This is a genomic window from Mesorhizobium album, assembly GCF_033977205.1.
GTDB lineage: Bacteria > Pseudomonadota > Alphaproteobacteria > Rhizobiales > Rhizobiaceae > Mesorhizobium > Mesorhizobium album.
The window spans coordinates 226409-284079 of the sequence record NZ_JAVIIW010000002.1 but is presented as its reverse complement, the minus strand read 5'-3'; the positions used below and the strand labels follow the sequence as shown (position 1 = coordinate 284079).

The window sequence follows — 57671 nt, the reverse complement described above, 5'->3', positions numbered from 1 at the left end:
CCGCCGTCGACGATCGAAGCGCCGAAATCGCTCTTGAACTGCCCGATCGCGACGAGCTGATCCGGCCGCGCCGTCTTCTGTAGGTCGACCAGGAACTGATCCAGCGAGGCCTTGCCGCCCTTGGGTATGGCTGTCGCGGCGCCGTCGCGCGACGTTTCCACCGCGCGGGCGAGCCAGGCCGGGATCGTCACCTGTTCGGATTGTCCGTCGGCGCGATCGAAAGTCAGCGTCGCGGTTTCGTTCTTGGCGATCGAAGGAGCTGTCTTGGCCGCCTTCGACTTGTACTGGAATCTCACCTCGGCACTGAACGCCACCGCGCCTGCCGGCAGCGGAGGCGTGGAGAACGAAACCGTGTAGCGCGTCGCCAGAGTCCCGTCGGAACCATAGAGGTTTCGGTAGATGTTGCCGGCGCTCGGCATGTAACGCGACTGCGGCGATCCCTCGGGTCGGAAACGCGCCGGAAGCCAGGACTGCACCGTCGATTTCACCTTGTAGGTCGCGGAAGTGACCATCCGATCCGGATTGAAACCCAGCGCACCCGGCAGCCTGTTGCGATCGTTGAAGATGACGTCGACCAGCATCGCCTCAGGATTCACCACGCGAGCCTTCTCGCCGGTCAGCAAAACGATGTCCGCCGTGGGCGACTTGCCCGGGACAGCTGAAAGCCGCAGTCCGCTCAACGTCGGCTCATCGACTAGGGAAACCGTGTTCGATGGATCGATCTGACCGGACTTGACCAGGTCGCGGATCGACCGAATGCCATCGCCCTGCCCGATCGCAGTGACGAGTTCGGATGCCTTCGCCGGGTCCTTGACGGCGAACTGGATCTTCAGGTTTGTCGAGCCAAGCGCCGACTGGATCTGGTCGAACGCCTGCGCCGACACGACGTCGCCCGGCTGCAGCGTGTCCTTGACAGGCAGTTCAGGACGCTTCTCGAAACCGATGCGAGGCATCTGGTCGACCGCCGCAACATGATTGGCCACGATCGGCAGGCGTATGCCGGCCTTGGTCTCGGTCATGACGCGATCGAAAGGCAGCGCGCCTTGCAGCGTGACATGGCCGGAGCTGTTTTCCGCCGGCACGCCAAAGAAATCATGCTGGCCGGGCGCGAGGGTAACCTCCTTGCCTTCGAGCACAGGTGTGTAGGTCATCTCGACCACGGTGCCTTCGCCATCCGGCGTCATCCCGACAATGGCGGCATCCAGCGATCTGGCATCATAGCCGGTCCCGTCGCTGAACACCGCCTTGCTCGCCGCCGCCGATAGATCGCTGGCGCGGACCGGCAAGGCCGTCTGATTGGACACAGGCCAGATGCCGGCCTGGAGGCCGGTGATGTTTCTGTATTCGCGCGGCCGGTAGGAGATGACGCCCTGGGTGCCGAGCGCGTCCTTGACGGGCGTCAGGCTGCGTTGGCTGACGCTGTCGACGATCGACCATCCGATCATGCCGAAATCGGTTTTGGTGCCGACGCCGAAGCCAACGGCAGCAACGGTCGGCGACCCGATCCCGAACGCCTGGCCCGTGTTCAGCCGGACCCGGAAGGTGACGCCGACGCGGAAGTCGGGCAATGTCTCGCGGAGCGGCGTGCGCGGTATCTGAACGCCATCTGGACCATAACGCTCGGCCATCTCGCGGCTGGAATAGTAGCCCTTCTCCTGTTCATGGCGGGTGACGAGCTGCTCGACGGTCAGGCCGTCGAGATAGGCCGACGGCGTCTTCGGATCCTTGCCGCTGGTGTAGACATAGCCGCTCGTGTCGCGTTCGGGCATGCCGGTAAAGCTGCGTGTCTCCGGATCCCAGACAAGGCGTACCGGCCCGTCCTTTCCTGTCTGCGCGCCTAGCACGACGATGGGGTCGCCGTCGGCGGGGCGCGGTGTGCCGGACGCAGTCGAACCATCAGGATCGCGGTCCGGCGCCGCCGTCGAGCTATTGCCGCTGGCGTCATCGGTCTTGATCACCTCTCCTGGGATCACCGGGTGGCTGGGATCGTGGAAGACCTGTTCTCCGGTCGGCCGGTAAACGCCGTCGGCGCCAATTTCGTACACATCCATCGGACGCCCCGAAGGGCCGGGTTCCAGCGCCAGCTGCGACGGTCCTTTGCCGCCAGGCGGCTGCTGGAACGGTCCGTCGCCGCCGGGCGGCGGATTGGCATCAGCGCCGGGAGCGTTGGGGTCCTGCGTGCCCGTTCCTGGCCGCAGCGTCCGCAGACCATGGATGCCGAGCCCCGTGCCGGTGACGCCAGTGCCGAGACCCGTAAGCGCATTGGCAAGCTGGAGACCGTTCATCTGGTCCCCGTTGGCGGCGAGATCGTAGGCAGATGTCGCGAGCAAAGGTGCGCCGACGATCACGGAGCCGACATCCATTCCCCAGGCCGCCTTGTTCAGGCCAGCGGTCGATTGCATGTAGCTGCGGGTTTCGAGCGCCAGGGACGAGCCTGAGCGTGTTGCGCCGATGGTGCCGCGGAAGGCCTGCAGGGCCGTCATTTCCTTTCCCGCCATTCCAATGGTGCGCAGGCCGCTGGAAGCCATGGGCAGAACCGTGCTTGCCGCACTGGCGATGTTCATCACTGACTCGGTATCGTCCCACTCGCCGCCATGGTCCAGGTGGTTGACCTCGTTTATTACGGCTCTCGTTCCGAGATAGGCCGCGCCCGTATAGGCCAGCGGTGCCGCGACCGGCGCGGCCGGCGTGAACGACAGGATGGTGGCAATGCCGGTGCCGATGCCAACCAGCGGATCGACGACCTTGTCCCAGACCGAAACGTTGCGCGCTTTCACCACTTCAAGCGCGATCTTGCCGTCGGCTCCCGCCTTCATCTCCAGCCCCTTGGGAACAACGAGCTTGCCGTTCTCGCCAAACTGGCTGTTGTTGTCCTGGAAATCACCGAGGTCGTCGAACTTCTTGCCGGTCGCGTCGACGTAGCGGGTGTTGCCATCACCGTCGCGCACCGCAAACAGCGTGACCTGCTGCGTTCCAACCTGGTCGTCGACATAGAAGATCGGCACGCGACGCACATACGGGTTGTCGCCGCCGATATCGCGGATCTCGTCCGTCACATTCTTTATCGCATCGCGGCCGTCATCGGTCGAACTGTCCAGGCCGAGCGTTTTGGCTACCGTAGTATCTAGATCCGTGCCGTGCTGTTGGTGGAACTCCTTGTCGTAGCCTCTGTCGAGCAGCTGCTGGAACCTCGGCTGATAGATGGCGTCGAGCGTCTGCTTCTCGTGCTTGTCCAGATAGGTTTTGTCGACAGTGGTGTTGTCATCGGCCAGCAGAGACGGCTCGCTGAGCCGAAGCTCGTGATAGTCGTTGAAGCCCTGTAACTGTCTGCGCAGATCCTGGATTTGACTTATCTGAAGCCTTGTCGCCTCCAGCCTGAGCTTGGCGACCGCCAGTTCGGGATCGACCCAGCGGCCATTGGGGTCGTCATCCTTGGTATCAAGGTCGATCCAGATCGCCTTCCCGCCCTGGGTCAGCGCATCGATCCCATGCTCGTTGTAGTTCCGGGCAACGTCCGGCGCCACCTTGATCGTCTGTCCGCCGACATTGATCTCGACCGGCTGCACGCCGTCGGGCAACGTGCCTTCGGGAGCATCGACCGATCCCGGCTTGTGATGCGTCAGCGCATTGTCGAAATTGGTCTGCAGGGTCGGCAGCTTGGCGTTCAGATCGGCGAGGCTGTCGCCGAGCTGCCGGTCCAGGACGTCGTTGAGGCTCTTTGCTGCCTGCTCCTCGCTGGACCTCACCGATTGCAGGCCATTTGCCGTGCACATTTTTGCGTTGGAGTCGTAGCCGGCCAGCAGCGCCTGCCAGTCTTTGTTGAGTTGGCGGTCGCGATATTCGCCCCTGACATGCTTGTCGTTCAGGCTGTAGGTCAGCTGCTGTTCAGTGGTTCCCTCATCGAAATGGTTGACCACCCAGAGCTGGCCGTCACGGATCTCGAGCGACGAGTTCTTGTAGTGCCCGAGGTAGTCGCCATTGATGCGATTGTACTTCTCGTCAAAATTAAAGTTCTGTTTACCAAGATATTCGGTAGCCAGCTTCTGCTCGAGGTCCGTCTGCCGCGCGCTGACCTGCGCGGCATCGGCATGGGCGTCGAAATAGTTCTGGTAGGCCTGGGCCAGTTCGAGCTGGTTGCCTGCCGTCGTCTGCAGGGCTTTGAGGTCCTTGTATTCCTTGGAGTCCGCGGGGACGCCGGCGAGTTCGGCCTGCCCAACCAGGTAATCGATGGTTAGCTTGTCGCCCTTGCTCAGATGCAGGCCGACCTCGGAAAACAGCTTGTCGACGGCGCTATGGTCGGCGACGCCCTGGTCGTATTTCGGATCAAGGTCGGGAGTGCCCCGCGCTTTGACCGACGGCGCATTCGGATCGCCCAGAGGAGTGAGCTTGCCTTGACCGGCAATGGCCTCCTTGAGGACGCGCCCGGCATTCTCATACTCGCCTCGGGCATCCTGTGCGTTCTGCAGAAGGGTGTTGGCTTTGGTCAGCCGCGCCTGCGCATCGGCAAGGGTGCCCTTGGGTTTCTGCGGCGTCCATTGCAGGCCGTGAGGCTCCAGTGCCTTGTTTATGATGGTTTGCGCGCCGTCGACGGCATCCTTACAGGCAGGATCGAGCAGATCGACGTTGAACTGCTCCTGCCGCTGGCCTGCCAGAGCCCGCGTCTCGGTGATGCGCGACAGTGCGACGTTCTCGTTGATGATGGCCTGGGCGACCTGGGGATCGACCCACCTCCAGACGCCATCTATCTTCATCGGCATCCATTTTCCCCCGGAGGGTGCGTTGCCCTGGGGTGGATCGCCAAATGGATCGACAACCCTGTTCTGCCCGTCAAGCTTGGGCTTGGCGGGCGTACCCAGGTGGTATTTGTCGATCAGGTCCTGTTTGTCCTGTCCGGCCTTTTCCGCGGCATCGATAAGGCTGGGCAGGGTCTCCCCTGCCAACAGCCCCTCGACGAAGGTCTTCACGACCTCGCCCTCTTTTGCCACCTTGGGATCGCTGCTGTTAGGGTTCACCGCCAGCAGCGTCCTGGCCAGGGCTTCTTGCGTGCTTCCTGCCTCGATTTTCAGGTCGGTGCCGGTGGTGTTGTTGTGCAGCGTCATGCTGCCATCGGGCTTGGTGGTCAGCGTATAGCCGTTGAAGGTGACCCCAACGGTCGTGCGCGTACCGTTCTCGATGGTAATTTTTTCGCCCGTGTGGATTATGTTCGGGTCCCGCGACGAACCGAAAAGCTCCGGATTCGTGCGCCTGAGGTCATCCAGCGTGACGCCATATTGGCGAGCAATCTGGGTCAGGTTGTCGTCCGGCTTGACCTCGTACTCCACGGGCTTGCCGCCATTGATCTTCTCGGTGGTGGTTGTCGTCACCCGACCGTCCTTGTCGGTGACCGTCTTGGTTTCGGTTCCGTTGCCATCGATGGATAGCGACGTCTTCTTGCCGTCCGCCGTTGTCGTGACGGTGCGTACATCGTGCTGATAGTCGTAAGAGTAGACCGTCTTGTCGCCCGTGCGCGGATCGGCGAGCTCGACCGACTGCGCATCGCTGCTGCTGGTAGCCGTAACCTTATAGCCGGCGCCCTGCAATTCGGCGATCACCTGCTCGCTGGTGAGGCCGTTTTCCTTTGCGATCTGCTCGATGCTTTTTCCGTCGGCGAGGTCGTGCTTGATCTTTCCGGTGGTTGCCCCGCCTGGATCCTGGGAGGGCTTCAGAACGGTTTTGCGACCGTCTGGAGCGGTGACAGTGGTCACGGGAAGCGACGGGCCGGCGCCCGGCGTCACCGTTTCCACCGATGCACCGTTGGGCAATGACGTCCGCTCGGTGACGGTTCCTGTCCCGAGATCGTCCTCATAGCGCGTCGTTATGGCGCCGGTGTCTGAATTGTAGCTGCTGGTTTCCTTGCGTCCGAGCCCGTCACGGACCGGCGTTGTGGTCGCTGCGCCGTTAGGCCGTTCCTGGACGGTCGCGTAGTAGCTGTCATGCTGGTAGTCGTAATATTGCGTGACGGTGCGGCCGCCGGCATCCGTGATTTTCGTCGTCTGGACATCGCCATTGCCGCTCGTCGGGTCAGTGGCCGACACGGTCATCCCGCCGGACCTGAGCGCGGCAAGAACCTGTTCGCGCGTCATGCCGCGCGCAGCCGCAATCTGGTCGATGCTTTTGCCGCCGGTGACGTCCTTGACGATGTCGCGGGCAGTCGTCGCTGCCGCGGCGCTGTCTTCGGGCTTGCCGCCATCGAGGTCCACCGGCGTCAGCGCGAGCGTCGAATCGGGCCGCGTGAAGAGGGCTGGCGTGACCGTCGTTCCATTGCCGCCATTGCTGGCGTTCACGACATTGACGCCCGGCGTCGCCGGCTGCGGCTGAAGGGAACTTAGTTGCGTGTTTACCTGCGCCAATTCCTGGCGGGCTTGTGCCGCCCAATCGCGCTCGCCCATTCTGTTGGCAAGCCTGATTTCTTCCCGCAGCTCCGCTGCCTGCGCCTCCAGCCGCGCGATCTGCGCTGTATCAGCCTTGGCGTTGACCTTTTGCGGCTGGAGCGGCGGCTTGGTGAGCGTTATCGGGCGAACCATCTGGACGACCTCCGGAAATCACTGTTGCCGGCAGGCTGGCCGCCGTCACGCCCATCCCGATCGCAAGCTTTCCGCTGTTATCGAGGGGGCTTCCAATAAATGCCGAAAGCAGCAAGCTGCTCTTCCGACTGCTTCACTCGTTCCGCGGCATTGGTTTCGGACCGCGCTGCCGTTAGCGCCGCCAGGATTTCGACGGCGGCGAACGCCGGCGACATGCTTCGGAAGAACGATTGCGAATTTGAGGTGACGACGATTGTTTCCCGCGCGATCCGGGTCAGCGGCGACACGCTGCTGTCGGTGATTGCCACTACGCCGACGCCCTGCCGGGCCGCCTGGCGCGCCACCTCTATCGTCATGCGTTCATAGGGCGACATGCCCACAGCAAGGAGCACGTCGCCGCGCCCCGCATGCTGAAGCGCATCCAGACCGTGTCCGGCGATCTCGCCGACAAGCATCACCTTGCGCTCACCGCCAGCCGCGAACGACATGATGTGAACGAAATGGCTGGCAATTGCATAAGCCGAGCCTGAGCCGAGACCGAAAAGATTGCGCGATTCTGCAAGCAGCTTGGCGGCGGCGACGAATTGCATGGCGTTGCCGTATTCGCCAAGACTTGAGATCTGGGCAGCGAGAGAGTCGGCAACGACCCCGGCCGTCGAATACCCCGAATCGCCATCTCGTTCGACACCTTGTCGGGCCGGCTCTCCAGCCGTCGTCTCACGCAGCGCGCGCGCATAAAGGCTGCGCATGTCCTCATAGCCTTCAAGGCCGAGCCACCGCGCCAGCCGCATCATCGTGCTGTGCGAAACGCCGGCTTGCTGCGCCTGCTCGCGCATCGACATCAGCGCCACATCCTTGGGATGATCCAGAACGAAACGCGCCGCCACCCGCAGTTGCGGCGGCATATTCTCAAACCGTTCGACCAACAGCTCCGCCAAAGGACCTTTTTCCATTCCCATTACCCCATAAAACCCCGTCGATCAGGCTACTCCGTGAACGCCTGAAACGCAACAGTTGGAACAAACAAGCTCAAAATATTCCAAGTGGACTTTCATTTCCGATCGTCCTGCCCTAAGCTGTTATAGCAAGTCCCGGACCGCAGGCGTGAGCGCGGGCTTGCAACCTGAATAGCCCCCTCAAGGAGACAATGATGGCTGCTACCCCTCCCATTACATCCGGCTCTGCAGGGTCGCCGGAACAAAACCTGGACAAGATGATCAAGCAGCAGGAGCGCATGTTCAGCCTGGAGATCACGAAAGAGATCGCGAAATCCCAGCACGACATGCTGATGAGCACCGCCAAGACGCTCGGCGAGTCGGCTGAGAAGGCTTGACGCGGGAGATGCTCGAACTCATGCGCCGCCGCGAGCAACCGGCGGCGTACTTTCATGGCGGAAATTTTTGAACGCCGTCATCCGGCAGCATTTGAAATCCTCATCGGCGGGGAGATGGAGTGGCATGACCGCTAGTCCTATCGGCAGATATCTGGATGCCGCGCCAGGTCGCCGGCTTCGGTCGATCATTTCCCCATCGCCGGCAACCGCACAGTCCATCGCGCTCAGCGTGACCCACGGTTTTCATGCAGGCGCCGAACTCAGTCTCGTTGGCCCCCTCTATACGATCGGCTCCAGCACCGAATCGGACGTTGTCCTCAGGGATGCCGGCATCGCTCCGATCCACGCGAGGCTGCGGCGCAAAGGCAGCCAGTTTGAAATCGAAGCCATCGGCGGCGATGTCGCGCTCGCCGCAGGCGAAATCATCCGTGAAGGACAGGGCAGCCGCTGCAGGTTGCCGCTCGTCATCGGTATCGGCGATGCCCGCATCCGGCTGGTCAATCCGGAACAGCCCTCGAGCCGGTGGTTGATCGGCAATCGCCCCATGCTGGTTGCAGGCAGCGTTCTCTTTGCCGTTTTCGCCGTTTCCGTGGCTGCCAACGGGTTCTCTCTCGCCAAGTCCGATTTCTCACTCGCCAAGTCCGACATCGGCGCGCAGACGTCTTCCCGAGGCGATCAGCCGGTCAGAATGGCTTTCGCCGGCGAGCGGGACCAGGACGTGCTGGACGATTCATCGCCGGCGCAGATTCAGACTGTCGCCGAGGCGGAAAGCCAGCTCAAACAGCGTCTCGATCAGTCAGGCATAGCCACGGTGACCGTGCAGCGATCGCCCGGGCGCCTGGTGGTTTCCGGCATGATCCCGAGTGACAAGAGCAACGCCTGGACGGAAACGCAATCCTGGTTCGACCAGGCGTTCGGCGCTCGTGTCCCCCTGGTATCCAACGTCATGATCGGCAACGCGCCGCAGGCGCCGCGCCTGACGCTGCAGGCGATCTGGTATGGCGAGCGGCCTTACGTCATCGCAGCCGATGGCGCGCGTTATCACGAAGGTGCATTCACCGACGACGGCTGGACCGTCAAGCACATCGGCGACACCGAACTTCTCTTGACCAAGGGCGGCGCCACGGTCGCGCTGAAATATCCGTGAACCGCCGGCTCGAAGGGCCGCGCCTCGATTCCGCGAGGAGGGACACTGTCGGCCGCGACGTGCATCAGGCGGAAGGCGTGCGCGGCCAGACAATCAACCGGCGGCGGATGAATGGCGTCGACCAAGGCACAAAACGCGCTCAGGAGACGAAATCGGCGGCGGCCGCCGAAAGGCCTGAAACGGCGGAATTCCAGGCCTCTCGAGATGCGGCAGGCGAATCGCTGGATGACATACTCATCAACTTCGTCATGCCCGCTATTCCGGAGCCGGCCATCCTGCGTCGCTCCGTGCCTATTCTCCAGCATTTCATAACGAACCTGGTCCCTGACCTTGAGGGCGGCGAGCAGCTCAAGACGCTCGCCAGAGCGCTGATCGAGGGTGAGATCGAGCGTCATCGCGATCTGCTTGGTCGCATGCAGGAAGGAATCGAGATCTGACCGACCCGCACGACACGGTCCATCTGCTGCATGTCCTGGGCTATCTCTACGGGTGTCATGGGCAGGCCAAGCGGGGTGCGACGTACCTGCTTATCGCCGCACAGCTGGCGCCGGAAAATGCCGGTCTCCTGAGGACATTGGCGCACTTGCTCATACTGGATGGCGAGGCGGAAAAGGCGCTGGCCACGATTGCCAGGCTGGAGACCTTGGAAGGAATGGACCACCCGGCGCTTGCATTGCTGAAGAGCCGCGCCCTGCTCGTGGCCGGGCGCAAGACGGAGGCTCACAGCGCCTTGCTGCGCTTCCTTTCCCAACGAGGCGTTGAATGACCATGACCGTGTCGGAGCGGCTTCTGCAATTCCTTGCCAGGCTGTCGCGCCGTAGCGATCTGGTCATCGCCGTCCTGATGCTCTTCGCCGTGGTGATGATGCTCATCCCATTGCCGACATTTCTCGTCGACATTCTCATCACCGCGAATATCGCCATCAGTGTGCTCATCCTGCTGGCTTCGTTCTACGTTTCGCATCCGCTGCAGTTTTCGTCGCTGCCGTCGGTCATCCTCATTGCAACCTTGTTCCGGCTGGCGATCACGATCACGACCACGCGGCTGATCCTGCTCCAGGCCGACGCCGGCGAAATCATCACCGCCTTCGGTACCTTCGTCGTCGGCGGCAGCATTGCGGTCGGCCTCGTAATCTTCCTGATCATCACCGTCGCGCAGTTCATCGTGGTTGCGCGGGGTGCGGAACGCGTCGCCGAGGTGGCCGCGCGCTTTACGCTCGATGCGCTGCCGGGCAAGCAGATGAGCATTGATGCCGAACTGCGCAACGGCGATATCGATCAGGCGGAAGCACGCCGTCTGCGCCAGCAGCTGGAGCGCGAGAGCCAGCTGTTCGGCGCGATGGACGGCGCCATGAAATTCGTCAAGGGCGACGTCATCGCCGGGATTGTGATCATCCTGGTCAACCTTATCGGCGGTTTCGCTGTCGGCACGCTGCAGCACGACATGTCGCTGGGCGATGCGGCAGCGACCTACTCGCTGCTCACCGTGGGTGACGGGCTGGTGGCGCAGATACCGGCACTGCTCGTCGCAGTCGCCGCCGGCACGATGGTGACGCGCGTCGGCAGTGCGGATGGGACAGGCGACCTTGGCCGGCAGATAACCAGCCAGCTTCTGCGGGACTCGCGTGCGCTTGCGCTTGCGGCTGTGATCTTGGTTGGCCTTGCCATGGTGCCAGGCTTTCCTTCCATCGTGTTCCTGGTCCTTGGTGCCTGCTTCGGGGCGGGCGCCTATGCAATCAATCACCGCAGCGCCCAGGAATCCGAGTCCAAGGACATCGGGCCGATCGCGATCCAGGAACAACGGGAAAGCTCCGCTTCGCTTTCGGCAATTCCCACCGGAACGCTGCCTGCCTCGTATCGCGTGGTCGCACGCCTCGGCTCCGAACTCGCGGACTCGATACCGGAGTCCGAATTTGCCGCGCTCGCCGACGGCGTTCGCCGCGAACTCTTCGGCGATCTCGGCGTCGACGTTCCGGCGATCGGCATGCAGGTCGACGAGATGCTCTCACCACGAGGCATCCGCATTGACCTGGAAGGCGCGCCCATCCTGGACGCCGAAATTCCCGCCGGCCGCGTTCTCGTCGAAGCGGACCTGACGCACCTCGATCTGCTCGAGGTGACCTACGAAAAAGCCGCCTCGATTGCCGGCCAGCGCAAATTCGTATGGGTCGATGACCGCCACGTCCCGGCGCTGAAAGAAGCCGGCTTCGTATTCTCCACGCCCGCGGAAACGGCCGCCAAGTGGACCGGAAACGCGCTTCGGCTCTATGCCGGTCATTTCGTCGGCATCCAGGAGACACGCAGGCTGCTGTCGGACATGGAGACGGAATACGCGGATCTGGTCAGACAGGTTCAGGAGATCGTGCCGCTGCAGAAGATCGCGGAAGTGCTTCGGAGGCTTGTCGGCGAAAACGTGCCGATCCGCAATCTGCGCCTTATTCTGGAAGCGCTGATCGAATGGGGCCAACGCGAACAGGACGTCGTCCTGCTGACGGAATATGTCCGCACATCCCTGAAGCGCCAGATCAGCTTCCGCTGCGCCGGCCGCAACAACATCATCGCGGCTTACGTGCTGCAGCGGTCGGCGGAGGATGTTCTGCGCAACGCTGTGCAAAGCACATCGACCGGGACATTTCTGAACCTTTCGGATGATGATGCGCAGGCTTTGGTCGGCGAAGTCGAGCGTGCGCTGTCGCACAACTCCAGCGACGTCTCGCCGGTCGTCCTTGCGGCGATGGACGTGCGCCGTCACATGCGCAGCCTGCTCACGCACAATGCGATCGAGCTTCCTGTCCTGTCCTTCCAGGAACTGGCGCAGGAATTCAACGTCCAGCCGCTGGCCACGATCACCGGCCGTGGCGGAAGAGCCGCCGCGCGCGCCCAGGCGCTGCCGTCGGCTCAGGCGAAAGCCGCGCAGGAGGCAGCCTCATGACGGCAGCCGGACGAACGGGGACATCTGGGGAATTAGGAGAGGAACGGCATGACGATCCACGATACCGCAGCAGGCGTTCGATCCGCCGCTTCCGCCTGGCGGACGGAGATGCGCTGGCTCGCTATCGCGACGGTTGGCGTTTTGGTGGCTTTGTTGTTCACGATTGCCGACGCGGCGGCGCAGAACGTATCGCCCCTGCCGAGCAAGCCAACGCTCGACCTGCCGGTCGGGCAAGGGCGCTTGCTGAGGTTCAACGAGCCGGTCGAATCCGTCCTGGTCGCGGACACCACGATCGCAGACCTCCAGGTCGTGTCGCCAAGCATGGTCTATGTCTTCGGCCTCAAACCCGGCCTGACCAATCTCATTGCGGTTACTGCCGACGAGCGGATCGAGGCGACGGCTCAATTCCGCGTCACGCCCGATGTCACGCCCGCCTCCGAAGCCAAGCATACGATGCAGCCGAATTCGGCGACAAATCTCCACATTTTCGGAACCCGCATCGTCATCACGGGTGAGGCACGAGGCGTCGATGAAGCAAAGGATTTGGACAATGTCGCACGCACGTTCTCGCCGCCGGAACAGCCGCCGCTGAACAACATGACCGTGCAGGGTTCGCAGCAGATCAACATCCGTGTCCGCTTCGCCGAAGTCTCACGCACGGAGTTGCAGTCTTATGGCGTCGACTGGTCCGTCGGATACAGGAGCGGCGGCTTCGAATTCAACATGTTCCAGGACAATGGCGTGCCTTCGGGCGACGGGAATTTTGGCTTGAGCCTCGACCAGGCGCACGGCCTCAATTTCGATGTCCTCATCGAAGCCCTGCAACGCAGCGGCGTCGTCAAGATATTGGCCGAGCCGAACTTGACGGCGGTCTCCGGTCAGACGGCGAGCTTTCTCGCAGGCGGCGAGATTCCGGTTCCGATTCCGCAGGGAACTGACGTCGTCACCGTCCAGTACAAGCCCTTTGGCGTATCTCTCGGTTTCACCCCCACGCTGATCGGCCGCAATCGCATCGCGCTTCATGTCCAGCCGGAGGTCAGTTCCCTGTCGGATACCGGGTCGGTAAGCGCAAACGGCTTCGCCATGCCGAGCTTCATCGTGCGCAAGGCCGACACCACGGTCGAAGTGGCGAGCGGTCAGACCTTTGCGATCGCGGGCCTTTTCCAGCAGCGGACCTCGCGCAACCTGGAAAAATTTCCGGTTCTCGGCGATGTGCCCGTGCTTGGCCCGCTCTTTCAATCGCAGCGCTTCCAGCATGAAGAGACCGAACTGGTCATCCTGATCACGCCCTATCTGGTGGCGCCGGTGCGCGACAGTCTCGCCACCCCGCTCGACCGTCCGGCAGCCAAGCGCCTCAGTCGCAAGCACGCCAATGACGCGTCGGCGACGGGTCTGATCATCAAATAGCGGGAAACGACCATGACATTGCGCACCGCTTTCTGCTCCGTTCTTCCCGCGCTGTTTCTGGCCGGCTGCGTGAACAGCCCGCAACAGCGGCAGGATTATTCGCCCGGCTACAGCTATGTTTCGACCGATACCGGCGGCTCCGAGAAAGGCGTCAGCGGCTCCGTGCTTGCTCCCAATGCATGTCTGGCCGAACCGGCCGACGACGACAACCCCGCCGCCAAGACCGACCTGACAATCGTCTCAGGCGTCGGCTCCCACCTGCCGGCCGGCTGCGCCAACGCCTACAATCTTCAGCGCATGGCCGAAAGCCAGCGTGACCTCGTCGAGGGCCGTCGCATGGGGCCGGCCGCCGCGGCGCCGACCGCGCGCGCAGCGCGTCGTTATCTCGATGGCGAGGAGGCTCCGATTGGCGGCGCCAACACCGCGCCGGCAACGCCGCAAACGACGCTTCCCGTCCAATGAGCCGGCGCGATCATCGCCAGTGTGGCACCTGTTTGCGCGGCGGGCTTTGCAAAAGAGCGCCTCAGGCGCTAGAGCGGTTCATCGTTTCACGGAAACGCCGAACCGCTCCACCTCTTTGTTCTCACGCAATTCCGGACGGAAAACCGTTACACACTTTTCCTGGAATTGCTCTAGCCGAGGATGGAGCCGAGCGCCTTGGCTTTGGCCTGCGTGCCGCCCTTCGACCGGATGGTTCTGGCGCGCGCGAGCAAAGTGGCCACCTCCTTGGTCGTCAGGCCGATAGGCGGCGAAGCCTTGACCTGATCGGCCTGGCCAAGAAGTCCGTAGACCATCACAACATTGCGCTTATGGTGCAATTGCGCGTTGGGTGCGGCAGCAATCTTCTGCACCAGCGGCAGTGCGGTGGCGGAGTTGTCCTCGAGGGCTGCCGCCAACGCCATGTTGGTGTCGACGTCGAGATCGCCGGGCGCAAGTTTCAATGCCCGGGCGAAGGTCGCCTGCGCTTCGGCGGTCTGGCCGGCGAATGTCTGCGCCACGCCCAATCGGTTGTAAGCGGCGCTGCTATTGACCAAAGGTGCTGCCTGGGCGAGCGCGCGCATGCCGGCCTCGATATCGCCCGCCTCTATCATCGCCGAGCCAAGCCCGAGCATCGCTTCGCCGTCGTTGGGCGCCTTCGCGAGCGCGGCCTGGTAGGCTTCGGCGGCATCGGCCGGGTATCCCGCCCGCATATAGGCGTCGCCCGCCTTGACGAACGCGCTCGGCTTGGCGTCCGGCATCGCTGCCGCACGCTGGTAGAGCGCTATCGCGGTATCACTTTCCCCGCGCGCATTGATATCGTCGGCAAGTTTGATCAGCCGATCCGACTGCGAGGCAGGGGCTTGGGCCTTCGCGTTGATCGAGCCGGTTTTGGTCGTCTGGCAACCGAACAGCGCCAGTGTGATGACGACTGGCAAGAATACGACATGCAACCGCATATCCACCTCTCCGTATTCAAGCCCGCCCTCACCTTACACAGAGCATCGACGGACTGGAACCACACCAGTGCGGTAAGATTGCAACATGGCCGAAGAAGCTGAGGAAAAGAAACTACCGGCTTCCGACAAGAAGCTGCGCGACGCCCGCCGCAAAGGCAAGGTCCCGCAGAGCCGCGACCTCATCTCGGGCTTCACTTTCTTCGCAGCGCTCGCCTATCTCTATTTTTTCTGGCCGACGCTCTTCAAGCGCCTCTCGGAACTCCTGCAGACCGTTACCGTGCCAGACGGCTCGTTCGCGGATGTCAGCCTGCGCGCCATCCGTCATTCGTTCTCGCTGCTGATGCTTGCCACGCTGCCGCTGGTCGGCATCGTCGTCGTTCTCACCGCGGCCTTCGGCATGCTGGGGACGTTCGGACCAGTCTTCTCATTTGAGCCGCTCAAGCCGCAGTTCGATCATATAAACCCGGCCAAGGGCCTGCAGAAGATCCTGTCGCTCCGCAACGTCATCGAGTTCGCCAAGGGTGTGATCAAGCTGGTGCTGCTGGCATGCCTCTTCGTGTTCGTGCTGATCACATGGCTGCAGCCGCTTTTCGATGCGCCTGGTTGCGGTCCGTCATGCCTGGCCCCAATGATCAAGGCCGTGCTGACGCCTCTCGGAATCGCCGCCAGCCTGGCCTTCGTCGTCATCGGCGTGATCGATGTTCCGGTTCAGCGCTGGCTGTTCCTCCGCGACATGCGCATGACGACAACCGAATACAAGCGCGAGGACAAGGATCTCGAAGGAGATCCGTTGATCCGCCATGAACAGCAGCGGCAGCGGCGCGAGGCGGTGTTGCAACCCGCGAGGTTGGGCGTGAAAAATGCGGTCATCGTCTTCGTATCCGGTGACCGGGCCGTGGCGTTGCGTTACGTCAAGGGCGAAACGCCGGTGCCGGTGATCGTCGGCAAGGGCCAGGGGCGGGCCGCCAACGACATAATGGCCCAAGCGCGCCAGGCTGGCATTCCCGTGGTCGAGGATGGCGCCGTCGCCGAGGCGCTCTTCGAAGGTGCGAATACCGGATCCTATATCGGCCAGCAGATGTTTTCGCCGGTCGTTCGCCATCTCGTCCGACATGGCCTCACTTGAGGCCGAGATTGCCGACTAGTCGCTGCCGATCTCACGGTTTCCCTGCCGGCTCAGATCACGGCTTCTTCGAGAAACGGTTCGTTTCGCGGAATGCGCTCGTAGCTGAACGGCGACAGGTCAAGCGTCTGGAAGGCGCCGTGAACGATCAGCTCCGACACCGCCCGGCCGACCGCCGGCGACTGCTGCAGGCCGTGGCCCGAAAAGCCGTTGGCGAACATGAAATTCTTTACCTCGGGGTGGAAGCCGACGATGCCGTTGTGGTCGAGCATGTTGTACTCATAGTGGCCGGTCCAACTGGTCTGGACCTTCAGCGCGTCGAAGGCCGGAATGCGGTGCCACAGCGCCGGCCAGATATAATCGTCGAACTCCTCGAAATGCATTTCGAAGTCGTCATAGTCGGCCGGGCCGTCGCCCTGCGGCGTGTTGCCGGTGAGGAAGAGCTCGCCCTCCGGCCGCACGAATGTGCCGGAAAGGTCGATGACATTGGGCATGCGGCCAGGGATCGGATTGGCGCTGGCAAAGACGAAGCTGTAGCGCTTGTAGGGCGCGACCGGGATCGACAGCCCGGCCATGGCGGCGACCTGCTGCGCTCTGGGACCGGCGGCGTTGACCAAGGTTCCGCAAGCGACTGTCTCGCCCGTCGCGAGCCGAGCGGAGACAACCCGCCCATCAACGACATCCAGTCCCGTCACGGCATTGTCGATATATTCGACGCCGCTGGCGCGCGCGGCGCGGCGGAAGCCGTTGAGCAGGCCCATCGAATCGAACCAGCCCTCTTCGCGAGCACCCCACGAGCCGCCGCCGAGGTCGTCGACGTTCAGCCACGGGAAACGTTCCCTCAGCGGGCCCGGCTCAAGGAAGACCGTATGGGCGCCCAGACTGCGCTGCAGTTCGACCCGTTCGCGCGCCGCTTCCACGCCTTCGGGCGAGCAGCAATAGAGATATCCGTGTTCCTTGAAGCCTAGATCGGGGGCCGGCTCATTCGTGTAGAACGGGGCCATCCGCTCCTGGAAGCCACGGATGATCTCGATGCCGAACTGGCTGATCTTCACGTTGATCGGATTGGAATATTGCTGGCGGATGGCGCTGGTGGAGAGTGCCGTCGAGGAAAACTCGTAGCTTGAGTCGCGCTCGACCACGAGGATCGAAGCGCGGTTGCCCAGCGCCTGGCTCAGCCAGTAGGCGGTCGACGAGCCAATGACCGCGCCGCCGACGATGACGATGTCGTAGGCGCTGCGCGACGGAGCTTTGTAAGGGGGGATGGCCACGACTGTCTCTCCGCTCTACCGGTTGAACGACGCGATCAGGGCGTCCGAGCCTCGCGCCAGCAGGCCGAGGTCGGAGCCGACGGCGACCATGGTGAAGCCGTCGGCGAGATAGCGGTCGGCATCGGCCTTCGCCGGAGCCAGGATGCCGCTGGCCTTGCCTGCCGCGGCCGCGGCCTTGCGCACGGACGCGATCGCTTCCTGCACATGGGCGGCGCCGGGATTGCCCATCGCGCCCATATTGGTGGAAAGATCGCCGGGCCCGACGAAAAGAACGTCGACGCCTTCAACCGCCGCGATCTCAGCCGCATTGTCAACGCCGGACCCGTCCTCGATCTGCACGGCGAGCAGCTGCTGCTCGCGCGCCTTTGCGTGATAGCCGGCGATGCGTCCGAATGCGTTGGCACGGTGACCGACCGAAAAGCCGCGGAACCCGCCAGGGGCGTAGGTCATGGCGGCGACGATGCTGCGCGCCTGATCGGCCGTCCGCACATTCGGGATCATCAGGCTGCGCGCGCCGACATCCAGGGCCTGCTTCATCAGGTTGGCATCGTCCGACGGCAGGCGCACCACCACCTCGCAGGGGAACGCCGCCGCGACCTGCAGTTGCGCCATGATGCTGCGCAGATCGTTCGGGCTGTGCTCGCCGTCGATCAGCAGCCAGCCAGCTCCGGACCCCGCCACGATCTCGGTGGTGAGCGTTGAGGCCAGCGAACACCAGATGCCGATGTGAGGCTGGCCGGCCTGAACGGTGGCCTTCAGCGAATTGATGCGCTCCTGCATTTGCGATCGGCCTCCATTGAAGAACGTGCATTGAAATTTGTATGATGTCCTATATCATATGTCTAACTTGAGCTGCAAGGCGCTCTGATGCCGGAAGGGAGTTGCACATGAGAATTGGCTTCATCGGACTTGGCGTCATGGGCGCGCCGATGGCGCGGCATCTCGCCGATGCCGGGCATGAGATCGTCACGGTCCTGAACCGCTCGCCTCTGCCTGAAGACCTGAAGGCCTTGGTGGTCGCCTCTCCCGCCGAAGTGGCCCGAACCTGCGAAATCGTCATCACCATGCTGCCCGACACGCCCGACGTGGAGCGCGTCCTGCTCGGACGGAACGGCGTGCTCGAAGGAATCTCGGCCGGCAAGCTTGTCATCGACATGAGCTCGATCAGCCCGATCGCCACCGCCGAGTTCGCGGCGAAGTTCAGGGATGCCGGGGCCGGTTATCTCGATGCGCCGGTCTCCGGTGGAGAGGTCGGCGCCAAGGCGGCGAGCCTCACCATCATGGTCGGCGGTCCTACCGCCGAGTTCGAGCGGGCGCTGCCGATCTTTGAGAAGCTCGGCAAGAACATCACCCTGATCGGCGAAAAGAACGGCGCCGGCCAGACCTGCAAGATCGCCAACCAGATCATCGTCGCGCTCAACATCGAGGCCGTCGCCGAGGCGCTTGTCTTCGCCAGTAAGGCGGGTTGCGACCCTGCCAAGGTGCGCGGCGCGCTGATGGGAGGCTTCGCCTCTTCGCGCGTGCTCGAAGTGCATGGCGAGCGCATGATTTCCCGCAGCTTCGCGCCAGGCTTCCGCGTCCGGCTGCACCAGAAGGACCTCAATCTCGCGCTCGAAAGCGCCCGCGCGCTTGGCGTCGCCCTGCCGAACACGGCAACGGCGCAGCAGCTGATGAATGCCTGTTCGTCCCGACCGGGCGGCCCGGAAGCCGACCATTCGTCCCTCGTCCGAGCACTCGAGATCTTGAGCGACCATGAACTGTCAAAGGAAAGGAACTGAACCGATGCGCGGAACCGGCAAGGCCGATGTCTTCGTCATGCTGGCCCATCCCGTGGGCCATGCTAAGAGCCCTGGTATCTTCAACGAGATCTTCGAGCAGAAGGGGCTCGACAGCCTGATGGTGCCGCTGAGCTGCCGTCCGGAAGATTTCGACACTTTCTGGGCCGGCATCACGGCGGCCGAGAATATCCGCGGCGTCATCATCTCGGTGCCCTACAAGACGGCGGTCTACCATAAATGCGCCGCGGCGCACGACCGCGCAGCGCGTGTGCAGAGCGCAAATTCGGTGCGTCGGCAGGCGGACGGCACCTGGTATGCCGACAATTTCGACGGCGTCGGCTTCATCGATGGGCTGAAGGCAGGCGGACACCGAATCGCCGGCAAGCGTATCCTCCAGGTTGGCGCCGGCGGCGCCGGGTCATCGCTGACCTACTGCCTGGCCGAAGAAGGCGCGGCGGAGATTCGCCTCGCCGACATCGACAGAGATCGCGCCCAAAAACTCGCATCGCTGGTCAGCAAGTCTTTCCCCAATTGCCGCATCGAGGTCGCAGATCCCGATCCGTCCGGAATGGATATGGCGATCAACGCGACGCCGTCCGGCCTGAAGGCCAGCGATCCGCTGCCGATGGACGTGAGCAAGCTGACTCCGGGGATGACCGTGGTCGACATCATCATGGAGCCGGCCGAGACGGCCCTGCTCAAGGCGGCGAAAGAGATCGGCTGCCGTATCCAGCCCGGCCGCCCGATGATGGATTTCCAGGTCGAGGCCATGTCCGAATTCTTCGACATCGAGCGGAAGGACCGCCGCCATGGCTGACGCATCCACCGCCGTCGTCATTGGCGGCACCTCCGGCATCGGACGCGCCATCGCGCTGCGCTTCGCCGAGGACGGCTATCAAGTGGTCGTCGCCGGCCGGGATGCAGTGAGAGGCAAGGAAGCAGCTGGTGCCTGCGAGAATGCCGGCGCGCCGCGTGCCCTCTTTGTCCAGACCGATGTCGCCGACCCCACCTCCGTCGAAGCGCTGTCGCAAACCGTCAGCGATGCGTACGGCACGCCCCATGTCGTGGTCAATTGCGCCGGCATCCTGCAGAGCGGCAAGCATGTGCTCGACCAGGATCTCGCCGAAGACGAGCAGATATGGCGGATCAATTATCGCGGCACGCTGCTTGGCTGCCAGGTGTTCGGCCGGTTGATGTCCGCGGCCGGGCGAGGCGCGATCCTCAATGTCGGCTCCCTCGCGTCTTTCGCGCCGCTGTCATTGCCGGCTTATACGCCGGGGAAGCACGCGGTGCTGGCGCTCACCCAAATGCTTGCGGCCGAGCTCGGCCCGCATGGGGTTCGCGTGAACGCCGTGGCGCCGGGCTACACGCTGTCCGATGGGCTCAAGGCCAAAATCGCCAAGGGCGAGCGCAACCCGCAAGCGATCCAGGCCACCACCGCGCTGCGCCGCTTCGTCGAGCCGCGCGATGTCGCTGAGGCGGCCTTGTTCCTATGTTCAGACCGCGCCGCGTCGATCACCGGCGTCACCCTTCCCGTCGATGCAGGCTGGCTCGTGCAAGCGCCATACGCGCAGTATCTGCAGGGCAATCCCATCCGCCAGAAACCGGCAATCTGAGAGAAATACCGTGAGCGATATCCAGCGCTTCGACTTCGACACCCGAATCCATCACGGTGTCATCCATAACGGCACGCTCTACCTCACCGGCCAGGTCGCCAGGCCGGGCCAGTCCGCAGCCGACCAGATGCGCGAGGTGCTCGCCAAGGTCGACGCGCTGCTCGCCAAGGCCGGCACCGACAAGACCCGCATTCTTCACGTTCAGATGTGGCTGGACGACGTGCGGGACTTCGACGAGGTCAACGGGGTCTGGGACGCCTGGATGCCGAAAGAGCACGCACCGGCGCGTTCGTCCGGCGAAGGGCGCATGGCCAGGCCCGGCATGCTGGTCGAGCTCATCGTCACCGCGGCGGTTTGAATGGTCTTGCCGGTTCGGGCATCATCCCGAATCTGAACTTGAACGGAAGGACCTCAATGACGAAGCGCAAGCCGCTTTCCACCGTCGTGGCGGAGAGCCTGGCCGAAAAGATCCGCTCCGGTCAGTTGCAGCCCGGCGCACAATTGCCGACCGAGGCGGAGCTTTGCGCCGAATATGATGTCAGCCGCACCGTCGTGCGCGAAGCGGTGGCACGCCTGCGCTCGGAAGGCATGGTGGTGCCGCAGCAGGGACGCGGCATGTTCGTCAGCGAAACGCCTGCGCCGCGCAATTTCTCGATCCCGGACGAGGCACTGAGAACCTTGCCGGAAACCATCGCTTTGCTCGAACTCAGATTGAGCGTCGAGGTGGAATCCGCCGGGCTCTGCGCGGAACGGCGGACCGACAAGGAGGCCAGCGATATCCGATCGATGATGGACGAGATCGACGCGCAGCAGGCCGACCCCGCCGCCGTCCAGATCCACTACGACTACGATTTCCACCTCGCGATCGCCAAGGCGGCGCGCAACGAGTTCATCCACGGCTTCCTCGCCTATCTCGGGCCGACGATCGTGCCGCGCTTCCAACTCGGCTATGTGGTCGAGCCGGCGCTCAAGGACAGTTATTACGCGCGCATCCACAGTGAGCACAAAGCCATCGTCGATGCCATCGAAAGGCAGGACGCAGGCAAGGCCCGCCAGGCCATGCGCAAGCATCTGCACAACAGCCTGGGACGCGTGCGCGCCCTGGCGAGAGCCTCGGGCGTCGAAGCGACGAACGCTGAGCAAAAGGCCGCTGCGGCCTCTCTTTTCACCAAGATGAAAAGGCCCGTGCCGACGGACGGATAAGCCGCGCCGACTTGCAACCCTGAACGCCAACGCCGGAGGCAGGCCAACAGGCGATTGCGAAAGCCATGTTTTTTGTCCACCGGCCGGCGGGAATCCTTTCTTGCGCACTGAAAGCATTGTTTTCCTTTGGTTTGCCGCCCTGGGGAACGTGCCGACAGCGTGGAACGTTTCAGATGCAGGAAAGGCTTTCGAAAGTTTATCTTTCCTTTTTGCTGCTTTTCTTGGTTTCGCGGCATCGGCCGAGGCCGCAAACTGACGCCAGGCAATCGGGGAAGCCGCAATCGGGGAAGCCAAGGTGACGACAGCCTTCATCACAGGTGCGACGAGCGGCATAGGGCGGGCGATCGCCATCGCCTTGAGCGACGCCGGCTACGATGTCTATGCGGTCGGCCGCAGCCAAGCCGCGCTGAAGGAACTGCAGGCCGAGCGTCCTGGCATCGTGCCGATCGCCGTCGACGTCACCGACCGCGAGGCGCTGGAGTCCGTGGTGGCGGATCTCACCATCGATGTGCTGATCAACAATGCCGGCATCATGCCGCCGCTCAGCAACTTCGCCGACATGAAGATCGCCGATATCGACACCACTCTCGAAGTGAACCTCAGCGCGGCAATCCTGCTTACCCGCCTCGTCGTGCCGCAGATGCGCGAGCGGCAGTCGGGACATATCCTCTTCACCGGTTCCTCCGCCGCCCACGCGGCCTTCCCCAATGTAGCCGTCTATTCGGCCACCAAGGCGGCAATCGCTGGCTTTGCCGCCGCCTTGCGCGCCGACCTCTCGCAATTCGGCATTCGCGTGACCGAGATCGTGCCCGGCCGCGTCGAGACGCAGCTTTACAAGGACATACTCGACGCCGAGGCGCGGGCAGCGATGTATGCCGGCAATGTCGCCGTTCAGCCAGACGACGTGGCCAAAATGGTCGTCGCCCTGCTGGCGCTCCCCGCATGGGCCGACGTCACCCGTTTCGACATCATGCCGACCCGGCCGACAACGCCGAGCGGAAGCAAGCAAGGGAAATAGTATGAAAGATCTTTCGATTCTGATCGTTGGCGGCGGCGCCGGCCTTGGTGCACTTCTGGCGCGGATGGCCGTTGAAGCCGGGGCAGCTAAGATCGGCATCATCGACATTAACCAGGAAGCCGCCGAGGCCGCGCTTGGACCGGCGAAGGCGAAGGGCCTGCCGACCGCGGCCGCCGCTTGCGACATCCAGGTCGGCCCTCAATGCCACGCCGCTTTCGACGCAATCGCCGCGAAGCTCGGGCGCATCGACACGCTGATCAACTGCGCCGCGATCTATCCCCGCCGCCCGCTCCTCGAGATCACCGACGCCGAGTGGGACGCCTCCAACGGCATCAACATCAAGGGCACCTACCACATGATGGTGGCGGCCGTGCGCCACATGCAGTCGCAGGAGCCGAAAGCCCATGTGCGCGGGCGGATCGTCAATCTGACCTCCGTCGATGCCTTCAAGGCGCATCCGCAGAACGCCCATTATGCGGCGACCAAGGCCGCCGTCGTCAGCCTCACGCGCTCCTTTGCCCATTACGTCGCCAAGGACGGGATCCTGGTGAATTCCGTGGCGCCGGCCGGCATGGCTACCGAGAAGGCAAAAGCCCTCGGCTTCCTGGAGGAACTCGCCAAGGCAAGTCCGCTCGGCCGTGGCGCCGAGCCGACGGAAATCGCCGAATGGGTGCTGATGACCGGCGGACCCAAGAACACCTACATGACCGGGGAAAACGTAATCGTCTCAGGCGGTTACATATACGCGTAGCCAATTTCGGAAGCCGGCGGCGACTGAAACACGGCAGTGCATGATCAACGGAGTCTCGAAGCAAAGGAGGCGGACTTCACGATGACCGGCAAGCTTCGCCTTCCTTCGTTGAATGCGCTGCGCGTCTTCCATGCCGTGGTGCAGCACAAGAGTTTCCGCCAGGCCGCCGACGAGCTTTTGGTGACGCCGCAGGCCGTCGGACAGCAGATCAAGCTGCTGGAAGACACGCTCCAGGTGACGCTGTTCGAGCGCAAGGGCCGGTCGATCGAGCTGACCGAGTCGGCGATCCTACTCTCGCACTACGTCAAGGCCGGCTTCGATGAGTTTTCCGAAGGCGTTCGCCGCGTCACCAAGTCGAACTACCGCGACCGCATCAATCTCAATGCAAGCCCCTATTTCGCCACGCACTACCTGCTGCCGCGACTTTCCCTATTCCGCGAGATCCTGCCAGGCGCTGATCTCCGCCTGACGACGATGGTCGACCTGCCCGATTTTGGACGGGACGACATCGATATGACGGTGCAGTGGGGCTACGGCAACTGGCCGGACTATGAGACCACGCTGCTGGTGCCGGATCCGAAGATCATCTGCTGCACCCCGGCGATCGGCGAGAAGATCAAGTCGGCGCAGGACCTGACGCGGTTCACGCTGCTCGACACCGTCAAGTCGAAGCGGCTGTGGCCGGACATATTGCGTCATCTCGCCGTCGAGCAGACGCAGGGCGACCGCAGTATCGGCTTCGACGACGCGGCCACCATGCGCCGCGCGACGCTCCAGGGCATCGGCGTGGGCTTGGTCTCGGTCATCGACGCCGAGGAGGATTTGCGGTCCGGCGCGTTGGTCGCGCCGCTTGGTCGCGACGCTCTTTCGAACATGAAGCCCGAGGAAGTGCCGGGCTTCTACCTCGTCATGCCGCGCGGGCATCTGCGCGTGAAGGCGGTGGCTGCCCTGCATCGCTGGCTCGTCCAGCAGGATTGGGGAAGCGACCTCAAGCTCTCTCTGCCGAAACCGACCCCGCTCTCCGACTAGGAGCGGCTTCGCCACCGGGGTCCGAAGCCTGTTTCGGACCCCCAACAACAAGAACAAGTGAACCTCAACAGTGGAGACAACAAACATGAAAATGATGAAATGGGGGGCCGCAGCCATGGCCCTTGGCCTGGTTCATTTCGCGGCGCCGGCCGAGGCCGCCGGCGGCAAGACGCTCGAAACCGTCAAGGCGCGCGGCGTGCTCAACTGCACCGGTCACGACGGCTCCTATCTCGGCTTCGCCGAGGTGGACAACAAGGGCACCTGGAAGGGCATGGACATCGACCTCTGCAAGGCGGTAGCCACGGCTGTGTTCGGCGATCCGGCAAAGCTGAAGATCGTGCCGATCAGCTGGGCGCAGCGCTGGCCGTCGCTCCAGTCGGGCGACGTCGACATCATCATCAAGGCGTCGGGCGGCACGCTCAGCCGCGACACCGAGCTCGGCCTGCAATTCTCCACGTCCTATTACCTCGGCACGACCAAGGTGATGGCGCACAAGGAGCTCAACCTGAAGTCGCTCAAGGACGCCAATGGCGGCACGATCTGCATCCCCGCCGGCACTTCGCAGGAGCAGCAGGTCGCCGCTTACGCGCAGAAGATCGGGATAAAGCTCGAGCCCGTGGTCATCGAAAAGACCGAGGAGCTGGAGCAGGCTTACTTCTCTGGACGCTGCGACCTCTATGCGCAGTGGGGCCCCACGCTCGCCATTGCCCGCATCGCCAAGAGCAAGGTCGAGGACCATGTCATCCTGCCCGACGTGCTCGCGGTCGAGCCCGAAGTCATGATCATGCGGCAGGGCGACGACAACTGGGTCGATATCGCCAACTGGACGCTCAGCGCGCTGATCTTTGCCGAGCAGGAGGGCATCACCTCCAAGAATGTCGACGAGATCAAGGACAAGCCGACCTCGCCGCAGGTCGCCAAGTTCCTCGGCGCCACGCCGGGCATGGGCAAGGGCCTCGGGCTTTCCGACGACTGGGCCTACAACGTGATCAAGAAGGTCGGCAATTACGGCGAGATCTTCGAGCGCGATCTCGGCAAGGACTCGCCCTACAAGATGGATCGCGAGCTCACCAACCTGTGGAACAATGGCGGCGTCCTGTTCCCGCTGGTGATCGACTGATCCGCTTCTAAACCTCTCGCGCTTTAGGCTCCGCCTGGCATCGCCCGGCGGAGCCGGCGACAATTCGGGGAAGACCATGATGGTCAGCCTGCTGAGATATCAGAGGGTCCGCAACACGCTGCTGCAGGTCCTTTATGTCGGCTCGCTTGCCGCGCTGGTGCTCGCTTGCGCCTTGATCGCGCGACAGAACCTTGCGCAGCAAGGCATCACCTCCGGCTTCGACTTCCTGTTCAAGTCGACGGGCTGGGATGTCAGCTTCTCGCTCCTGCCGGCCGCTCCAACCGATCCCTATTGGTGGTACTTCCTCATCGGTGTCATCAACACGCTTTTCTTGGGAAGCGTCGGGCTGATGCTGGCGACCATCGTCGGGACGATCATCGGCCTGGCGAGAACCTCGTCGAACGAGCTCGCCCAGTTGTTGGGCCGCACCTATGTCGACATCTTCCGCAACATCCCGCTGATCCTCCAGGTCTTCTTCTGGTACGCGGTCATCACGCATCTGCCGACACCGCGCGCCGCGCATCAGGCGCTTGGCATGCTCCTGACCAGCCGCGGCCTCTACGTGCCGATCCCCAATGTCGGCGGCGTTGCGTTTGCTGCGGCAATACTTACCGTGATCGCGGCAATCGCGCTTCCGGTCTGGCTGGGCCGGACCTCCCGCCTTAGCCAACCACTCGGTGAGCGGCTCGGCATTCAACTCACCGCGGCAGCGACGGCGCTGACAACCGCCGCCGTCATCCTGGCGCTTGGTCGCCTGCCGGACCTGCCGCTCCTCGACTTCCCCGCCTTGCAAGGCCTCAACCTCAAGGGCGGCCTGCGCATTCCGCCGGAGTTTTCCGCGCTGGCAGTGGCAATCGCGATCTATGGCGGCTCCTACATCGCCGAGATCGTGCGCGGCGGCTTCAAGGCTGTCGGCAAGGGGCAAATGGAGGCCGCACTTTCGCTGGGGCTCAGCCCCTGGCGCGTCTTCACACTGGTGCGGCTGCCGCTGGCGCTGCGCGCCATGCTGCCGATCCTCGCCAACCAGTATGTCTGGCTGATGAAGGCGACGACCATGGGCATTGCGGTGGGTTTCACCGACTTCTTCATGATCGTGGCGCTGACCATCAATCACTCCGGCCAGACGCTGGAAGCGATCGGCATCCTGATGGCGGGCTTCCTCGTCATCAATCTCAGCCTCGCCGCCGTATTCAACCGCATAAACAAGGCCATTGCCCTCAAGGGCAATCAACTGAGGGGGTGAGACATGGAGATGGTCGTTGTCGCTCCACCTGCCCCGGGCAGGATCGAGGATCTGAGGCGGCGCTTCTTCGCGACACCGCTTCAGGCGCTGTTGTCGCTGGCCTCCCTGGCGATCATGGTTTTCGTCCTCTGGAAGCTGCTCAACTGGGCGGTCTTTTCGGCCGTCTTCACCACGGCCGGCGGACCTGAGGCCTGCCAGGCGGCGGCCGGAGCCTGCTGGTCGGTCATCGCCGCCAGGTGGCGCATCATCCTGTTCGGCCTCTATCCCTTCGAGGAGCAATGGCGCTCGGCGCTCGCCTGCGTCACCGTGGTGGTGATGACGGCGTTGAGTTGCATGCCGGCCTTCTGGACCGGCCGCCGCATCGCGCTCGTTTGGGGAACCGGAGCCGCCCTCTACTACGTGCTGATGAAAGGCGGCGTGCTTGGCCTGCCCTATGTCGGCGAGGAAGCTTGGGGCGGGCTGGCCCTCACCCTCTTCATCTTCGTCACCACCTGCCTGATCGGCTTCCCGCTGGCGATCTGCCTGGCCTTGCTGCGCCGCTCCGAGTTGCCCTGGATATCCAGGACCACCGGCCTCATCATCGATGCGGTCCGCTCGCTGCCGTTGATCTCGATCCTCTTCACCTTCGCCGTGGTGCTGCCCTTCGCGCTGCCGCAATGGCTGCAGGGCGACAAGCTCTACCGGGTGATCATCGGCTCGGCCCTGTTCTTCTCGGCTTATCAGGCGGAGATCGTCAGGGGCGGTATGCAGGGCGTTCCGAAGGGACAGGAAGAGGCCGCCATGGCTCTCGGCATGAGCTACTGGCAGCGCATCGGCCGCATCCTGCTGCCGCAGGCCATGCGCAACGCTTTGCCGGCAACGATCAACCAATTTGTCATCTCGTTCAAGGAAACCTCGCTGGTGGTGATCGTCGGCTTTTTCGAGATTCTGGCCTCCGGCAACGCCGCCTACGGCACCGGCGAGTGGCGCTTCGCCTACGTCGAGGTCTATGCCTTCATTGCTTTCATCTATTTCGTCTTTGTCTTCAGCCTGTCCCGCTACGGCGCTTTCCTCGAGCGGCGCATGTCGGTCGGCGAACGGTAATGGAGGCGCGCAAGTGAATTCGACCCAATCAATCGGAACCGCGGTTCATATCGACAACCTCGACAAGTACTACGGCTCGTTCCACGCGCTGCGGAAGATAAACCTTTCCGTGAAGCGCGGCGAAAGGATCGTCATCTGCGGCCCCTCCGGGTCGGGCAAGTCGACCATGATCCGCTGCATCAACCGGCTCGAACAGCACAATGGCGGCCGCATCACGGTGCTCGGCACCGAGCTCAACGACGATGTCGGCAACATCGACGAGATCAGGCGCGAAGTCGGTATGGTGTTCCAGCACTTCAACCTGTTCCCGCATATGACGGTGCTGGAGAACTGCATGATCGCACCAATGATCGTGCGCAAGCGGCCGCGCGCGGAAGCCGAGGCGACGGCCCGGCGGTATCTGGAGAAGGTGCGCATTCCCGAGCAGGCGATGAAGTTCCCCGGACAGCTCTCCGGCGGCCAGCAGCAGCGCGTGGCGATCGCCCGTGCGCTCTGCATGCAGCCTCAGATCATGCTGTTCGACGAGCCGACCTCGGCGCTCGACCCGGAAATGATCGCGGAGGTGCTGGACGTCATGGTGACCCTTGCCTCAGAAGGCATGACGATGATCTGCGTCACGCATGAGATGGGCTTCGCCCGTCGCGCCGCCGACCGGGTGATCTTCATGGATGGCGGCGAGATCGTCGAGGAGGCGCCGCCGGAGGAGTTCTTCACCTCTTGCGGCAACGAGCGCACGCGGCAGTTCCTGTCGCAGGTGCTGGGTCATTGAGCCGGGCGGCACTGCTGTCTATACGCGGCTCATCACTACATCTCCGGTATCCCGATGGCTGATCCCGTTAGTGCATTGCAGGCAATTCTCGGGCCGAAAGGCTGGCTTTCGGGCACCGACGCCGAACCTTACCAGCGCGACTGGCTGAACCGCTATGGCGTCGCGCCTCTGGGCGTTGCCAGGCCCGCGAGCACCACTGAAGTTGCGGCAGTCGTCAAGGCATGCCGGGAGGCAGGCTTGGCGGTGATCCCGCAAGGCGGAAACACCGGCCTGTGCGGCGGCGCGGTCGCCAATCAGCCGAACGCGGTGATCGTCTCGCTTTCGCGCATGACGGCGATCGGCGAACCGGACCGGGATAGTGGATCAATAACGGTCGAAGCGGGCGTCGTGCTCGCCGCGCTGCATGAAGCGCTGGAGCCGCGAGGCCTGATGTTCCCGATGCATCTCGGCGCCGAAGGCAGCGCCAGGATCGGCGGCCTGATCGGCACCAATGCCGGCGGCAGCCAGGCGTTTCGCTACGGCATGATGCAGGACCTTGTGCTCGGCCTGGAGGTCGTGATGCCGGACGGCGCGGTGTGGGATGGTCTTCGAGCTGTGCAGAAGGACAATGCCGGCTATCAGCTGCGCAAGCTGTTCTGTGGCACCGAAGGCACGCTCGGCATTGTCACGCGCGCGGTGCTCAGGCTCTATCCCCCACCTCGTCAACAGGCGAGCGCGCTTCTGGTGATGTCCGACTTCGCCGCTGCCGTCTCGTTCGGCGCCTTCCTGCGCGGCGAGGCCGGAGAATTCCTTGCCGGGCTCGAATTCTTCTCCGATGTCGGCCTGGCGCTGGCGCTCAAGCACCTGCCCGACCTCGCCTACCAGTTGGAGACACGGGGCGACGTCTACCTGCTCGTCGAGCTGGCATCGGGCTCGACCCGGGTTCCGCTGGACGAGATCCTGGCTTCGGCGCTGGAATGGGGCATGGAGCAAGGCTTGGTGGTGGATGGCGCGCTCGCGACCTCCGGCGCGCAGCGGGCTCAGTTCTGGCGCCTGCGCGAGGAACAACCCGAGGGGCAGCGGCTGGAAGGCGAGCAACTGAAGCACGATATCGCAGTGCCGCCGGGCGCCATCGCGCGCTTCATCGAGGCCGGCGCGAAGATCTGTGACGACATCCTGCCCGGCGTGCGGATCAACCCGTTCGGGCATCTCGGCGACGGCAACATCCACTACAATCTGTCGCCGCCGGAAGGCCGCGCCGATTTCGACGGTAAGGCTGGAGTGTTCGCCGAGGCACTGGCATCTTTAGCTACCGAAATGGGCGGCAGCTTCGCGGCAGAGCATGGGCTTGGCCGCGCCAAGATCGCCATGGCGGATCAAAACCGCAGCATTGTAGAGCGGGAATTGATGGCCAGGCTGAAACGTGCGTTCGATCCGCGGGGCACAATGAATCCCGGCGTACTGGTGCGTTCGCCAGAGTAAAGAAAAACTTTCGAATGGACCGCATTTCTTGATTTCGCCCCTGCCATCCGGAGTGCAGGTATAGTTCCGAAGGGCAAGCTCGGTCCGCTTGCCGCCAGCGTAAGAGGATGTCGAAGCATGGTCCGCAATGGCGGTCGCCTTCTTGTCGAGTGCCTGATCGCGCTCGGCGCGACCAAGAGCTTCGGCGTTCCCGGCGAAAGCTATCTCGCCGTCCTCGACGCACTGCACGACACCCGTGGCGCGCTGGACTATGTGCTCTGCCGCAACGAGGGTGGCGCGGCGTTCATGGCTTCCGCCTACGGCAAGCTGACGGGTACGCCGGGCATCTGCTTCGTCACCCGCGGCCCGGGCGTGACCAATGCCAGCATCGGCGTCCATACCGCCATGCAGGACAGTTCGCCGATGATCCTGTTCATCGGTCAGGTCGGCACTGACATGAAGGGGCGCGAGGCCTTCCAGGAGATCGACTATCGGGCAGTGTACGGGACAGTCGCCAAATGGGCTGTCGAGATCGACGACGTCGAGCGCCTGCCCGAGATCGTGGCGCGGGCCTGGACCACCGCCCTGACCGGAAGGCCCGGCCCTGTCGTGGTCGCGCTGCCGGAAGACATGCTGACCACCATGACCGAAGCCGCGCCGCTCAGTGGGCCGTCGTCGATCTTCGAGCCGGCGCCGGCACAGGAGGCGACTGCTGCGGCGCTCAGGATGCTGGCGGCGGCCGAGAGACCGGTCCTGCTCATGGGCGGCGCCAACTGGACGGCGGAAGGACGCGCCGCGCTCCAGTCCTTCGCCGAGGCCTCCGATATCCCCGTCGTCGCCGCTTTCCGCTATCAGGACCGGTTCGACAATCATTCGCCGGTCTTCGTCGGCGAGGCCGGCGTCGGCATGGTGCCGCATGTGAAAAACCTGATCCGCGACGCGGATGTGATCTTGGCGGTCAATGTCCGCTTCGGCGAGATGACGACAGACGGCTACACGTTGCTGCAAGTTCCCGTGCCGCGTCAGAAGCTGATCCACGTCCACGGCTCCGACCGCGAGATCGGCAAGATCTATGTGCCGACGATCGGCATCCATGCCGGCCCGAACGCATTCGCCAGGGCGCTCACCCCGGTCAAGGGCGCCTGGGCCGATTGGCGCGCGGCGGCGCGCAAGGCCTATGGAGGCACCTTCTCCGCGCCCGTCCAGCCTGGCCCGGTCGACATGGTCACGGTCAGCGCCTGGCTGCGCGAGACCTTGCCCGCCGATGTCATCCTCACCAACGGCGCCGGCAATTTCACGGTGTGGCCGAACAAGTTTTTCAAATTCGGGCCGGAGGCGCGCCTGCTTGCCCCGCAATCCGGCGCCATGGGCTATGGCCTGCCGGCGGCAATCGCGGCGAAGGTCGCATACCCGCAGCGCACGGTCGTCTGCTTTGCCGGCGACGGCGACTTCCAGATGAACTGCCAGGAGCTCGGCACCGCCATGCAGGCCGGCGCGCGACCGGTCGTGCTGATCCTCAACAACGGCATTTACGGCACCATCCGAGCGCATCAGGAACGCAATTATCCGGCTCGTGTCTCCGGAACCTCGCTCCAGAATCCCGACTTCGTGGCGCTGGCCAAGGCCTATGGCTTCCACGCCGAGCGCGTCGAGGCGACGCAGGATTTCGCAGCGGCGTTCGAGCGGGCGCGGAGGTCCGCGACCGGCGCCGTCCTCGACATCGCCATCTCGCCCGAAGCGCTCACGCCCCGGCAGACCCTCTCCCAGATGCGCGACGCCGCGCTCGCTTCCCAGAAGGCCAAGGCATGACCTCCAGAACTGACGACATCCGCCTCGGCGCGGACATCGGCGGCACCTTCACTGACATCGCCCTCGACGTGCGCGGAACGATGTTCTCGACCAAGGTGCTGACCAACTATGCGGCGCCCGAGCAGGCGATCCTCGACGGCATCGCCATCGTCACCCGCGACGCTGGAATCGCGCCCGCCGAAATCGGCATCATCATCCACGGCACGACGCTCGCGACCAACGCGCTGATCGAGCGGCGCGGCGCCAAGACCGCGCTGGTCACGACGGAAGGGTTCCGCGACGTGATCGAGATGCGGACCGAGAACCGCTTCGAGCAGTACGATCTCAACCTGCAACTGCCGACGCCGCTGATCCCACGCGAGGACCGCTTCACCGTCAAGGGCCGCATCGGCGCCGAAGGCCAGGAGCTGCACCCGCTCGACGAGGCCGCGCTGGAAGAGATCGCTGATCGGATCGCGGCTGGCGGCTTCGGCTCGGTGGCGATCGGCTTCATCCATGCCTATGCAAACCCCGATCACGAGCGCCGAGCCCGCGAGATCTTGTCGCGCAAGCTCAGCATCCCGATTTCGATCAGCGCTGAAGTCTCGCCGCAGATGCGCGAGTTCGAGCGCTTCAACACGGTCTGCGCCAACGCCTACGTGCGGCCGCAAATGGCCGACTATCTCGCCCGCCTGCAGACGCGCCTGAAGCAGATGGGCGCCGCGTGTCCGGTCTTCATGATCCATTCCGGCGGCGGCCTGATCTCGGTGGAAACCGCGTCGGAATTCCCGGTGCGGCTGGTCGAGTCCGGACCTGCTGGCGGCGCCATCTTCGCGGCCGACATCGCGAGGCGCTTCGGCCTGGAAAGGGTCGTCTCCTACGACATGGGCGGAACGACGGCAAAAATCTGCTTGATCGAGGACTATGCGCCGCGCACGGCGAGAACCTTCGAAGTGGCGCGCACCTATCGCTTCACGAAGGGCTCGGGCATGCCGATCTCTATTCCCGTGATCGAGATGATCGAGATCGGCGCCGGCGGCGGCTCCATCGCCTGGGTCGACGCCATGGGCCGCATCCAGACCGGACCGGAAAGCGCCGGCTCGGAACCGGGTCCAGCCTGCTACGGCCGCGGCGGCAAGCGCCCGGCGATCACCGACGCCGACCTCGTACTCGGCAAGCTCGACCCCGACAATTTCGCCGGCGGCGCGATCAGGCTCGACACGGCCGCCTCCGAGCAGGCCGTCCTGCGCGATGTCGGCGAGCGCCTGTCGCTGAATGCAATGTCGACCGCCTTCGGCATCTGCGAGGTGGTGGACGAGAACATGGCCAACGCCGCCCGCGTCCATGCCGTGGAGAACGGCAAGAATATCTCCGACAATCTGATGATCGCCTTTGGCGGCGCCGCGCCGCTTCACGCGGCAAGGCTCTGCGAAAAGCTCGGCATCGACCAGTGCATCGTGCCGAGGGGGGCCGGCGTCGGCTCGGCGATCGGCTTCCTCAAGGCTCCGTTCGGCTACGAGGCGCTGGCCTCGAAGCACACGCGCCTGTCGCGGTTCAAGCCGGCCGAGGTCAACGGCCTGCTCGCCGATCTCAAGGCCTCCGCCGAAGGCTTCGTGCGAACGGGCGCCAGCGGCCAGATCGTCTGCGAAATCACCGCCTTCATGCGCTATGCCGGCCAGGGCTGGGAAATCCCCGTGCCGCTGGCGGACGAGCCGTTCGGCGACGACGCCGTCGCCAAGCTGAAAGAGCTGTTCGAGGAGAACTACCAGCGCTTCTTCGGCCGCGCCATCGAAGGGCTCGACGGGCTGGAGATCGAAATCGTCACCTGGTCGGTCAAGGCAACGGACGTTCGGCCTGCCGTTACGAGGCACGAGCTCACCGCCGGCAAGAAGACCAACGAGCCGACAACGATGCGCGAGGTGTTCGATCCGGTCAGCGGCGCACAGCGCAGCTACGGCATCATCGAGCGCGATGCGCTCTGCGCGGGCGACCGCGTGGCAGGCCCGGCCGTCATTGTCGAGCGCGAGACCTCCACCGCCGTAACCACGAGCTTCGACGCCGTTGTCCAGAGCGACGGCGCTATCCTCCTGATCCGCAAAGGCAGCCAGGTATGAGCGATATTGGCGAAATCCGCATGCAGGTCATGTGGAACCGGTTGATCTCGGTGGTCGAGGAACAGGCGCTCACCTTGCTGCGCACCGCCTTCTCGACATCGGTGCGCGAGTCCGGCGACCTGTCGGCGGGCGTGTTCGACCCGCACGGCCAGATGCTGGCGCAGGCGGTCACCGGCACGCCCGGCCATGTCAACACCATGGCCGAAGCCGTGCTGCATTTCATGAACGAGATCCCGCGCGATCAAATGTTCGAGGGCGATACCTACGTCACCAACGACCCCTGGCAGGGCACGGGTCACCTGCACGACATCACCATGGTATCGCCGTCCTTCCTGAACGGCGAGCTCGTGGCCTTCTTCGCCTGCACGGCGCATGTCGTCGATGTCGGTGGGCGCGGCTTCGGCGCCGACGGCAAGTCGGTCTATGAGGAAGGCATCCAGATCCCGATTATGAAGTTCGCCGAGAAGGGCAAGGTCAATCTCGACCTCGTCCGGATCCTGCGCGCCAATGTCCGCGAGCCGAACCAGGTGGTCGGCGATTTCTATTCGCTCGCCGCGTGCAACGAAGTCGGCCATCGCCGCCTCGTCGACATGATGAAGGAGATCGGACTGACCTCGCTCGAAGGTCTCGGCGAGTTCATCTTCTCGCGCACCCGTGACGCCATGCTCGAACGCATCGAGGCGCTGCCCAAGGGAAGCTGGTCGAACGAGCTGGTGACCGACGGTTACGACGCGCCGGTCAAGCTCGCAGCCACGGTTTCGGTCCGAGACGACCATGTCGAGGTCGATTTCACCGGCACCGACCCGATGAGCCGCTGGGGCATCAACTGCCCGATCATCTACAGCAAGGCCTATGCCTGCTATGCGCTGAAATGCATGGTGGCGCCCGACATTCCCAACAATGCCGCCTCGCTCACCTTCTTCACCGTCTCGTCGCCGGTCAACATCCTCAACGCCGTGCGGCCGGCGCCGGTGGCGCTCAGACACATCTTCGGCCACATGGTTCCCGATCTGGTGCTGGGGGCATTCTCCAAGGCGTTGCCCGGAAAAATCCTCGCCGAAGGCGCCGGCGCGCTGTGGAACATCCACATCTCGGCGCGGCCGGTCGCCGGCGGCACCGGCCGCCGCGCCGAAGTGCTGATGTTCAACTCCGGCGGCATGGGCGCTCGCCCCGAGCTCGACGGCTTGTCGGCGACGGCCTTCCCTTCAGGCGTCCACACGATGCCGATCGAGGCGACGGAGCACACAGGCCCGATCGTGATCTGGCGCAAGGAGCTGCGGCCAGACTCCGGCGGCGACGGCGAGTTCCGCGGCGGCCTCGGGCAGATCATCGAAATCGCCGCGACCGACGGCCACGAATTCGACTTCTCGGCCATGTTCGACCGCGTCAACCATCCGCCGCGTGGACGCAATGGCGGCAAGCCCGGCGTCGCCGGCGTCGTCAGGCTGGACGACGGCACAAAGATGCGGCCCAAGGGCTGGCAGCATGTGCCGGCCGGACGCAAGCTGATCCTGGAATTGCCGGGCGGCGGCGGCTATGGCGATCCGGCCAAGCGCAGCGCCGCCGCGCGCGCCAACGACCGATCCAAGGGATATATTTCGGAGAACGACCGATGAGCTATATTGCCTCGCGCCTGTCGGTGGTGAAGCCCTCGGCTTCGATGGCCGCCTCGCAGGCAGCCAAGGCGCTGCGCGCCAAGGGCGTCGACGTGATCGACCTCGGGCTGGGCGAGCCCGACTTCCCGACGCCGCTTCACATCATCGATGCCGCTCATTTCGCGGCCAAGGCCGGCCAGACGCTCTACACCGCCGCTGCCGGCACTCCCGAGGTGCGCGAAGCCGTGGCCCGCAAGTTCCGTCGCGAGAACGGGCTGGATTACACGGCCGACGACATCGTCGTCGCCAACGGCGCCAAGCAGATCATCTTCAACGCCCTGATGGCGACGCTGGAGACCGGCGACGAAGCGATCCTGCCCGCGCCCTATTTCGTCTCCTATCCCGAAATGGTGAAGCTGCTCGGCGGCACGCCTGTCGTCGTCGAGTGCCCTGAGACTACAGGTTTCCGATTGACGCCTTCCCTGCTGGAGAAGGCGATCACGCCGAGGACGAAGTGGCTTTTCCTCAACATGCCCGGCAACCCGTCCGGCACGGTGTATTCAGAATCCGATCTCAAGGCGCTCGGCGCGGTGCTGGCAAAGCACCCGCATGTGCTTGTGCTTTCCGACGAGATCTACGAGCACATCCTGTTCGACGGGCGTGAATTCGTTTCCTTCGGCAAGGCATGCCCCGAGCTCAAGGAGCGCACGCTGATCGTCAACGGCGTCTCGAAATCCTATGCGATGACCGGCTGGCGTGTCGGCTATGCGGCCGGCCCTGCCCCGCTCGTCAAGGCGATGTCGACGATCCAGAGCCAGTCCTGCACCTCGGTCTGCTCGATCGCTCAGGCAGCGACCGTCGCCGCTCTCAACGGCCCGCAGGACGAGGTCGCGCGCTTCCGCAAGGCCTTCGAGGCGCGCCGGAACCTGGTCGTGGACGGCATCCGCAAGATCAACGGCCTGACGCTCTCGCCGCCGGAAGGTGCCTTCTACGCCTATATCGGCTGCGCCAGCTTGATCGGCCGCAAGACGCCCAAGGGTGTCGTGCTGGAGGACGATGTGGCTGTGGCGAACTATCTTCTCAACGACGGACGTGTGGCGTCGGTGCCGGGCGTCGCCTATGGACTGTCACCCTATTTCCGCATCTCGACCGCGACCAGCGAAGAGGTGCTGACCGAGGCGATTGCGCGGATCAATGCCGCCATCGCGCAAGTGGAGTAAACGATGCCGCACTACGAACGTATCCTGATCACCGGTGCCGCCGGCCGGCTCGGCTCCCAGCTGCGCAAGGGGCTGGTGCCGCTGGCCAGCAAGATCCGCCTGGCAGGACGCGAGCCGTTCGGCGACCTCGCGCCTCACGAGGAAGAAGCGGTCTTCGATCTCGCCGACATGGAGGCGACGATCGCGGCGACCAAGGACTGCGACGCGATCGTGCATTTCGGCGGCGCGCCGCTCGAATGCGAGTGGCAGACCATCCTCGATTCCAGCATACGCGGCTCCTACCACATCTATGAAGGCGCGCGAAAACACGGCGTGAAGCGCGTCATCTATGCGTCCTCGGTGCATGCCATCGGCTATCACGAGGTCGAGGCGCATATCGGCGTCGATGCGCCGGTGCGCCCCGACAGCCTCTACGGCGTGTCGAAGAATTTCGTCGAAAGCCTCAGCCGGCTCTATTGGGACAAGTTCGGCATCGAGACGGTATGCCTGCGCATCTTCTCGTCCTTCCCCGAGCCGGTCGACCGCCGCATGCTGTGGTCGTATCTTTCCTTCGCCGACTGCGTGCGCCTGGTCGAGACATCGCTGACGGCGCCGCGTGTCGGCCACACGATCTCGTTCGGCATTTCCAACAACAAGCTGAAGATGGTCGACAACAGCGGCGCCGACCATCTCGGCTTCATCCCGCAGGACAGCGCCGAACCCTTCCGCGCCGCCGTCGAGGCCAAGACGCCCGTTCCCGACCCGACGAAACCGTCGGTGAAATATCTCGGCGGCTGGTTCTGCGAGCTTGGGCATCCTGACGACAAGCCGGCGTGACGATCCCTCCTGCTTCGCTCTTCGAGCTTCGCAGGGACCAACCCGCGCGCGAAGCAGGAAGCTACTCCGAAGCCGGTGACCTTAAGCGGTCGTACGCTCGAGCTGGGCCATGTCTGCGTTCCGCAGGCCCGTTGCCACGACCGACACACGGAACTTTCCGGCCAATGCCTGGTCGAAGATGGCGCCGACGATGATGTCGGCGTCAGCGTCGACCTCTTCCCGTATCCGCGTCGCGGCTTCATCGACCTCGAACAAAGTCATGTCCATGCCGCCGCAGATTGATACGAGCAGGCCCCTGGCGCCCGTCATGGAGGCTTCGTCGAGAAGTGGATTGGCGATCGCGGCCTCGGCTGCCGTCCTGGCACGGCCCTCTCCGGAGGCCTGACCGGTTCCCATCATCGCCCGGCCCATGTCCCGCATCACCGACTTCACGTCGGCGAAGTCGAGATTGATCAGGCCTTCCTTCACAATGAGATCGGTGATGCAGCCGACACCGGCGTAGAGCACACGGTCCGCCATGGCGAATGCGTCGGCAAACGTGGTCTTGGCGTCGGCGACCCGGAATAGGTTCTGGTTCGGGATGACGATCACGGTATCGGCGCTCTCGCGAAGGCGTTCTATGCCTTCCTCGGCGGCCTGGGTCCTGCGCTTGCCTTCGAACACGAAAGGCTTGGTGACAACGGCAACCGTCAATATGCCGGCATCGCGCGCGGCGCGCGCGATAACGGGCGCGGCGCCGGTCCCCGTGCCGCCGCCCATGCCCGCGGTGATGAAGCACATATGCGTTCCCGCAAGATGATCCATGATCTCGTCGATGGATTCCTCCGCAGCCGCACTGCCGACCTGGGGCAAAGAACCGGCCCCCAGGCCCTCGGTGACATGCGCGCCCAACTGGATCAGTCGAGACGCCTTCGACATGGTGAGCGCCTGGGCGTCCGTGTTGGCGACGACGAACTCGACGCCTTGCAGGCCTTCGGCGATCATGTTGTTGACGGCGTTTCCGCCGGCGCCGCCGACCCCGACAACGGTGATCTTAGGCCTCATCTCCAGGATTTCCGGCTTGGCGGTCATTGTGATCTCTCTACGAAAACGCCCGCTGCCCCCGCAACCATGCGGAACCGCAGCAACGAGCACACGAATCAGGCGATCCCCACCAATATCAGGGAATCAGAGGAGACGCCTCGCTGCAAGGTCGGGCTGAGGACTGTCATGTGCGTTCGTCTCCGTCCCCGACGCCGCATCAGTGCCGCCAAGACGGACATTCACACGCTTGCGCGGATGTTGCACCCTCCATTCGCATCTCGTTCAGCCATCCCGCCTGGCCAACCGCCGGCATCGCCGATCGCGCTACTGCGTCACCGAGGTCGACGTGCCCCACGTGTCCGACAGCACATAGCCTTGCGGGTACGGATCCGTCGGATCGAGATAGTAGTTGTGCTCGCCCGTGATCCAGGCGCGGCCGGTGATCTGCGGCACGATCGCCTTGCGCCCGGCGATTTCGGTCAGCTCGAGAATTCTGCCCGTGAAGCGGGAGCCGATGATCGATTCATGAATTAGAACGTCGTCGACGCTCATCAGACCGCGGGCTTGCAGCACGGCCATGCGGGCCGACGTGCCGGTTCCCGTCGGGCTGCGGTCGGAGCGTCCGGGCGAGACGATGCAGGTGTTGCGCGTGACGTTGCCGGGCCCCTGGAACGGCATGGCGAACTGCACGATCGACACACCGCGCACATTGTCGAACTGCGGATGCACGACATCGAGCTGCTCGCGCGCGGCGCGGCGAACCTTCTCGCCGGCCACCGCCAGGTCGCGCGCCTCGTCGGGTGTGACCGAGAAGCCGAGCGCGGCCGGTCGACAATGGCGTAGAACATGCCGCCATAGGCGATGTCGACCTTCAGCGTTCCCAGGCCCTCGACCTCGATATTGGCATCGAGGCGTTCGGCGAAGGCGGGCGCGTTGCGCAAGGTGATCGACAGGCATTTGCCGTAGCGGCATTCGGCGCGCACCTCGATGACGCCGCCCGGCATGTCGAGCTTGAAGCGCGTCTCGGGCTCGTTCAACGGCACCATGCCGGTCTCGAGCAGCACGGTGGCGACGCAGATCGTGTTGGAGCCGGACATCGGCGGGTATTCGGTCGGTTCCATGATGATGGCGCCGGCAACGCAATCCTCGCGCGTCGAGGCAACCAGGAGATTGACGTGCCGGGCGACGCTGCCGCGCGGCTCGCAGATCAGCATGCGCCGGATATGGTCGTGATCGCGCTCCATCGCGATCATCTTTTCCATCATCGTACGGCCCGCCGGCGGCAGCACGCCGCCCACGATGACGTCGCCGACCTCACCCTCGGCATGACAGCCGACGACACGGATGCTTAATCTGGTGCGCATTGTTTCTCCCTACCGAGCCCGACTATCTGCTTGGCAAGCGGTACCGCTCCGGGACAAACTGACGCAATCTGCGTGCCAGCCTCAAGGAGAATCCGAATGACCGCCAATGTCTTTTCCGGCTGCATGCCGGCGCTGATGACACCCTGCACGAATGACCGCCTTCCCGACTTCGATGCGCTCGTGCGCAAGGGTCGCGAACTGATCGCCGCCGGCATGTCGGCGGTCGTCTATTGCGGCTCGATGGGCGATTGGCCGCTGCTGAGCGACGAGCAGCGCATGGAAGGCGTCGAGCGTCTGGTTAAGGCCGGCGTGCCAGTGATCGTCGGCACCGGCGCGGTCAACACCGCCAGTGCCGTGGCACACGCCGCCCATGCCCAGAAGGTCGGCGCGAGGGGCCTGATGGTGATCCCACGCGTCTTGTCGCGCGGACCGTCGGTGACGGCGCAGCGCCACCACTTCAAGGCAATCCTTGCGGCCGCCCCTGACCTGCCTGCGGTCATCTACAACAGCCCCTATTACGGCTTTGCCACGCGCGCCGATCTCTTCTTCGCGCTGCGCGCCGAACATCCGAACCTGGTCGGCTTCAAGGAGTTCGGCGGCCCGGCGGATTTGCGCTATGCGGCGGAAAACATCACAAGCCGCGACGACGAGGTTGCGTTGATGATCGGCGTCGACACCGCCGTCTTCCACGGTTTCGTCAATTGCGGCGCGTCCGGCGCCATTACCGGCATCGGCAACGTGCTGCCCAGGGAAGTGCTGCATCTCGTGGGTCTCAGCCAGGCGGCGGCGAAGGGCGATGCGGAAGCCCGCCGGCTGGCGCTGGAGCTGGACGCCGCGCTCGCCGTGCTTTCCTCCTTCGACGAGGGCCCCGACCTTGTGCTCTATTTCAAGCACATGATGGTGCTTAAGGGTAACCCGGAGTACAGGCTGCACTTCAACGAGACGGATGCCCTGACCGACAGCCAGCGCGGCTACGCAGAACAGCAGCTCAAACTGTTCGACGCCTGGTACGCGCAGTGGTCGAGGCAGCCCGCAATGGCGAGATATGCTGCCTGATCGGCAGGCATGGCGGCGGGAGCTTACCGAACCATTCGACCTCCTCCGCCATCAATTCGGAGCTGACTTGGGTTGCTAGCTACCAGCAAGGCCTCGAAAGCGCTCTCGAACACCCTGGCCATCTCGGCATAGCCGTCATCGGACGGATGCAGGCCGTCGCCGCAATCGAAGGCGGAGAGCAGCCTGGACGGATTGGCGGGATCGGCCAGCGCGCGCTCGAAATCAACGACGGCATCAGCTTCGCCGGATGTCATGATCCAGGCGTTCACCGTCTGACGGTCGCGCTCCTTGGTCGCAGAGTAGAAGGTTCGCAGCGGCTGGCCCTCGAACGCGCCGCCGAAGGGCGGCAGCGTGCCGAGCAGCACCTTGATGCCGTTGAGGTGGGCGCGCGCGATGATCTGCCGGTAGGCGGAGATCAGGTTTTCTACGGCGACAGCCTCTTGGCCTCCGGCCAGCATGGTTTCCGGCCAGCCTATATCGTTGATGCCTTCCAGCACCGAGACCCACCGGACGTTCGGGAAGCTGAGCACATCGCGGTCGAAGCGGGAGAGCGCATTGGCGCCGCGGGCGCGGCTGACGAGCAGGCGGTTACCGCCGATCCCCTGGTTGAGGACGCCGATGCCCGACAGCCTGCTGCTTATCGCGAACCGCTCTGCCAGCCGGTCCGGCCAGCGCGCATTGCCGTCGACGGTGGAACCAAAACCGTCGGTGATGGAATCGCCGAGGCAGACCAGCGAGGCGTCGCCCGGGCCGCGCTCGACCATGACGGCGCTGAGGAAATAACGGCTGGTCGAGGTCTGTTGCACCGGCAGTTCGGCCGCGCCGGCGAAATCGCCGAACTCGGAGACATAAGCCGTCTGCTGCGCCTCATAATGATAGGTCTCGATCGGCGCGAAATCGGGAAAATAAAGGCTGATCGCGATCTGCTCGAGATCGGCCACCTTGAGCTCGATCGGGTCGCTGAGCAAAGGCGCGCCGGGAGCCAGGATGGTTTGCCTCTCGCCGCCAAACGTCACGTGCCGAATGGTCGCGGCGTCGACCGCGCTGCCGTTCGCGGCAAGGGCTACGGTGGCGGCGCCGATCCTGATCGGAGAGGCGCCGTATTCGTTGGACAGCCTCAATCGCAACCTCTCGCCGCCCTTGCTGAGGCGCAACACCTGGCGCACGGTCTGCCGGTGGAAGCCATAGAGCACCGCGTCTCCCGGCCAGACATTCATCGGGCTTGCGCTCCAGCTTCCGATCCAGTGTTCCATTCTCTCCATCCCTTCGACTTTCGGCGCACGGCTCCTCGCGAATACAGATAGCCGCAGCGCGCGGCGCGGGCTACCGGGTGCGCTTTCTGCGACACACACATTTTTGACTCCGAGTGCAACCCACCGGCGGCCCAGCCCTTTGCCGCCGCGAGTGCCGGCGCAGCCGCGGCACCGGTTTTCCCGAGCGCAATCAAAAAAGTACTAACACCTGCCCCGGAACGTGGTGGCTGGCAGCACAGCGCGCGCCTAGCCTGAAATCGACATCAGATCGCCGGGGGAGGAGACATTCCGGAAGATGTCCGGGGCTGCGTGCCCCGCCGGGCGGCTTCGTGGAAGAGCTGCGCCGGCAAAGGATTCCAACCATTCTAGGGAGCGAGACATGGGTTCCGAAACCAAGAGCTTTACAATGAACCGCCGCACGCTTTTGCAGGGCGCGGCAGCCGCTGCCGGCGGCTTGCTGCTGGCGGGCGGCGAGCGGGCCGCCGCACAGGGCGCGGCCTCCAAGGTCGTGGCCTGGGAGACTGGCTATCTCGGTTTCTTCTTCTTCGTCGTGCTGCAGGAGGCGCTGAAGCGTAAGGTTGAAAGCCTCGGCCTGGAGTTCGTCGGCAAGGACGCCAATGGCGACGCCAACGCGCAGGTCAACGACTGGAACAGCCTTCTCTTGCAGAGGCCGCGCTACCTCATTTCTGATGCGCTGGACTCGGAACTGCTGATCCCGTTGAGCAAGAAGGCGAAGTCGCTCGGCGTGCCGCTCGGCATGGTCGACACCGTGCTCACCGGCGGCGAGGTCGCTGCCTCCGTCACCTTCGACAACAAGCAGTCCGGCGTCATGGCCGCGGAGAAGACCGCCGAGTTGCTGACCAAGAAATACGGCTCGCCGAAGGGCAGCGTGCTCAACAATTACGGCTCGCTGACGGCCGTTGCGCTGCGCGACCGCAAGGACGGTTTCGAGGACACGCTGAAGAGCAAGTACCCCAACATCGAGATCATCTCCCGGCCGCAGAACAACCAGCATGAGCAGGCGCTGGCCGTGGTGTCGGCGACACTGCGCGAGCGGCCGGACCTCGACGCCATCCACATGCCGACGGACATCTTCGTCGTCGATGCGCGCAAGGCGCTCGAAACGCAGCAGCGCCTGTTCCCGGTCGGCCATGAGAAGCACATCATCCTCACCAGCATCGACGCCTCGCCGAACGCGCTGGAATGGGTGAAGGCCGGCGAGATCGACGCCGATATCGCGCAGGACCCGATCGCCTATGTCGAGATCGCCGTCGATCTGCTGGAAGAGTACACGCTGAAGGGCAAGCCGGTCCCGACCGGACCTTACGAGAACAAGAAGTATTTCTGGGAGAAGGGAACGATCGCCGACAGCCCGTCCGGCCCGCTGCTCACCATCCCGCCCTACTTCCTCACCAAGGAAAATGCCGACGACCCGCGCCACTGGGCCAATGTCGTGACCCAGGTGTGGAAGATGCAGCAGAACGCCGGCTGATATTTCAGCCGATTGGGGGTGGGAACGCCGTCGCGTTCTCACCCCATTTCGGAACTACCGGTTATCCAGATGAATGTCGCCGAAGGCACGATCGTGCCCGATAGTCATGCGCCGGACAGCGCCGATGCTGTTTTGACCGTCGACAATGTCTTCAAGCGCTTCGGCCCGCTTGCGGTGCTGGACGGCGTCTCGCTGACCGTGTCGCGCGGCGCGATCCACGGCCTGCTCGGCAAGAACGGCGCCGGCAAGTCGACCCTGTCCAACATCATCGCCGGCCTCTTACACCTCGACAGCGGCGCCATCCTGTTGAACGGCGAGGACGTATCGGCCCTGCCGCTGACGGCGCGCAAGAAGCGCGGCCTCCACCTTCTTTCCCAGCATTCCGAGATCTTCGAGGACCTCTCGATCGGCGAGAACCTTCTGCTGGCCGAATTGCCGAGGCGTTTCGGCCTGACCGACTGGGCAGCGCTGCATCGCCTGGCGGCGCGGCAGCTCGAAAGCCACGGCATGCCGGTCGACCCACGGCGGCGCGCCGGCGATCTCGGCGCCAGCGACAGGCGCAGGCTCGCCATCATCAAGGCGGTCGCTGCGGAAGCTTCGCTGATCATCCTCGACGAGCCGACGGCGGGCCTCGCCGCAGCGGAGCGGCTGCATCTTCTTGAATGGGTCGAAAGCCTCACCCAAAGAGGCACATCCTTCATCTACATCTCGCACCACAATGACGAGGTGCGTCAGCTTTGCTCGGAATACACGGTGCTGCGCGACGGCAAGGTGACCGCCGCCGGCAAGGCGGCGGAACTTTCGGCCGATGCCATGGCGCGCGTCATCACCGGCGCCGACGTCGCCGAGTTCCACCGCAGCCGCGAGGATCATCCCGCCGCCATCGAGCTCAGCGGACTTGCCTTTCCCGCCGGCGGGCCGGTCGATCTGACGATCGGACGCGGCGAGATCGTCGGCCTCGTCGGCCTGCTTGGCGAAGGGCCGCAGGAACTGATGCGGGCGCTGGGCGGCCTGCTGCCAATCGAGGCCGGCAGAGTCCTGATCGACGGCCGCGCGGCGCGTCTCGGCTCGCCGGGGCAGAGCCTCGACTCCGGCGTCGCCTATCTCACCCACGACCGCATCGGCGAAGGCCTGGTCGGCTCAATGTCGGTGACAGAGAACCTCAACCTCGGCAACTGGCCGCGCTCACTGGGCTGGCTGGTGAGCGGCGCCGGCATGAGCCGCCGCATGCGCGAGGCGCGCGGCGCCATGGATATCGTCATGGGCAGCGGCGGCCAGGAGATCGGCGAATTATCGGGCGGCAACCAGCAGAAGGTGCTGCTCGGCCGGCTCTTGGAGCGCAAGCCGAAGCTGCTTCTGCTCGACGAGCCGACCGTCGGCGTCGACGTCGCCGCCAAGGAACAGATCCACCGCCTGATCGACGATGCGACGAAGAAGGGGGTCAGCGTGCTTCTGCTCGCCCAGGACCCGGAAGAGATGCAGCGCCTCGTCGACCGCGTGGCGATCTTCTCCAAAGGCCGTATCGCGCGCACGCTGCACGGTGCCGAGATAACCATCGACGCGATCGCCGAGGCGAGAACGGCGCGATGAAAGTTTTGAGGTAAGGCTCGCAAATGGCCAGCAAGAAATTCCTTCTCGACAATGTGGTCTGGATCCTGATCGTCGTGTTCAGCATCCTTGCCGGCGTCCTCAATCCGTTCTTCCTCTCGGAAGGCAATCTGCAGAACGTGCTGGTGCAGGCAACCACGCTTGGCGTCCTGGTGCTGGCGGTCTCCTTCACGCTGCTGATCGGCGAGATCGATCTGTCGGTGGTCGGCAATCTGGTGTTCTCAAGCATGGTCGGCGCCTATGCCATGCAGCAGTTCGGCGTCCATTGGACGCTGGCTGTCCTGATCACCATCGCCGCCGGCGTCCTGGTCGGACTGCTCAATGGTTACTTCGTCGCTTATCTGCGCATGAACTCGCTGATTGCGACGCTGGCAATGGGCCTTTTCCTGCAGGGCGCGGTGCTCGGTGCCACGCAGGCCCGCACTATGGTCGTCACCGACGAGGGCTACAGCTACATCGGCAGCGCCACCGTCGGCAACTGGCCGGTGATGCCGATCGCGCTCTTCGTCGCCTATCTGCTCGCCCATGTCGTGCTTGCTTATTCCGCCTGGGGCCGGAACCTCTACGCCACCGGCGGCAACCGCCGGGCAGCGAATGCCGCAGGCATCAACGTCAAGCGCGCGAGGCTCGGCGCCTTCACCGCTTCCGGCTTCCTCGCCGGGGTGGCCGGCTTCCTCTACACCTCCTATCTCGGCGGCGTCAGCGTCACCGTCGGCAGCACCACCCTGCTCTACGCCGTGGCCGCGCCCGTCATCGGCGGCGTCTCGCTGTTCGGCGGCCGCGGCCGTGTCATCGGCATGCTCGGCGGCACGCTGCTCATCACCGTCATCCAGACCGGCCTGCAGCTCATCAATGTCTCGGCCTATTACATCCAGATGATCGGCGGGGCGATGATCCTGCTCGCGATCGCCGTCGACGCCTTCCGCATCAGAAGCGAGGAGCGCGGCGTCATGTGACGCGAGGTTGGCTATAGCGGAGGCTCAGAATAGTCAAAAAAGTACCAATGATGCGACGGGAACATGGTGGCGCCGGTTTTGTCGGCTCAGTAGTCTGACTGGCATGAAGCCGAAGGGAGGTGGCGCGTCGACGAGGCGATCGCGCAAAAGGCTTCAGTATTGGAGGAACAGCGATGAAACCTGATCTCGAGGTTGTGCAGATCAGGCCTGGCGAATCGTTCACTGCCTGGTCGCACGGCTATCCGTTCCGCACGGTGCGCTGGCATTTCCATCCGGAATACGAGCTGCATCTCATCGTCGCCACGCGCGGCCGCTATTTCGTCGGCGACTTCATCGGCGAGTTCGAGCCGGGCAATCTGGTGCTGACCGGTCCCAATCTGCCGCACAACTGGGTGAGCGATGTGCCGAAGGACGCGACGGTGCCGCTGCGCTGCCGCATCATCCAGTTCAACGAGGGCTTCATCGAGGGCGCCATCAACACCTTCCCCGAGCTCGCGGCGCTGACGCCGGTGCTGGAGGCCTCGCGCCGCGGCGTGCTCTTCAGCCGGCAGACCAGCCGGCAGCTTGGCCCCCTGATGGAAGAAATCATGAATTCGCAAGGCGTGCGCCGCATCGAGCTGTTCATGATGATGATGGGGCTGCTCAGCCGCGCCGAGGGTGCGCGCATGCTTGCCAGCGCAAGCTATCTGCCCGACCCTTCGGGCTACATGTCGGCCGGCATCAACAAGGCGCTCGCCTATCTGCGCGAGAACCTCACGCAGCCCTTCAGCGAGACGGACCTGGCCGCAATCGCCGGCCAGTCGCCCAGCGTCTTTTCACGCTCCTTCCGCCAGCATACCGGCATGACCCTGGTGCAGTATGTGAAACGGCTGCGCATCAATCTGGCCTGCCAGATGCTGATGAGCGACGAGCAGGCCTCGATCACCAGCATCTGCTTCGAGGTCGGCTACAACACCCTTTCCAACTTCAACCGGCAGTTCCTCGCCGAAAAGGGCATGACGCCCTCGCATTTCCGGCGGCTGACACTGCACAACATCAACCTGGCGAAAGCGGCCTAAGGCGGCCGACACGGCAACATCGGCATCGAGACGCGGTTGGGGCAAGCCAGCCCCGGCAGGCGAAGCGCTGCCTGCATGCTGACTGGAACGGCAGACGATATGAACATGAGGACACCATGACTGAGAAACTGATCGACAAGGTCGCAGCGGTCACGGGAGCGGCGTCCGGCATCGGGCTCGAATGCGCCCGCATGATGCTGTCGGAAGGCGCGCGCGTGGTGCTGGTCGACCGCGACGAGCAGGCGCTGCATGCCGTCTGCGAGGAGCTTGGCCCGGCGGCGATCCCGTTGCGGGTCGACTTGACGGACACCGCCGATGCAGGCCGCATGATGCCGGAAATCCTCGATCGCGCCGGCCAGCTCGACATCTTCCACGCCAATGCCGGCGCCTATATCGGCGGCGAGGTCGCGAGCGGCGACCCCGATGCATGGGACCGCATGCTGAACCTCAACATCAATGCCGCCTTCCGCTCCATTCGGGCCGTGCTGCCGCATATGGTCGAACGCAAGACCGGCGACATCGTCATGACCAGCTCGATTGCCGGCCTGGTGCCTGTCGTGTGGGAGCCGATCTACACCGCGTCCAAGCACGCCGTGCAGGCCTTCGTCCACACCGCGCGGCGGCAGGTCGCCAAATACGGCCTGCGCGTCGGCGCCGTCGCGCCGGGTCCGGTGGTCACCGCGCTCATCAAGGACTGGCCGAAGGACAAGCTCGAGCAGGAGCTTGCCGCCGGCGGGCTGATGCAGCCGGTCGAGGTGGCGGAAGCCGTCATGTTCATGCTGACCAGGCCGCGCAACATCACCATCCGCGACCTTGTCATCCTGCCGCAAAGCAATGACCTTTAGAAACCGGACGGATCGGGCGAAGGATCTGAAGTCATGAGCAGCCATTTCATCGGCATCGACATCGGAACGGGAAGCGCCCGCGCCGGCATCTTCGACGAGCACGGCGTGCTGCTCGCCTCCGCCAAGGCCGACATCGCCATCTGGCAGGCCGAAGGCCACATCGTCGAGCAGTCGAGCAACGACATCTGGCGTGCCGTTGCGGCCACCGTGCGCGAAGCTGTCTCGCTCGCCGGCGTCTCGGCCCGGTCGGTACAGGGCATCGGCTTCGACGCGACCTGCTCGCTGGTCGTTCTCGGGCCGGGCGGCGCGCCGCTGACGGTCAGCCCGTCGGGCGATCCGGAGCGCAACATCATCGTCTGGATGGATCATCGCGCCACCGAGCAGGCACGCCGCATCAACGACACCGGCGAGAACGTGCTGCGCTATGTCGGCGGCACCATCTCGCCGGAGATGGAAACGCCGAAGCTCTTGTGGCTCGCCGAGAACATGCCGCGGACTTTCGCTGACGCCTGGCAGTTCATGGACCTTGCCGATTTCCTCACCCGGAGGGCCACCGGCAGCCTGGCGCGCTCGACCTGCACCGTGACCTGCAAATGGACCTATCTCGCCCACGAGGCGCGCTGGGACGATGCCTATTTCCGCAAAGTTGGGCTCGGCGCACTTGCGGACGAGAAATTCGCGCGGATCGGCACCGAGATCGTGGCGCCCGGAAGTGCCCTCGCCAATGGCCTTACGGACGAGGCGGCGGCCGAGCTCGGCCTCCTGCCCGGAACGCCGGTCGCGGCCGGCATGATCGATGCCCATGCCGGCGGCATCGGCTCGGTCGGTGCGCGCGGCGGTGCCGGCAACGTGACCACGCGCATGGCCTATGTCTTCGGCACCTCGGCCTGCACCATGACGACGACCGAGCAGGCGGCTTTCGTGCCTGGCGTGTGGGGGCCCTATTTCTCCGCCATGGTGCCCGGCCTTTGGCTGAACGAAGGCGGCCAGTCGGCGGCGGGCGCCGCCATCGATCGCCTGGTCGGCATGCACCCGGCTGCCGTCGAGTTGGCAGGGATCGCGGCGCGAAACGGCCAGAGCCTCAGCCAATGGCTGGCGCAGGAGGCGGAACGGCATGGCGGCGCAGCCAGGACTGACAAGCTCATCGGCGGCCTGCACGTCGTTCCGGAGTTTCTCGGCAACCGCGCTCCCCTGGCCAATCCGGACGCGCGCGCTCTGATTGCCGGGCTGGACATGGCGACAAGCGCCGACAGCCTCGTCGCACTCTATCTCGCCGGCCTATGCGGCCTCGGTTATGGCGCCCGGCAGATTCTGGAGGCCATGCGCGCCTGCGGCATCAGCATCGATACGATCGCCATCAGCGGCGGCGCCGGACAGAGTCCGCTGGTGCGTCAGCTCATCGCCGACACCACCGGCAAGCTGGTCTACGCGCCGACATCTCCGGAGCCGGTACTGCTCGGCTCGGCGATGCTCGGCGCAGTCGCCGCAGGCCGCCACGCGGACCTTCCCGCGGCCATGTCGGCGATGTCGGAGGTAGGCGAGGTCTATTCGCCCAATTCCTCGCTCGCCGCCTGGCATGACAGGCGCTTCGCGGCGTTCGAACGCCTGCAGGCCGCGGCGTTGTCGGTGCTGGCTGCCTGATCTCCATCGGCGGTGATTGGCTGGCGGCGAGCGGCTATTCGGGCTCGCCGGCCTTCGCCTCAGACTTGCCGCTCTTCGCCGGGAACCATCGCCCGGCGGAGGGGTTGTGTCGTCAGACTTCGAGACATGGAAGGAACGACGATGCGGACATTGACGATGGTCCTCACGCTTTCAGCGCTCGCACTGGCGCAGCCGGTCTCAGCCCAGCGCGCCGATCCGCAGCCGCCGCAGGCCTTGCCGCCGGCAGGGCAGCCTCAGCCGCCGTCCGGCCAGCCCCTGCCCGATCAGACACAACCTGGCCAGGCACAGCCCGATCAGCAAAATTCCGGTCAGAAATTCGGCAATATCGTGGTGGTGGCGATCGAGGATCTGCCCGCTGAAGTGAAGGCGCAGGCGGAAGCCGTGGTCACCAGGACGACGGCCAAGGACCTGGCCAAATTGCAGGACTCGATCGATGCCTCGCCGGAGGCGGTGTCGGTCCTGCGCGCAAACGGGCTGAATTCATCGCAGGTCGTCGCCGCCAACATCGATGGCGACGGCACGTTGACGCTGATCATCCAGACGACGACATGATCGGCGCCGCCTAGAGCGGTTCAGCGATTGATAGAAGCCGCCCCGGCATTAAGCGTTTGTTTTTACGCAATTCCAGACGGAAAACCGCTGCGCACTTTTCCTGGAATTGCTCCGACGCGGTTGACCGGACCGGCACCGGCCAAAACGAAACCAGATTCAGCGGAAGCCCAGTCATGTCCGAAACCGCAGTCCGTAAATTCACGCTCAACTTCGGGCCGCAGCACCCGTCGGCGCATGGCGTGCTCAGGCTGGTGCTGGAACTGGACGGCGAGATCGTCGACCGCGCCGATCCGCATATCGGCCTGCTCCACCGCGGCACCGAGAAGCTGATCGAATACAAGAACTATCTGCAGGCCCTGCCCTATTTCGACCGGCTCGACTATGTGGCGCCGATGAACCAGGAGCATGCCTTCTGCCTCGCCGCCGAAAAGCTGCTCGAAATATCGGTCCCCCGGCGCGGGCAGCTCATCCGCGTCCTGTTTTGCGAGATAGGCCGGCTGCTGTCGCATCTGCTCAACGTCACGACCCAGGCCATGGATGTCGGCGCGCTAACGCCGCCGCTCTGGGGCTTCGCCGAGCGGGAGAAGCTGATGGTCTTCTATGAGCGCGCATCCGGCGCCCGAATGCACGCCAATTATTTCCGGGTCGGTGGCGTGCACCAGGATCTGCCGGGAGAGTTGCTCGACGACATCTGGGATTTCTGCGATCCGTTCCTGAAGGCATTGGGCAATCTCGATGAACTCTTGACCGAAAACCGCATCTTCAAGCAACGCAATGTCGACGTCGGCGTGATTGGACAGGACGATGCTTGGGCCTGGGGGTTCTCGGGGCCGATGGTGCGCGGGTCGGGCGCGGCATGGGATCTGCGCAAGGCGCAGCCTTACGAGTGCTACCCCGAGATGGATTTCGACATTCCGGTCGGCAAGCACGGCGACTGCTACGATCGCTATCTGGTGCGCATGGAAGAGATGCGGCAGTCGGTGCGGATCATGCGGCAGTGCCTGGATAAACTGCGCTCGCCCGATGGCGCGGGACCGTTCGCCGTGCCCAATCAGAAGATCACGCCGCCGCCGCGTGCCACCATGAAGCGCTCGATGGAGGCGACGATCCAGCATTTCAAGCTCTACACCGAAGGGCACCGCGTGCCACCCGGCGAGGTCTATGCTGCGGTGGAAGCCCCCAAAGGGGAATTCGGCGTCTATCTGGTCTCGGATGGCAGCAATATTCCCTACCGCTGCAAGATACGCGCGCCGTCTTTCGCCCACCTCCAGGCAATGGACTATCTGTCGCGCGGGCACATGATCGCCGACGTCGCAGCCATCATAGGCTCGCTCGACATCGTCTTCGGCGAGATCGATCGCTGACTGAAGCAATTCCAGGAAAAGAGCGTAGCGGTTTTCCGTCCGGAGGAATTGCGTGAAGAAACAAATACCTTGGAAAACAAAGAGTTGGAGCAGTTCAGCGATGCTGCCAAACGCCGAACGGCTCCGGTGGCGCGAGGCTGCCATTGCCTGACCCTGCCGGCGGCGAGGAGAGCAGACGACTCCCCGCCTCCGGCAAGGTCCGCAACTCAGCCTTTCAGCGCGGTTCGGCGAACCGCGGTTTTCGCGTCAGTGCATGAACACCGATCTCAGCCAGGCAAGAATGCCTGAACCCGGAGAGATCGCCGCGCGGACGCGGGACGCCGCCCAGCGGGCCGGCAGATTGGCGCCGACATGGCAATGGCAGACGACCTCATGCAACTGCCAGTCACTGAGCTCGAAGAAGCGCTTCGCTTCGCCGTAAGTGTCGTCGCGAAGGCCCTGTGCCCGAAAGATCGGGTCTTCGAAAGCGACAGTGATTGGCGATCCGGCGGAACGCATTCTTTCACGCACCTCTGGAGTGGCGTATTCGGTGCCGGCAAGCGCCACGAGGCGCCGGCTGGGATCCTGCTCGAGAAGTTGCGCCCAGCGCTCGAGGCGCTGGCCTCGACTGGGGATGAGAACCGCTGCTTCAGCATTAACGTCGGCAACGGCATTGAGTTGATCAACGGTTTGGTACTTCAAGGCCGCCTCCTATGTCGGCAGTTTGACCACCCGCCCCGCAACGGAACTAATGCGCTGCATGACGCCGGCAAGAGCCGAATTGGCAACGGGGAATCATTTGATCGCCATTCATGGCCGGCACGGCCGAAAATGCGGCGGCCATGATGTGGAACCATCCCCAGGCGTGGCCCGTTCTGCCAGCCTTAGCCGCCGATCGGGCGCTCGCTGGAGCGCTGGAGGTGCGGCTGTCGCTCCACCATGGTCTGGCCAGGCAGGATGTCCGGTAGTCGGAACGCTCCGTTTCTCGCCGGCGCCTTGCCGGCACAGCGAGCGGAAGGAAGATCAGTTTATGGCCATTCTGCCCAACCCGGATCCGACGCCTAACCCCGTCCCCACGCCGCCGCCGTTTCCCGACCCGAAGCCGATGCGCGAGCCGGATCCGGAGAGGCTGCCGGACGAGGAGCCTGTCCCCAATCCGGACGAGAACGATGTGCCGCCCAAGCACTCGGGAGCGAGCGTTGTCAGAGGTCAGGGCGAGGAAAGGGTGCCTGCAGCCGCTTCGGCGTGACAGCAACTTTCATACCCTGATTCCGCGAAGGAAATGCAGGCCGAGCCAGTTGAGCGGGCCGCCTTCGATGCGCTCGAAACCCGCCGCCGCCAGCGGTTCACGAAGACGGTGCAGGTCGAACTGACCGTGCAGGCCATGCTTTGCCGACATGTGTCTGCGTTCGCTCACGGAGCCTGCATAGTCGATCAGCAACAGCCGTCCGCCGGGCGGCAGAACGCGGGCGGCCTCGCGCAGGCAAAGGCTGCGCCTTGGCTCCGGCACCATGTGCAGCACCGTGGTGAAAGTGACGACATCGAAGCGTCCGTCCTCGAACGGCAGTGCGGCCGCATCGGCATGATGAAAAGCGATGTCGAGACCCGCCCGTCCAGTCTTGCGGCGGGCGGCAGCAAGCATCTTTTCGGAAACGTCGACTCCAACCACCGATCCGCCGGGCTGCACACGATGCCAGGCGGCGATCGCCTGCGTGCCTGTGCCGCATCCGACGTCCAGCAGGTGAAAACCCGGCGCCAGGCCGGCGAGGTCGAGAAGAGCTTCCCGATAGGCCCGGTCCCGCCCGCGGGTCAGCATGAGGACTAGCAGGTCATAGAGGCGTGGAAAGCCGATGCCCTTGTTCGCTTCCGGACCGATTGAGCCTTCAGCGGTATGCATATCGCGTCGCAGATGGTGCATGTTCGTCACGTCCTTTCTTCAACGGCACCCAGCCGGCGAGCGCCGGCACAAAACTGCCGGCTGGTAAAGCTTCGAAACAGTCAGTATGATAATGGACAGTTTGTTCGGGATTGCGACAGACAAAGCAGGGGAAACGTCCGTTAGTGGACAATCCGAGCCCGCCGTCCTGGAAAAGGTTTGCTTGTAAAACACCCCAGGAGTGCGGGCAGGCAAATGTGACTTGCGACGAAGGAGTGATCCATGCCGCGCGAGATCGATCGCAGAGCCGCCCGTACGCGCAAAGCCCTTCACCAGGCGCTTCTGACGCTCATGCTGCGCAAGGGCTACGAGGCCCTCTCCGTGCAGGACATCATCGATGAAGCCGATGTCGGCCGCTCGACATTCTATGCGCACTATACAGGCAAGGAGGATCTCCTGCGCAGCGGCTTCCAGATGCTTCGTGACGAGCTCAAGGACCCCCGATCCGCGGGTGCCGCGGCAGCCGGAGGCTCACACGACGATCCGCTTGGTTTCAGCGCAGCTATGTTCGAGCATGCGGCGCGCTACGCCGACCACTACCGCACGATGATCGGCGGGAGGGGCGGCGCGGTGACCGAGAACGAAATCCGCCTGATCCTGTCGGAAATGGTGCGGCAGGAAATGCCCCCCACCCTCTACGGCGACGCCATCCCGCGCGACTTCGTCGTGCAATTCATCGTCGGCGCCTTCCTTACGACACTGAACTGGTGGTTCGAACGGAAGCCTGGGCTGCTGCCATCTGAGGTCGACGCCATGTTCCGCGGCATGGTGCTCGACGGCCTTTCACCCCTGATTGGCGACCAGCCCCGCTGATCCAATCGTCTTCCTGCAAAGCTTTTTCGTCAACTCGATCATGGGGTCGGCGGTCAAAGGTAGCTTTCGCGGCATTCAGGTGGCCTTGGCCACAATGCCCGTCAGACATAAACGGCAAATAAGCATCGGTGCCGAGGCGCCTTGCGGGCGCCGCGCCTGCCCCTGCCAGCTATGACATCGCAAGGCCTTGGCATTGACGTGCGTGCCCACTCGCTGCAATCTGTATTAACCAGCTGTTTACCATGCCGCGGCTGGGATCGGGGGACAGCTTGGAACCGTTCATAGACGCGAACCTGCTGAATTGGGACGATCGGGCGGAACTGCACGCGACCGATAGAACCGGCAGCTATCGCATCGAGAATGTGCTGGCTGGCGGATCCAATCTCTACGAGCTGGAGACGCGCGAGATCGGTGACATATTCGGCAAGGACATCGTCCATTTGCAATGCCACATCGGGCTCGACACGATCAGCCTGAGGAATCTCGGAGCGGGCAGCGTGACCGGCCTGGACTTTTCACCAAGGGCGATCGCTGCGGCTCGGGATTTCGCCGCCAAGGCGGGCAGCGACGTTCGCTTCGTGGAAGCGCCGCTGTACGAGGCTGTCGAAGCACTGGACCGCACCTTTGACATCGTCTACGTCACCTGGGGGTCGGTCAACTGGCTTGACGATGTCTTCCGTTGGGCGCGAGTGGTCGCCGATCTTCTGCGGCCCGGCGGCCGGCTCTATATGGCCGAGGGCCATCCCTTGATGTTCCAGTGCAATCGCAAGGCTGCGGCACTCGAGTTGAAGCACGACTGGCGAACGCCGATAGCGCGGCCGCTCGTCTGGAACGAGGATCTGACCTATACTGGCGACGAGCGTACCTTGAAGCATCCTCGCTATTACGAGTGGATCCATCCGATCAGCGACGTGGTGAACGCCTTGATCGCGGCAGGGCTGACGCTCGATTTTCTCAACGAGCATGACACTGTTTCCTGGAAGCACTTTTCATTCTCGGTGAGGGCCGGCAAGGATATGTACGGTCTACCCGAAAACGCCCCCAAGATTCCGATGGCCTATTCGATTGGGGCGACCAAGCGCAGCATTGGGACGTACCGGATCGTCCCGAAGAAGGTTGACAGCCACTAAGGCGCGTCGCGACAAAAAGGATTCAGGCGCTGCGCTTTAAGGCTTTGTTTTGATTTAAGTCTTTGTTTGACGCATGTCGTTCACCCAAAACCGCTGTGCACGAAATGCATTAGTATCGCGGCAGGGCGAGTTCTGGCGCGACTTCGGCGCATAACAGCGCCCCACCAGGTCGAAGACGCAAGAATTTAAACGATAGTGAAGGCTAAAATTAATCTTATGCGAACTAACATTCCCTTGATCAGGCTCGCTTGGAGAACCTGAGAAGCACTGGGAAGTCGCCCTATTGGCTCTCTTCGCCAACAGGTTCGGCCGCGTAAAGGGGGCCGTTTTTTCGCCGGCAAGGATTCCGGCGGCGATAGCGGCTGTAGTCATTTTCATCTGCGCGGTGTTCGCGGACCATCAGAACAAAATCGTCTCGGACCAGGCCGCCCGCGAGGAAGTGCTGGCCAGGGTCAATCTCATTCGCGCCAAGCTGGAAGGGAACATCAACGGCAACCTTCAGCTCGTGCGGGGGCTGGTCGCGACGGTCATGGCCGAACCCTATATGGGCCAGCCACGTTTCGCCGCCCTTGCAAGCAGCCTTTTTGGCGAAGATTCGCAGTTGCGAAATATCGCGGGCGCGCCCGACCTGGTCATTTCCCTGATGTACCCGATCGCGGGGAACGAGAAGGCAATGGGCCTGGACTACCGCAACGACGCACAGCAGCGGGCGGCCGCGTTGAGGGCCAGGGACGAGCGCAAGCTGATCCTGGCCGGTCCCGTCGATCTGGTGCAGGGCGGACAAGGCTTCATCGGCCGATTTCCAGTTTTCGTAAAAAGCGCCGGCAATACGGAAAGGTTCTGGGGCATCGTTTCCGCCGTTGTCGACGTGCAGCGCCTCTACGAGGCTAGCGGACTTTTCGACAAGGACCTCGGAATTGATATAGCGCTGATAGGCAAGGACGCCCTTGGAGCGCAGGGAGAGCAATTCTTCGGCGACGAAACGGTCGGGAAAAACAATCCGGTGAGGGTCGACGTTCTGCTCCCGTCCGGCTCCTGGCAAATCGCGGCCATTCCCGAGAACGGTTGGCCGACCACTCCGGCGAACGCCTGGGTCTTCCGTGGGATCATGGCAGCTGCGGGAGCCCTGATCCTGATCCCCTTCCTGGTAGCTGGCCGACTGATTGGCGAGAGACAACGAAACTACTGGGAACTGGAGCGACTGTCGCGGCGCCTGGAACTTGCGCTGGAAGCGTCGGCTATTGGGGTCTGGGAGCACGACCTCAAGACCAACGATCTTATGTGGGACGATCGGGTCAACGAGATTTATGGCAAACCGGTCGATGGAAAGCCACGCGGTTATTCGGACTGGGCCGGAGCAATCCATCCAGACGATTTGGCCGCTGCCCTCGCGGACTTCGACAGCGCGGCGGCCGTCGGAGGACCATATTCGTCGGAATACCGGATTGTTCGCCCCGATGGCGAGATACGTCATGTCCGATCCAAGGCGATTTTCTATCAGGCCGCAAACAATTCACCCCGCATGGTTGGCGCGGAATGGGATGTGACGGCAGACGTTTTGCTGAACGCGGATCTGGTTCGCGCGAGGCAACTGGCCGAGTCGAAAAATGCGGAACTCGAGTCCGCCAGGGCGCGCATCGAGCATATAGCGCTTCACGACCCACTGACGGGCTTGCCGAACCGGCGTTACCTCGATCAGGTGTTGGAAGATTATGCCGCGAACGCTAGGCTGAACGGCGAACATGCAGCGCTGCTGCACATCGATCTGGACCGCTTTAAGCAGATC

General features: G+C 63.8%; 49 protein-coding genes and 1 pseudogene (2 of these 50 running past the window's edge). 40 read left to right on the top strand and 10 right to left on the bottom strand.

The features are described 5' to 3' along the window. Together RFN28_RS03090 and RFN28_RS03085 are read right to left on the bottom strand one after the other, a co-directional pair. Nucleotides 1-6563 carry the 5' portion of a LysM peptidoglycan-binding domain-containing protein gene (locus RFN28_RS03090; protein WP_320285899.1) on the bottom strand. 3052 nt of this gene lie to the left of the window's left edge, so only the first 6563 of its 9615 coding nucleotides appear in the window; it begins with the start codon at nucleotides 6561-6563; its stop codon lies beyond the left edge, outside the window. 77 nt (nucleotides 6564-6640) lie between these two features. Continuing rightward, entirely contained in the window at nucleotides 6641-7489 is an 849-nt protein-coding gene (locus RFN28_RS03085; RefSeq protein WP_320285898.1) for a MurR/RpiR family transcriptional regulator, read from the bottom strand. Nucleotides 7490-7713: 224 nt separating this feature from the next. On the opposite strand from RFN28_RS03085, the gene RFN28_RS03080 reads away from it, so the two are divergent. From RFN28_RS03080 to RFN28_RS03050, 7 genes are all read left to right on the top strand, one after another. Next, on the top strand, nucleotides 7714-7896 hold the full coding sequence (locus RFN28_RS03080) for a hypothetical protein (protein ID WP_192251710.1): 183 nt from the start codon (nucleotides 7714-7716) through the stop codon (nucleotides 7894-7896). Nucleotides 7897-7963: 67 nt separating this feature from the next. After that, entirely contained in the window at nucleotides 7964-9043 is a 1080-nt protein-coding gene (locus RFN28_RS03075) for a SctD/MshK family protein (RefSeq protein ID WP_320285897.1), read from the top strand. 107 nt (nucleotides 9044-9150) lie between these two features. After that, nucleotides 9151-9480: a hypothetical protein gene (locus RFN28_RS03070; protein ID WP_320285896.1), complete on the top strand. Its 330-nt coding sequence runs from the start codon at nucleotides 9151-9153 to the stop codon at nucleotides 9478-9480. A 146-nt stretch (nucleotides 9481-9626) separates the two neighbouring features. After that, nucleotides 9627-9809 carry a hypothetical protein gene (locus RFN28_RS03065; protein WP_320285895.1) on the top strand — a complete coding sequence of 61 codons (183 nt, stop codon included), beginning with the start codon at nucleotides 9627-9629 and terminating at the stop codon, nucleotides 9807-9809. Further along, nucleotides 9806-11974, top strand: coding sequence for a type III secretion system export apparatus subunit SctV (sctV, locus tag RFN28_RS03060; RefSeq protein ID WP_320285894.1), 2169 nt, complete (start codon nucleotides 9806-9808; stop codon nucleotides 11972-11974). The genes RFN28_RS03065 and sctV overlap by 4 nt, the downstream gene beginning before the upstream one ends. A gap of 48 nt (nucleotides 11975-12022) precedes the next feature. Beyond that, complete coding sequence (locus RFN28_RS03055; RefSeq protein WP_320285893.1) at nucleotides 12023-13381, top strand: type II and III secretion system protein family protein; 1359 nt, start codon at nucleotides 12023-12025, stop codon at nucleotides 13379-13381. 12 nt (nucleotides 13382-13393) lie between these two features. Continuing rightward, nucleotides 13394-13843, top strand: coding sequence for a hypothetical protein (locus tag RFN28_RS03050; protein WP_320285892.1), 450 nt, complete (start codon nucleotides 13394-13396; stop codon nucleotides 13841-13843). Nucleotides 13844-14013: 170 nt separating this feature from the next. Here the strand turns inward: RFN28_RS03050 and RFN28_RS03045 are convergent, their stop codons facing one another. Next, complete coding sequence (locus RFN28_RS03045) at nucleotides 14014-14817, bottom strand: tetratricopeptide repeat protein (protein WP_320285891.1); 804 nt, start codon at nucleotides 14815-14817, stop codon at nucleotides 14014-14016. An 85-nt stretch (nucleotides 14818-14902) separates the two neighbouring features. Between RFN28_RS03045 and RFN28_RS03040 the strand changes: the two genes are divergently transcribed. Then, nucleotides 14903-15943, top strand: coding sequence for an EscU/YscU/HrcU family type III secretion system export apparatus switch protein (locus RFN28_RS03040; RefSeq protein ID WP_320285890.1), 1041 nt, complete (start codon nucleotides 14903-14905; stop codon nucleotides 15941-15943). 50 nt (nucleotides 15944-15993) lie between these two features. Here RFN28_RS03040 and RFN28_RS03035 read toward each other — a convergent pair whose 3' ends face one another. After that, the gene (locus tag RFN28_RS03035; RefSeq protein ID WP_320285889.1) at nucleotides 15994-17211 is read right to left on the bottom strand and encodes an NAD(P)/FAD-dependent oxidoreductase; all 1218 of its coding nucleotides are present in this window, start codon (nucleotides 17209-17211) and stop codon (nucleotides 15994-15996) included. Between the two features lie 15 nt (nucleotides 17212-17226). Next, a complete protein-coding gene (locus RFN28_RS03030) occupies nucleotides 17227-17991 on the bottom strand; it encodes an HpcH/HpaI aldolase family protein (protein WP_320285888.1) in 765 nt (254 codons plus the stop codon). A 107-nt stretch (nucleotides 17992-18098) separates the two neighbouring features. On the opposite strand from RFN28_RS03030, the gene RFN28_RS03025 reads away from it, so the two are divergent. The 19 genes from RFN28_RS03025 to RFN28_RS02935 all read left to right on the top strand — a co-directional run bounded on the left by RFN28_RS03025 (nucleotide 18099) and on the right by RFN28_RS02935 (nucleotide 37794). Beyond that, the gene (locus RFN28_RS03025) at nucleotides 18099-18989 is read left to right on the top strand and encodes a 2-hydroxy-3-oxopropionate reductase (protein ID WP_320285887.1); all 891 of its coding nucleotides are present in this window, start codon (nucleotides 18099-18101) and stop codon (nucleotides 18987-18989) included. Nucleotides 18990-18993: 4 nt separating this feature from the next. After that, entirely contained in the window at nucleotides 18994-19806 is an 813-nt protein-coding gene (locus RFN28_RS03020; protein ID WP_320285886.1) for a shikimate dehydrogenase family protein, read from the top strand. Beyond that, complete coding sequence (locus RFN28_RS03015; RefSeq protein ID WP_320285885.1) at nucleotides 19799-20605, top strand: SDR family NAD(P)-dependent oxidoreductase; 807 nt, start codon at nucleotides 19799-19801, stop codon at nucleotides 20603-20605. The genes RFN28_RS03020 and RFN28_RS03015 overlap by 8 nt, the downstream gene beginning before the upstream one ends. A 10-nt stretch (nucleotides 20606-20615) precedes the next feature. Beyond that, nucleotides 20616-20963, top strand: coding sequence for a RidA family protein (locus tag RFN28_RS03010; RefSeq protein ID WP_320285884.1), 348 nt, complete (start codon nucleotides 20616-20618; stop codon nucleotides 20961-20963). Nucleotides 20964-21019: 56 nt separating this feature from the next. After that, nucleotides 21020-21808, top strand: a complete 789-nt coding sequence (locus RFN28_RS03005; RefSeq protein WP_320285883.1) for a FadR/GntR family transcriptional regulator — start codon at nucleotides 21020-21022, stop codon at nucleotides 21806-21808. A 100-nt stretch (nucleotides 21809-21908) separates the two neighbouring features. Continuing rightward, on the top strand, nucleotides 21909-22064 hold the full coding sequence (locus RFN28_RS03000; protein ID WP_320285882.1) for a hypothetical protein: 156 nt from the start codon (nucleotides 21909-21911) through the stop codon (nucleotides 22062-22064). A gap of 39 nt (nucleotides 22065-22103) precedes the next feature. Beyond that, entirely contained in the window at nucleotides 22104-22826 is a 723-nt protein-coding gene (locus tag RFN28_RS02995; RefSeq protein ID WP_320285881.1) for an SDR family oxidoreductase, read from the top strand. A gap of 1 nt (nucleotide 22827) precedes the next feature. After that, nucleotides 22828-23577, top strand: coding sequence for an SDR family NAD(P)-dependent oxidoreductase (locus RFN28_RS02990; protein ID WP_320285880.1), 750 nt, complete (start codon nucleotides 22828-22830; stop codon nucleotides 23575-23577). Nucleotides 23578-23658: 81 nt separating this feature from the next. Next, the gene (locus RFN28_RS02985) at nucleotides 23659-24606 is read left to right on the top strand and encodes a LysR substrate-binding domain-containing protein (RefSeq protein ID WP_320285879.1); all 948 of its coding nucleotides are present in this window, start codon (nucleotides 23659-23661) and stop codon (nucleotides 24604-24606) included. An 85-nt stretch (nucleotides 24607-24691) separates the two neighbouring features. Beyond that, entirely contained in the window at nucleotides 24692-25726 is a 1035-nt protein-coding gene (locus RFN28_RS02980; RefSeq protein WP_320285878.1) for an amino acid ABC transporter substrate-binding protein, read from the top strand. Nucleotides 25727-25802: 76 nt separating this feature from the next. Beyond that, nucleotides 25803-26969, top strand: coding sequence for an ABC transporter permease subunit (locus RFN28_RS02975; RefSeq protein WP_320285877.1), 1167 nt, complete (start codon nucleotides 25803-25805; stop codon nucleotides 26967-26969). A gap of 3 nt (nucleotides 26970-26972) precedes the next feature. Beyond that, nucleotides 26973-28052, top strand: coding sequence for an amino acid ABC transporter permease (locus RFN28_RS02970; RefSeq protein WP_320285876.1), 1080 nt, complete (start codon nucleotides 26973-26975; stop codon nucleotides 28050-28052). A 13-nt stretch (nucleotides 28053-28065) separates the two neighbouring features. After that, a complete protein-coding gene (locus RFN28_RS02965) occupies nucleotides 28066-28821 on the top strand; it encodes an amino acid ABC transporter ATP-binding protein (RefSeq protein WP_320285875.1) in 756 nt (251 codons plus the stop codon). 54 nt (nucleotides 28822-28875) lie between these two features. After that, entirely contained in the window at nucleotides 28876-30282 is a 1407-nt protein-coding gene (locus RFN28_RS02960; protein WP_320285874.1) for an FAD-binding oxidoreductase, read from the top strand. A 117-nt stretch (nucleotides 30283-30399) separates the two neighbouring features. Continuing rightward, complete coding sequence (locus tag RFN28_RS02955) at nucleotides 30400-32070, top strand: thiamine pyrophosphate-dependent enzyme (protein WP_320285873.1); 1671 nt, start codon at nucleotides 30400-30402, stop codon at nucleotides 32068-32070. Continuing rightward, nucleotides 32067-34163 carry a hydantoinase/oxoprolinase family protein gene (locus tag RFN28_RS02950; protein WP_320285872.1) on the top strand — a complete coding sequence of 699 codons (2097 nt, stop codon included), beginning with the start codon at nucleotides 32067-32069 and terminating at the stop codon, nucleotides 34161-34163. The genes RFN28_RS02955 and RFN28_RS02950 overlap by 4 nt, the downstream gene beginning before the upstream one ends. Further along, the gene (locus RFN28_RS02945) at nucleotides 34160-35779 is read left to right on the top strand and encodes a hydantoinase B/oxoprolinase family protein (protein ID WP_320285871.1); all 1620 of its coding nucleotides are present in this window, start codon (nucleotides 34160-34162) and stop codon (nucleotides 35777-35779) included. Before RFN28_RS02950 ends, RFN28_RS02945 begins: the two co-directional genes overlap by 4 nt. Continuing rightward, a complete protein-coding gene (locus tag RFN28_RS02940; protein ID WP_320285870.1) occupies nucleotides 35776-36978 on the top strand; it encodes a pyridoxal phosphate-dependent aminotransferase in 1203 nt (400 codons plus the stop codon). Before RFN28_RS02945 ends, RFN28_RS02940 begins: the two co-directional genes overlap by 4 nt. A gap of 3 nt (nucleotides 36979-36981) precedes the next feature. Beyond that, complete coding sequence (locus RFN28_RS02935) at nucleotides 36982-37794, top strand: NAD-dependent epimerase/dehydratase family protein (RefSeq protein WP_320285869.1); 813 nt, start codon at nucleotides 36982-36984, stop codon at nucleotides 37792-37794. A gap of 81 nt (nucleotides 37795-37875) precedes the next feature. Here the strand turns inward: RFN28_RS02935 and ftsZ are convergent, their stop codons facing one another. After that, complete coding sequence (gene ftsZ, locus RFN28_RS02930; protein WP_320285868.1) at nucleotides 37876-38865, bottom strand: cell division protein FtsZ; 990 nt, start codon at nucleotides 38863-38865, stop codon at nucleotides 37876-37878. Between the two features lie 276 nt (nucleotides 38866-39141). Then, nucleotides 39142-40181, bottom strand: a pseudogene (locus tag RFN28_RS02925) (proline racemase family protein). Nucleotides 40182-40277: 96 nt separating this feature from the next. Between RFN28_RS02925 and RFN28_RS02920 the strand changes: the two are divergent. After that, a complete protein-coding gene (locus RFN28_RS02920) occupies nucleotides 40278-41237 on the top strand; it encodes a dihydrodipicolinate synthase family protein (protein ID WP_320285867.1) in 960 nt (319 codons plus the stop codon). A 23-nt stretch (nucleotides 41238-41260) separates the two neighbouring features. On the opposite strand, the gene RFN28_RS02915 is transcribed toward RFN28_RS02920, so the two are convergent. Further along, nucleotides 41261-42490 (bottom strand): SGNH/GDSL hydrolase family protein, encoded by a 1230-nt coding sequence (locus RFN28_RS02915; protein ID WP_320285866.1) that lies wholly within the window; start codon nucleotides 42488-42490, stop codon nucleotides 41261-41263. 379 nt (nucleotides 42491-42869) lie between these two features. Between RFN28_RS02915 and RFN28_RS02910 the strand changes: the two genes are divergently transcribed. The 8 genes from RFN28_RS02910 (at nucleotide 42870) to RFN28_RS02875 (ending at nucleotide 52027) form a co-directional block, all read left to right on the top strand. Beyond that, nucleotides 42870-43982: a sugar ABC transporter substrate-binding protein gene (locus tag RFN28_RS02910; RefSeq protein WP_320285865.1), complete on the top strand. Its 1113-nt coding sequence runs from the start codon at nucleotides 42870-42872 to the stop codon at nucleotides 43980-43982. Nucleotides 43983-44051: 69 nt separating this feature from the next. After that, complete coding sequence (locus RFN28_RS02905; protein ID WP_320285864.1) at nucleotides 44052-45572, top strand: sugar ABC transporter ATP-binding protein; 1521 nt, start codon at nucleotides 44052-44054, stop codon at nucleotides 45570-45572. A gap of 23 nt (nucleotides 45573-45595) precedes the next feature. Further along, complete coding sequence (locus tag RFN28_RS02900) at nucleotides 45596-46546, top strand: ABC transporter permease (protein WP_320285863.1); 951 nt, start codon at nucleotides 45596-45598, stop codon at nucleotides 46544-46546. 173 nt (nucleotides 46547-46719) lie between these two features. Then, nucleotides 46720-47604 (top strand): helix-turn-helix domain-containing protein, encoded by an 885-nt coding sequence (locus RFN28_RS02895; RefSeq protein WP_320285862.1) that lies wholly within the window; start codon nucleotides 46720-46722, stop codon nucleotides 47602-47604. Between the two features lie 116 nt (nucleotides 47605-47720). Next, a complete protein-coding gene (locus tag RFN28_RS02890) occupies nucleotides 47721-48449 on the top strand; it encodes an SDR family oxidoreductase (protein WP_320285861.1) in 729 nt (242 codons plus the stop codon). A 33-nt stretch (nucleotides 48450-48482) separates the two neighbouring features. Continuing rightward, nucleotides 48483-50090, top strand: a complete 1608-nt coding sequence (locus tag RFN28_RS02885; protein WP_320285860.1) for an FGGY-family carbohydrate kinase — start codon at nucleotides 48483-48485, stop codon at nucleotides 50088-50090. A gap of 141 nt (nucleotides 50091-50231) precedes the next feature. Beyond that, on the top strand, nucleotides 50232-50663 hold the full coding sequence (locus RFN28_RS02880) for a hypothetical protein (RefSeq protein WP_320285859.1): 432 nt from the start codon (nucleotides 50232-50234) through the stop codon (nucleotides 50661-50663). A gap of 173 nt (nucleotides 50664-50836) precedes the next feature. Next, entirely contained in the window at nucleotides 50837-52027 is a 1191-nt protein-coding gene (locus tag RFN28_RS02875; RefSeq protein ID WP_320285858.1) for an NADH-quinone oxidoreductase subunit D, read from the top strand. 246 nt (nucleotides 52028-52273) lie between these two features. On the opposite strand, the gene RFN28_RS02870 is transcribed toward RFN28_RS02875, so the two are convergent. Beyond that, nucleotides 52274-52708 (bottom strand): hypothetical protein, encoded by a 435-nt coding sequence (locus RFN28_RS02870; RefSeq protein ID WP_082044205.1) that lies wholly within the window; start codon nucleotides 52706-52708, stop codon nucleotides 52274-52276. Between the two features lie 328 nt (nucleotides 52709-53036). Here RFN28_RS02870 and RFN28_RS02865 point away from each other — a divergent pair, with 328 nt between their 5' ends. Further along, entirely contained in the window at nucleotides 53037-53255 is a 219-nt protein-coding gene (locus RFN28_RS02865) for a hypothetical protein (RefSeq protein ID WP_320285857.1), read from the top strand. Between the two features lie 9 nt (nucleotides 53256-53264). On the opposite strand, the gene RFN28_RS02860 is transcribed toward RFN28_RS02865, so the two are convergent. Beyond that, on the bottom strand, nucleotides 53265-53924 hold the full coding sequence (locus RFN28_RS02860; RefSeq protein WP_320285856.1) for a class I SAM-dependent methyltransferase: 660 nt from the start codon (nucleotides 53922-53924) through the stop codon (nucleotides 53265-53267). A 240-nt stretch (nucleotides 53925-54164) separates the two neighbouring features. Between RFN28_RS02860 and RFN28_RS02855 the strand changes: the two genes are divergently transcribed. The 3 genes from RFN28_RS02855 to RFN28_RS02845 form a co-directional block, all read left to right on the top strand. After that, nucleotides 54165-54755: a TetR/AcrR family transcriptional regulator gene (locus RFN28_RS02855; RefSeq protein ID WP_320285855.1), complete on the top strand. Its 591-nt coding sequence runs from the start codon at nucleotides 54165-54167 to the stop codon at nucleotides 54753-54755. Nucleotides 54756-55024: 269 nt separating this feature from the next. Then, a complete protein-coding gene (locus tag RFN28_RS02850; protein ID WP_320285854.1) occupies nucleotides 55025-55885 on the top strand; it encodes a class I SAM-dependent methyltransferase in 861 nt (286 codons plus the stop codon). 283 nt (nucleotides 55886-56168) lie between these two features. Continuing rightward, a protein-coding gene (locus RFN28_RS02845) for a bifunctional diguanylate cyclase/phosphodiesterase (RefSeq protein ID WP_430677087.1) crosses the window boundary here: on the top strand, nucleotides 56169-57671 show its 5' portion. 1152 nt of this gene lie beyond the right edge of the window; only the first 1503 of its 2655 coding nucleotides appear in the window; it begins with the start codon at nucleotides 56169-56171; its stop codon lies off the right edge, out of view.

Bases quoted from the DNA above. Each gene is read 5' to 3' on its own strand.
- RFN28_RS02940 (WP_320285870.1), top strand. From the start codon at position 35,776: ATGAGCTATATTGCCTCGCGCCTGTCGGTGGTGAAGCCCTCGGCTTCG.
- RFN28_RS02935 (WP_320285869.1), top strand. From the start codon at position 36,982: ATGCCGCACTACGAACGTATCCTGATCACCGGTGCCGCCGGCCGGCTC.
- RFN28_RS02910 (WP_320285865.1), top strand. From the start codon at position 42,870: ATGGGTTCCGAAACCAAGAGCTTTACAATGAACCGCCGCACGCTTTTG.
- RFN28_RS03070 (WP_320285896.1), top strand. From the start codon at position 9,151: ATGAATGGCGTCGACCAAGGCACAAAACGCGCTCAGGAGACGAAATCG.
- RFN28_RS02885 (WP_320285860.1), top strand. From the start codon at position 48,483: ATGAGCAGCCATTTCATCGGCATCGACATCGGAACGGGAAGCGCCCGC.
- RFN28_RS02920 (WP_320285867.1), top strand. From the start codon at position 40,278: ATGACCGCCAATGTCTTTTCCGGCTGCATGCCGGCGCTGATGACACCC.
- RFN28_RS03045 (WP_320285891.1), bottom strand. From the start codon at position 14,817: ATGCGGTTGCATGTCGTATTCTTGCCAGTCGTCATCACACTGGCGCTG.
- RFN28_RS02865 (WP_320285857.1), top strand. From the start codon at position 53,037: ATGGCCATTCTGCCCAACCCGGATCCGACGCCTAACCCCGTCCCCACG.
- RFN28_RS03020 (WP_320285886.1), top strand. From the start codon at position 18,994: ATGCGCGGAACCGGCAAGGCCGATGTCTTCGTCATGCTGGCCCATCCC.
- RFN28_RS03055 (WP_320285893.1), top strand. From the start codon at position 12,023: ATGACGATCCACGATACCGCAGCAGGCGTTCGATCCGCCGCTTCCGCC.
- RFN28_RS03050 (WP_320285892.1), top strand. From the start codon at position 13,394: ATGACATTGCGCACCGCTTTCTGCTCCGTTCTTCCCGCGCTGTTTCTG.
- RFN28_RS02875 (WP_320285858.1), top strand. From the start codon at position 50,837: ATGTCCGAAACCGCAGTCCGTAAATTCACGCTCAACTTCGGGCCGCAG.
- RFN28_RS02970 (WP_320285876.1), top strand. From the start codon at position 26,973: ATGGAGATGGTCGTTGTCGCTCCACCTGCCCCGGGCAGGATCGAGGAT.
- RFN28_RS02960 (WP_320285874.1), top strand. From the start codon at position 28,876: ATGGCTGATCCCGTTAGTGCATTGCAGGCAATTCTCGGGCCGAAAGGC.
- RFN28_RS03030 (WP_320285888.1), bottom strand. From the start codon at position 17,991: ATGCAGGAGCGCATCAATTCGCTGAAGGCCACCGTTCAGGCCGGCCAG.
- RFN28_RS02950 (WP_320285872.1), top strand. From the start codon at position 32,067: ATGACCTCCAGAACTGACGACATCCGCCTCGGCGCGGACATCGGCGGC.
- RFN28_RS03040 (WP_320285890.1), top strand. From the start codon at position 14,903: ATGGCCGAAGAAGCTGAGGAAAAGAAACTACCGGCTTCCGACAAGAAG.
- RFN28_RS02990 (WP_320285880.1), top strand. From the start codon at position 22,828: ATGAAAGATCTTTCGATTCTGATCGTTGGCGGCGGCGCCGGCCTTGGT.
- RFN28_RS03080 (WP_192251710.1), top strand. From the start codon at position 7,714: ATGGCTGCTACCCCTCCCATTACATCCGGCTCTGCAGGGTCGCCGGAA.
- RFN28_RS03015 (WP_320285885.1), top strand. From the start codon at position 19,799: ATGGCTGACGCATCCACCGCCGTCGTCATTGGCGGCACCTCCGGCATC.
- RFN28_RS02985 (WP_320285879.1), top strand. From the start codon at position 23,659: ATGACCGGCAAGCTTCGCCTTCCTTCGTTGAATGCGCTGCGCGTCTTC.
- RFN28_RS02915 (WP_320285866.1), bottom strand. From the start codon at position 42,490: ATGGAACACTGGATCGGAAGCTGGAGCGCAAGCCCGATGAATGTCTGG.
- ftsZ (WP_320285868.1), bottom strand. From the start codon at position 38,865: ATGACCGCCAAGCCGGAAATCCTGGAGATGAGGCCTAAGATCACCGTT.
- RFN28_RS02955 (WP_320285873.1), top strand. From the start codon at position 30,400: ATGGTCCGCAATGGCGGTCGCCTTCTTGTCGAGTGCCTGATCGCGCTC.
- RFN28_RS02895 (WP_320285862.1), top strand. From the start codon at position 46,720: ATGAAACCTGATCTCGAGGTTGTGCAGATCAGGCCTGGCGAATCGTTC.
- RFN28_RS02890 (WP_320285861.1), top strand. From the start codon at position 47,721: ATGACTGAGAAACTGATCGACAAGGTCGCAGCGGTCACGGGAGCGGCG.
- RFN28_RS02905 (WP_320285864.1), top strand. From the start codon at position 44,052: ATGAATGTCGCCGAAGGCACGATCGTGCCCGATAGTCATGCGCCGGAC.
- RFN28_RS02900 (WP_320285863.1), top strand. From the start codon at position 45,596: ATGGCCAGCAAGAAATTCCTTCTCGACAATGTGGTCTGGATCCTGATC.
- RFN28_RS03005 (WP_320285883.1), top strand. From the start codon at position 21,020: ATGACGAAGCGCAAGCCGCTTTCCACCGTCGTGGCGGAGAGCCTGGCC.
- RFN28_RS02980 (WP_320285878.1), top strand. From the start codon at position 24,692: ATGAAAATGATGAAATGGGGGGCCGCAGCCATGGCCCTTGGCCTGGTT.
- RFN28_RS02860 (WP_320285856.1), bottom strand. From the start codon at position 53,924: ATGCACCATCTGCGACGCGATATGCATACCGCTGAAGGCTCAATCGGT.
- sctV (WP_320285894.1), top strand. From the start codon at position 9,806: ATGACCATGACCGTGTCGGAGCGGCTTCTGCAATTCCTTGCCAGGCTG.
- RFN28_RS02945 (WP_320285871.1), top strand. From the start codon at position 34,160: ATGAGCGATATTGGCGAAATCCGCATGCAGGTCATGTGGAACCGGTTG.
- RFN28_RS02855 (WP_320285855.1), top strand. From the start codon at position 54,165: ATGCCGCGCGAGATCGATCGCAGAGCCGCCCGTACGCGCAAAGCCCTT.
- RFN28_RS03025 (WP_320285887.1), top strand. From the start codon at position 18,099: ATGAGAATTGGCTTCATCGGACTTGGCGTCATGGGCGCGCCGATGGCG.
- RFN28_RS02975 (WP_320285877.1), top strand. From the start codon at position 25,803: ATGATGGTCAGCCTGCTGAGATATCAGAGGGTCCGCAACACGCTGCTG.
- RFN28_RS02880 (WP_320285859.1), top strand. From the start codon at position 50,232: ATGCGGACATTGACGATGGTCCTCACGCTTTCAGCGCTCGCACTGGCG.